Source organism: Rhizobium sp. LjRoot98 (genome assembly GCF_964252935.1).
Taxonomy (GTDB): Bacteria; Pseudomonadota; Alphaproteobacteria; order Rhizobiales; family Rhizobiaceae; genus Pararhizobium.
This window is the reverse complement of record NZ_CAXUPW020000003.1, coordinates 1-57530: the sequence shown is the minus strand read 5'-3', so window position 1 is coordinate 57530 and position 57530 is coordinate 1. Positions and strand designations below refer to the sequence as shown.

At 60.7% G+C, this 57530-nt stretch carries 51 protein-coding genes; 22 read left to right on the top strand and 29 right to left on the bottom strand.

The genetic code is table 11. The features are described 5' to 3' along the window. Positions 1-82 precede the first annotated feature (82 nt). From ACSQ3J_RS12195 to ACSQ3J_RS12180, 4 genes are all read left to right on the top strand, one after another. Positions 83-1102, top strand: coding sequence for a zinc-binding alcohol dehydrogenase family protein (locus tag ACSQ3J_RS12195; RefSeq protein WP_060502488.1), 1020 nt, complete (start codon positions 83-85; stop codon positions 1100-1102). A 239-nt stretch (positions 1103-1341) separates the two neighbouring features. Then, positions 1342-2616, top strand: a complete 1275-nt coding sequence (gene phaZ / locus ACSQ3J_RS12190; protein WP_060502487.1) for a polyhydroxyalkanoate depolymerase — start codon at positions 1342-1344, stop codon at positions 2614-2616. A gap of 143 nt (positions 2617-2759) precedes the next feature. After that, positions 2760-3188 carry a DUF2852 domain-containing protein gene (locus ACSQ3J_RS12185; RefSeq protein WP_060502486.1) on the top strand — a complete coding sequence of 143 codons (429 nt, stop codon included), beginning with the start codon at positions 2760-2762 and terminating at the stop codon, positions 3186-3188. Positions 3189-3308: 120 nt separating this feature from the next. Continuing rightward, positions 3309-4067, top strand: coding sequence for a M48 family metallopeptidase (locus ACSQ3J_RS12180; protein WP_060502831.1), 759 nt, complete (start codon positions 3309-3311; stop codon positions 4065-4067). 12 nt (positions 4068-4079) lie between these two features. Here the strand turns inward: ACSQ3J_RS12180 and ACSQ3J_RS12175 are convergent, their stop codons facing one another. Beyond that, complete coding sequence (locus ACSQ3J_RS12175) at positions 4080-4280, bottom strand: YqaE/Pmp3 family membrane protein (RefSeq protein ID WP_060502830.1); 201 nt, start codon at positions 4278-4280, stop codon at positions 4080-4082. Between the two features lie 132 nt (positions 4281-4412). On the opposite strand from ACSQ3J_RS12175, the gene ACSQ3J_RS12170 reads away from it, so the two are divergent. From ACSQ3J_RS12170 to ACSQ3J_RS12145, 6 genes are all read left to right on the top strand, one after another. Further along, entirely contained in the window at positions 4413-5093 is a 681-nt protein-coding gene (locus ACSQ3J_RS12170) for a phosphoribosylanthranilate isomerase (protein ID WP_060502829.1), read from the top strand. After that, positions 5090-6310, top strand: a complete 1221-nt coding sequence (gene trpB / locus ACSQ3J_RS12165) for a tryptophan synthase subunit beta (RefSeq protein WP_060502485.1) — start codon at positions 5090-5092, stop codon at positions 6308-6310. Before ACSQ3J_RS12170 ends, trpB begins: the two co-directional genes overlap by 4 nt. A gap of 4 nt (positions 6311-6314) precedes the next feature. Further along, a complete protein-coding gene (gene trpA / locus ACSQ3J_RS12160; protein WP_060502484.1) occupies positions 6315-7154 on the top strand; it encodes a tryptophan synthase subunit alpha in 840 nt (279 codons plus the stop codon). A gap of 50 nt (positions 7155-7204) precedes the next feature. Further along, positions 7205-8119, top strand: a complete 915-nt coding sequence (gene accD, locus ACSQ3J_RS12155; protein ID WP_060502483.1) for an acetyl-CoA carboxylase, carboxyltransferase subunit beta — start codon at positions 7205-7207, stop codon at positions 8117-8119. Between the two features lie 127 nt (positions 8120-8246). Next, positions 8247-9590 carry a bifunctional folylpolyglutamate synthase/dihydrofolate synthase gene (locus tag ACSQ3J_RS12150; protein WP_060502482.1) on the top strand — a complete coding sequence of 448 codons (1344 nt, stop codon included), beginning with the start codon at positions 8247-8249 and terminating at the stop codon, positions 9588-9590. Between the two features lie 43 nt (positions 9591-9633). Then, positions 9634-10263 carry a GNAT family N-acetyltransferase gene (locus ACSQ3J_RS12145; RefSeq protein WP_060502481.1) on the top strand — a complete coding sequence of 210 codons (630 nt, stop codon included), beginning with the start codon at positions 9634-9636 and terminating at the stop codon, positions 10261-10263. Between the two features lie 58 nt (positions 10264-10321). Here the strand turns inward: ACSQ3J_RS12145 and trxA are convergent, their stop codons facing one another. The 12 genes from trxA to ACSQ3J_RS12085 all read right to left on the bottom strand — a co-directional run bounded on the left by trxA (position 10322) and on the right by ACSQ3J_RS12085 (position 28218). Beyond that, on the bottom strand, positions 10322-10645 hold the full coding sequence (gene trxA, locus ACSQ3J_RS12140; protein ID WP_037097525.1) for a thioredoxin: 324 nt from the start codon (positions 10643-10645) through the stop codon (positions 10322-10324). A 90-nt stretch (positions 10646-10735) separates the two neighbouring features. Beyond that, positions 10736-14296, bottom strand: a complete 3561-nt coding sequence (gene addA / locus ACSQ3J_RS12135; RefSeq protein ID WP_060502828.1) for a double-strand break repair helicase AddA — start codon at positions 14294-14296, stop codon at positions 10736-10738. Further along, positions 14286-17477: a double-strand break repair protein AddB gene (gene addB / locus ACSQ3J_RS12130; protein WP_436039253.1), complete on the bottom strand. Its 3192-nt coding sequence runs from the start codon at positions 17475-17477 to the stop codon at positions 14286-14288. Before addB ends, addA begins: the two co-directional genes overlap by 11 nt. A 4-nt stretch (positions 17478-17481) precedes the next feature. Further along, positions 17482-18216, bottom strand: a complete 735-nt coding sequence (locus ACSQ3J_RS12125) for a nucleotidyltransferase family protein (RefSeq protein ID WP_060502827.1) — start codon at positions 18214-18216, stop codon at positions 17482-17484. Positions 18217-18257: 41 nt separating this feature from the next. Next, positions 18258-19745, bottom strand: a complete 1488-nt coding sequence (tsaE, locus tag ACSQ3J_RS12120) for a tRNA (adenosine(37)-N6)-threonylcarbamoyltransferase complex ATPase subunit type 1 TsaE (protein ID WP_060502479.1) — start codon at positions 19743-19745, stop codon at positions 18258-18260. After that, a complete protein-coding gene (locus tag ACSQ3J_RS12115; RefSeq protein WP_060502478.1) occupies positions 19745-22225 on the bottom strand; it encodes a sensor histidine kinase in 2481 nt (826 codons plus the stop codon). The genes tsaE and ACSQ3J_RS12115 overlap by 1 nt, the downstream gene beginning before the upstream one ends. Before the next feature lie 403 nt (positions 22226-22628). Beyond that, a complete protein-coding gene (gene ahcY / locus ACSQ3J_RS12110) occupies positions 22629-24029 on the bottom strand; it encodes an adenosylhomocysteinase (RefSeq protein WP_060502477.1) in 1401 nt (466 codons plus the stop codon). A gap of 182 nt (positions 24030-24211) precedes the next feature. Further along, a complete protein-coding gene (locus ACSQ3J_RS12105) occupies positions 24212-24484 on the bottom strand; it encodes an HPr family phosphocarrier protein (protein WP_037096716.1) in 273 nt (90 codons plus the stop codon). A 13-nt stretch (positions 24485-24497) separates the two neighbouring features. Beyond that, complete coding sequence (locus ACSQ3J_RS12100; protein ID WP_037096714.1) at positions 24498-24899, bottom strand: PTS sugar transporter subunit IIA; 402 nt, start codon at positions 24897-24899, stop codon at positions 24498-24500. A 146-nt stretch (positions 24900-25045) separates the two neighbouring features. Further along, positions 25046-25513 carry an HPr kinase/phosphorylase gene (locus ACSQ3J_RS12095; protein WP_060502476.1) on the bottom strand — a complete coding sequence of 156 codons (468 nt, stop codon included), beginning with the start codon at positions 25511-25513 and terminating at the stop codon, positions 25046-25048. Next, positions 25510-27264, bottom strand: a complete 1755-nt coding sequence (locus ACSQ3J_RS12090) for a sensor histidine kinase (protein ID WP_244481962.1) — start codon at positions 27262-27264, stop codon at positions 25510-25512. Before ACSQ3J_RS12090 ends, ACSQ3J_RS12095 begins: the two co-directional genes overlap by 4 nt. Before the next feature lie 219 nt (positions 27265-27483). After that, on the bottom strand, positions 27484-28218 hold the full coding sequence (locus ACSQ3J_RS12085) for a response regulator transcription factor (protein ID WP_037097523.1): 735 nt from the start codon (positions 28216-28218) through the stop codon (positions 27484-27486). Positions 28219-28558: 340 nt separating this feature from the next. Between ACSQ3J_RS12085 and ACSQ3J_RS12080 the strand changes: the two genes are divergently transcribed. From ACSQ3J_RS12080 to ACSQ3J_RS12060, 5 genes are all read left to right on the top strand, one after another. Beyond that, on the top strand, positions 28559-30169 hold the full coding sequence (locus ACSQ3J_RS12080) for a phosphoenolpyruvate carboxykinase (RefSeq protein WP_060502474.1): 1611 nt from the start codon (positions 28559-28561) through the stop codon (positions 30167-30169). Between the two features lie 140 nt (positions 30170-30309). After that, positions 30310-30744: an alternative ribosome rescue aminoacyl-tRNA hydrolase ArfB gene (gene arfB / locus ACSQ3J_RS12075; protein ID WP_060502473.1), complete on the top strand. Its 435-nt coding sequence runs from the start codon at positions 30310-30312 to the stop codon at positions 30742-30744. Positions 30745-30829: 85 nt separating this feature from the next. Further along, positions 30830-31297: a peptidoglycan-binding protein LysM gene (gene lysM / locus ACSQ3J_RS12070; protein WP_060502472.1), complete on the top strand. Its 468-nt coding sequence runs from the start codon at positions 30830-30832 to the stop codon at positions 31295-31297. Positions 31298-31302: 5 nt separating this feature from the next. Further along, entirely contained in the window at positions 31303-31743 is a 441-nt protein-coding gene (locus ACSQ3J_RS12065; RefSeq protein ID WP_060502471.1) for a hypothetical protein, read from the top strand. 7 nt (positions 31744-31750) lie between these two features. Continuing rightward, positions 31751-32362 carry an alpha-ketoglutarate-dependent dioxygenase AlkB family protein gene (locus tag ACSQ3J_RS12060; RefSeq protein ID WP_060502470.1) on the top strand — a complete coding sequence of 204 codons (612 nt, stop codon included), beginning with the start codon at positions 31751-31753 and terminating at the stop codon, positions 32360-32362. Between the two features lie 3 nt (positions 32363-32365). Here ACSQ3J_RS12060 and coaA read toward each other — a convergent pair whose 3' ends face one another. The 7 genes from coaA to hisB are packed head-to-tail and all read right to left on the bottom strand — an operon-like array spanning position 32366 to position 36977. Beyond that, positions 32366-33361, bottom strand: coding sequence for a type I pantothenate kinase (coaA, locus tag ACSQ3J_RS12055; protein ID WP_060502469.1), 996 nt, complete (start codon positions 33359-33361; stop codon positions 32366-32368). 5 nt (positions 33362-33366) lie between these two features. Further along, positions 33367-33681 (bottom strand): phosphoribosyl-ATP diphosphatase, encoded by a 315-nt coding sequence (locus tag ACSQ3J_RS12050; RefSeq protein WP_037096695.1) that lies wholly within the window; start codon positions 33679-33681, stop codon positions 33367-33369. Between the two features lie 18 nt (positions 33682-33699). Further along, complete coding sequence (gene hisF, locus ACSQ3J_RS12045; protein ID WP_060502468.1) at positions 33700-34476, bottom strand: imidazole glycerol phosphate synthase subunit HisF; 777 nt, start codon at positions 34474-34476, stop codon at positions 33700-33702. Continuing rightward, the gene (gene hisA, locus ACSQ3J_RS12040) at positions 34473-35216 is read right to left on the bottom strand and encodes a 1-(5-phosphoribosyl)-5-[(5-phosphoribosylamino)methylideneamino]imidazole-4-carboxamide isomerase (protein WP_060502467.1); all 744 of its coding nucleotides are present in this window, start codon (positions 35214-35216) and stop codon (positions 34473-34475) included. Before hisA ends, hisF begins: the two co-directional genes overlap by 4 nt. Position 35217: 1 nt before the next feature. Beyond that, positions 35218-35868 (bottom strand): imidazole glycerol phosphate synthase subunit HisH, encoded by a 651-nt coding sequence (gene hisH / locus ACSQ3J_RS12035; RefSeq protein ID WP_060502466.1) that lies wholly within the window; start codon positions 35866-35868, stop codon positions 35218-35220. Then, positions 35868-36341 (bottom strand): DUF2628 domain-containing protein, encoded by a 474-nt coding sequence (locus ACSQ3J_RS12030; RefSeq protein WP_060502465.1) that lies wholly within the window; start codon positions 36339-36341, stop codon positions 35868-35870. Before ACSQ3J_RS12030 ends, hisH begins: the two co-directional genes overlap by 1 nt. 27 nt (positions 36342-36368) lie before the next feature. Beyond that, the gene (gene hisB, locus ACSQ3J_RS12025; protein WP_060502464.1) at positions 36369-36977 is read right to left on the bottom strand and encodes an imidazoleglycerol-phosphate dehydratase HisB; all 609 of its coding nucleotides are present in this window, start codon (positions 36975-36977) and stop codon (positions 36369-36371) included. Between the two features lie 222 nt (positions 36978-37199). On the opposite strand from hisB, the gene hslV reads away from it, so the two are divergent. From hslV to ACSQ3J_RS12005, 4 genes are all read left to right on the top strand, one after another. After that, complete coding sequence (gene hslV / locus ACSQ3J_RS12020) at positions 37200-37724, top strand: ATP-dependent protease subunit HslV (protein WP_060502826.1); 525 nt, start codon at positions 37200-37202, stop codon at positions 37722-37724. Positions 37725-37769: 45 nt separating this feature from the next. Beyond that, positions 37770-39077: an ATP-dependent protease ATPase subunit HslU gene (gene hslU / locus ACSQ3J_RS12015; protein WP_037096682.1), complete on the top strand. Its 1308-nt coding sequence runs from the start codon at positions 37770-37772 to the stop codon at positions 39075-39077. Between the two features lie 178 nt (positions 39078-39255). After that, positions 39256-40206: a DUF1402 family protein gene (locus ACSQ3J_RS12010; protein WP_060502463.1), complete on the top strand. Its 951-nt coding sequence runs from the start codon at positions 39256-39258 to the stop codon at positions 40204-40206. An 83-nt stretch (positions 40207-40289) separates the two neighbouring features. Continuing rightward, positions 40290-41684, top strand: a complete 1395-nt coding sequence (locus ACSQ3J_RS12005) for a cytochrome P450 (RefSeq protein ID WP_060502462.1) — start codon at positions 40290-40292, stop codon at positions 41682-41684. On the opposite strand, the gene ACSQ3J_RS12000 is transcribed toward ACSQ3J_RS12005, so the two are convergent. Beyond that, complete coding sequence (locus ACSQ3J_RS12000) at positions 41647-42264, bottom strand: hypothetical protein (RefSeq protein ID WP_060502461.1); 618 nt, start codon at positions 42262-42264, stop codon at positions 41647-41649. The genes ACSQ3J_RS12005 and ACSQ3J_RS12000 overlap by 38 nt on opposite strands. 141 nt (positions 42265-42405) lie before the next feature. On the opposite strand from ACSQ3J_RS12000, the gene ACSQ3J_RS11995 reads away from it, so the two are divergent. Together ACSQ3J_RS11995 and ACSQ3J_RS11990 are read left to right on the top strand one after the other, a co-directional pair. Then, entirely contained in the window at positions 42406-44406 is a 2001-nt protein-coding gene (locus ACSQ3J_RS11995) for a hydantoinase/oxoprolinase N-terminal domain-containing protein (RefSeq protein ID WP_060502825.1), read from the top strand. Positions 44407-44515: 109 nt separating this feature from the next. Further along, positions 44516-46684 carry a malate synthase G gene (locus ACSQ3J_RS11990; RefSeq protein WP_060502824.1) on the top strand — a complete coding sequence of 723 codons (2169 nt, stop codon included), beginning with the start codon at positions 44516-44518 and terminating at the stop codon, positions 46682-46684. Positions 46685-46886: 202 nt separating this feature from the next. On the opposite strand, the gene ACSQ3J_RS11985 is transcribed toward ACSQ3J_RS11990, so the two are convergent. Beyond that, positions 46887-47549, bottom strand: a complete 663-nt coding sequence (locus ACSQ3J_RS11985) for a L,D-transpeptidase (RefSeq protein ID WP_060502460.1) — start codon at positions 47547-47549, stop codon at positions 46887-46889. Positions 47550-47730: 181 nt separating this feature from the next. On the opposite strand from ACSQ3J_RS11985, the gene ACSQ3J_RS11980 reads away from it, so the two are divergent. Further along, a complete protein-coding gene (locus tag ACSQ3J_RS11980; protein ID WP_060502459.1) occupies positions 47731-48264 on the top strand; it encodes an MmcB family DNA repair protein in 534 nt (177 codons plus the stop codon). 9 nt (positions 48265-48273) lie between these two features. On the opposite strand, the gene ACSQ3J_RS11975 is transcribed toward ACSQ3J_RS11980, so the two are convergent. The 7 genes from ACSQ3J_RS11975 to ACSQ3J_RS11945 all read right to left on the bottom strand — a co-directional run bounded on the left by ACSQ3J_RS11975 (position 48274) and on the right by ACSQ3J_RS11945 (position 57393). Next, positions 48274-48858, bottom strand: coding sequence for an ActR/PrrA/RegA family redox response regulator transcription factor (locus ACSQ3J_RS11975; protein WP_060502458.1), 585 nt, complete (start codon positions 48856-48858; stop codon positions 48274-48276). 77 nt (positions 48859-48935) lie between these two features. Then, positions 48936-50240, bottom strand: coding sequence for an ActS/PrrB/RegB family redox-sensitive histidine kinase (locus ACSQ3J_RS11970; protein WP_112834684.1), 1305 nt, complete (start codon positions 50238-50240; stop codon positions 48936-48938). A gap of 31 nt (positions 50241-50271) precedes the next feature. After that, positions 50272-52731: an ATP-dependent helicase HrpB gene (gene hrpB / locus ACSQ3J_RS11965; RefSeq protein ID WP_200954927.1), complete on the bottom strand. Its 2460-nt coding sequence runs from the start codon at positions 52729-52731 to the stop codon at positions 50272-50274. Further along, positions 52731-53393, bottom strand: a complete 663-nt coding sequence (locus ACSQ3J_RS11960) for an ATP-binding cassette domain-containing protein (RefSeq protein ID WP_436039249.1) — start codon at positions 53391-53393, stop codon at positions 52731-52733. Before ACSQ3J_RS11960 ends, hrpB begins: the two co-directional genes overlap by 1 nt. After that, positions 53394-55028 carry an ABC transporter permease gene (locus tag ACSQ3J_RS11955; protein ID WP_112834697.1) on the bottom strand — a complete coding sequence of 545 codons (1635 nt, stop codon included), beginning with the start codon at positions 55026-55028 and terminating at the stop codon, positions 53394-53396. 76 nt (positions 55029-55104) lie between these two features. Then, positions 55105-56343, bottom strand: a complete 1239-nt coding sequence (locus ACSQ3J_RS11950; protein ID WP_060502455.1) for an ABC transporter substrate-binding protein — start codon at positions 56341-56343, stop codon at positions 55105-55107. 105 nt (positions 56344-56448) lie between these two features. Next, positions 56449-57393, bottom strand: a complete 945-nt coding sequence (locus tag ACSQ3J_RS11945; protein ID WP_060502454.1) for an ornithine cyclodeaminase family protein — start codon at positions 57391-57393, stop codon at positions 56449-56451. Positions 57394-57530: the final 137 nt, after the last annotated feature.

Below are 57530 nucleotides of genomic sequence, written 5' to 3'. Positions count from 1 at the left end.
CGGCACCCGGCCGGTTCTATCCCGGTCGGGTGCTGCTGCCATCCACCCATCTGTGAATAGAGACTGCAAGGAACTGCCTGCCATGAAAGCGGCTATCTGCCCGGAACCCGGGCGCCTGGATATCATCGACAGACCAGCGCCGGGCGCGCCGCCAAAAGGCTGGGCGCGGCTGGCGGTCAGCCATGTCGGCATCTGCGGCACCGACTATCATATTTTCGAGGGCAAACATCCCTATCTCGAATATCCCCGGATCATGGGGCATGAAATCTCGGCAACGGTGATCGAATCCGGCGAAGGAGTTTCGCTGACACCGGGCACGGCCGTCATCGTCAATCCGTATCTTTCGTGCGGGACCTGCGTCGCCTGCCGCAAGGACAAGCCGAACTGCTGCACCGCAATCAAGGTTCTGGGCGTGCATACGGATGGCGCGCTCTGCGAGGAAATCCTCGTCCCCGAAACCAATCTTTATCCGGCTGGCGATCTTTCGCTGGAAGCGGCGGCAACTGTTGAGTTCCTGGCCATCGGTGCCCATGCGGTTCGACGCTCGCTGGTGCCTGCCGGGTCACGGGCTCTGGTCATCGGCGCTGGGCCGATTGGCCTCGGCACTGCGCTGTTCTCCCGCATCGCCGGCCATCAGGTCACGTTGCTCGATGCCAGCGCCGAGCGTTTGCAGATGGCCGAAGAACGGTTGGGTTTTGCGGAAGGAATATTGGCCGGGGATGGCGCTTTGGACGCCGTATTGTCGGTCACAGGTGGCGACGGTTTCGATGTTGTCTTCGACGCCACCGGCTTTGGCGGTTCGATGGAGAAATCCTTCTCGTTCGTTGCCCACGGTGGCTGTCTGGTTTTCGTCAGCGTCGTGAAGGACGACATCCGCTTCTCCGATCCCGAATTTCACAAGCGAGAAATGATGCTGGTCGGCAGCCGCAATGCCACCCGGCAGGATTTCGAGCATGTGGCGGCATCCATCCGTGCCGGGCATGTTCCGGTCTCCTCGCTGATCACACATCGGACAACTCTGGACGCCGTCGTCACCGACCTGCCACGCTGGGCGCATGAAAAGGCCGGACTGATCAAAGCTGTGGTCAAGGTTTCCTCTTAGCCAAATGGTTGAGCGATGCGGTCTCTCGCGTCGATAGTCTCGGGCAAGCACCTTTACTTACTATCAAGTCCTCTGTGGCAGGCTGAACCTTGTCACAGAAGCGTTGCGGCATATTTATTGCGTCGCACAAGAAAAGTGCTAGTGTCGGCCTCGCTTGCGGACACGAACAAGAAGAATTGCAAGGTTGCGTCCGGTTGGGAGCGGCGTTGTCGTTTACGGTAACAAGGAGAACGCTTCCAATGTTCTACCAGCTTTACGAATTGAACCATGCAATGATGGCCCCCTGGCGCGCTGCGGCCGACGCCATGCGGCTGGCCTATGCCAATCCGCTCAATCCTATTTCACATACCTATATGGGCAGGGCGGCCGCTGCCGGTCTCGAAGTCTTCGAACGCACAACGCGCCGCTACGGCAAGCCGGAGTTCGGCCTGCCCGAAACCGTTGTCGATGGAGTCCCGGTTGCGGTGCGGGAACGGATCATCTGGCGCGAGCCGTTCTGTAATCTTATCCATTTCCAGCGCGCGTTACCGAAGGGCCGGGCATCCGATCCCAAGGTTCTGATCGTCGCGCCGATGTCCGGCCACTACGCCACGCTGCTGCGCGGTACCGTCGAAGCGCTGTTGCCGCAGTCGGATATCTACATCACCGACTGGATCGATGCCCGCACGGTGCCGTTGACCGAAGGGACGTTCGATCTCGACGATTACATCGACTACGTCATCCAGATGCTGCATTTCCTTGGGCCTGACACCCATGTTATCGCCGTCTGTCAGCCGGCGGTGCCGGTGCTGGCGGCAGTTGCTTTGATGGAAGCCAATGACGATCCGCTGTCGCCGTCTTCGATGACGCTGATGGGTGGGCCGATCGATACGCGCATCAACCCGACAGCAGTCAATCAGCTCGCCAAGGACAAGCCACTCAAGTGGTTCCGCGATAATGTGGTGATGCCGGTGCCGTTTCCGCAGGCGGGTTTCATGCGTCCGGTCTATCCGGGCTTCCTGCAGTTGTCCGGCTTCATGTCGATGAACCTCGACCGCCACCTGACAGCCACCAAGGATTTCTTCGAACATCTCGTCAAGAACGACGGCGACGCTGCCGAAAAGCACCGCGATTTCTATGATGAATATATGGCGGTGATGGATCTGACGGCGGAATTCTACCTGCAGACCGTCGAAACCGTCTTCATGCGCCATGCGCTGCCGAAGGGCGAGATGATGCATCGGGGCCAGCGGGTGGATACGACGGCGATCCGGAAAGTGGCCCTTTTGACGGTCGAAGGCGAGAACGACGATATTTCCGGCGTTGGCCAGACGCAGGCGGCGCAGACGATCTGTACCAATATCCCCGACAGTATGCGCCTGCACTACATGCAGCCGGATGTTGGCCATTATGGTGTTTTCAACGGTTCGCGTTTCCGCCGCGAAATCGCACCGCGCATCGCCGCGTTCCAACGCGAACATGCCCGCAGCGCCAAGCCGGTACGCCGGGTCATCAAGGGCGGCAAAACCGCCTGAGCGCATAGCATATCGATTTCATGGATGGATATCAGAGGCTTGCCGGATTTTGCGGACAATTGTCTTGTACACCGCTGGGCCTCTTCCCATCTCGTAATAAGCGGGCCCAAGGAGAGGCCCACTTTTAGCGAGGACTTCTGAACATGAACCAATCTGCATTGATCCGTCCTGACTGGACGCCAGCGACCATTGCCATGATGGTGCTCGGTTTCGTGATTTTCTGGCCGCTTGGGCTTGCCATGCTTGCCTATATCCTGTTCGGCGAACGGCTGAAGGGCTTCAAGAGGGATGCCAACAACAGCGTCGATGGCTTCTGCTCGTCCTTCAAGCGCAAAAGCCAGCGTTATGGCCGTCCGAACTTCGGCACCGGCAATGTCGCCTTCGACGACTGGCGCGATGCCGAGCTCGCCCGCCTTGACGAGGAACGCCGCAAGCTCGACGAAATGCGCGAACAGTTCGACGACTACGCCCGCGAACTTCGCCGCGCCAAGGATCAGGAAGAGTTCGACCGCTTCATGCGCGATCGCAATTCCGGCGGTTCAGGCTCGGTCCCGGGCTTCCCGGCCAATTGATCGGGTCATCCGCAAAACAAACAAAACCGGCATCCGCAAAGGTGCCGGTTTTTCTTTTCTATGCGGTCTTGCTTGTTCAGGATCATGCGTCCTTCAAACGAATCGGTTATCAAGACACTCATGTTCTCCCTGCTTCGAAAGCCGCGTCAGCCCAAATCCCCGCCGCCACCGGTGACGCGGACGATTGACGTTGCCGGCAAGGTGATGCCGTTGACCATTCGCCAGAATGCGCGGGCAACACGGATGACCTTGCGTATCGAACCGGGTGGCCGCGCCTTGAAGATGACCATTCCGGCCGGATTGCCTGAGCGCGAGATCAACGCTTTTCTCGATCGCCATCAGGGATGGCTGATGACCAAGCTTGCCCGGTTTTCCGGCGAGAGTGTTCTGGAAGAGGGGGGCACTATTCTGTTGCGCGGCGTTGCCCACCGGATCGAGCGGACTGGCAAGCTGCGCGGATTGACGGAAGCCGTAACCATTGATGACGAACCGGTTTTGCTCGTCAGCGGTGCCGAGGAGCACCTACGCCGCCGGATTGCGGATTTCCTGAAGAAGGAAGCCCGCAAGGATCTGGAGCGTCTGGTGTCGGTTTATGCCCGGATGGTCGGCCGCAAGGTGAAATCGCTGAGCTTCAAGGATACCCGTAGCCGCTGGGGCTCCTGCGCCGCCGATGGTGCCCTGAGCTTTTCCTGGCGCATCGTCATGGCGCCGCCGAAAGTGATCGACTATCTCGCCGCCCATGAAGTCTCGCATCTGCGCGAGATGAACCATGGGCCGGACTTCTGGGATTTGTGTGAAGAGCTTTGCCCGGCGATGGACGATGCCAAGCGCTGGCTGAAGCGCAATGGCACGATGCTGCATGCAATCGACTTCGATTGAGCCCGTGTGGCCTTAGCGCCGGTACTGGCTGCCCAGCGCTTCCCTGATCTTCTCGTCGGTCTTGTACTGGCTGAGCGCATAGACCGACCAGATCGCGGCTGGAATCCAGCCGATCAGCGTAATCTGCAGAATCAGGCAGACAATGCCGGCAATCGGCCGGCCGATGGTGAAAAACTGAAGCCAGGGCAGGATGAGGGCAAGCAGAAGGCGCATGATGGTCTCCGTGATCGTCAAACGCGATATGGGTCCACCATCCTGCATATGCAATGGTGGAAGCCCGTTCACGCCGCCTTTTGCCGTGTTTTGCGCTCGACTCCGACGGAATTTCATGTCAGTTCGCTGTGCATGAAAACGGAAGTCAAAATTTGCGGACTGAAGACTGAAGAGGCCGTGGATCGGGCCGTGGCGCTCGGTGCGGGCTACACGGGTTTCATCTTCTTTCCGAAGAGCCCGCGTAATATCGAGCCTGATGATGCCGGCCGGCTAGCTGAGCGCATTCGAGGCAAGGCGAAGATCGTCGCGGTCACCGTCGATGCGGATAATGACGATCTAGACGAAATCGTCTCGGCGCTGTCGCCGGACATTCTCCAGCTTCACGGCAACGAAAGCCCCGAGCGTGTCCTGAACGTCAAGGCGGTCTACGGATTGCCGGTCATCAAGGCGCTGTCCATTCGCGACGCTGATGATCTGAAGCGGATCGAACCCTATATAGGGATTGCCGATCGCTTTCTGTTCGACGCCAAGCCGCCGAAAGGCTCCGATCTGCCGGGTGGCAACGGTGTGTCTTTCGACTGGAAGCTTCTCGATACGCTTGACGCAAGCGTCGATTACATGCTTTCCGGTGGCTTGAACGCGGAGAATATCGGTGAAGCCCTGGCTTTGACCGGCGCTAAGGCCATTGATACGTCCTCCGGTGTCGAAAGCGCGCCGGGTGTCAAGGATCTGGGCCGCATGGAAGAATTTTTCGATGCCATCGCCCGCGCGGAAGCGGATATGGCCGGAGCATCGGCAGGGAGAAGCAAGTGAACGAGACGCCAAACCTGAATTCGTTCAAGACCGGACCCGACGAGGATGGCCGCTTCGGCATTTTCGGCGGCCGTTTCGTTGCCGAAACCCTGATGCCCTTGATCCTCGACCTGCAGGACGAGTGGAACAAGGCGAAAACCGATCCGGAATTTCAGGCTGAGCTGAAACATCTCGGCGCCCATTATATCGGCCGCCCCAGTCCACTTTATTTCGCTGAGCGCCTGACGGCCGAGCTTGGCGGCGCCAAGATCTACTTCAAGCGCGAAGAGCTCAACCATACCGGTTCGCACAAGATCAACAATTGCATCGGCCAGATCCTGCTCGCCAAGCGCATGGGCAAGACCCGCATCATTGCCGAAACCGGTGCAGGCCAGCATGGCGTGGCCTCCGCCACTGTTGCTGCTCGCTTCGGTCTTCCTTGCGTCGTCTATATGGGCGCCACCGATGTCGAGCGTCAGGCGCCGAACGTCTTCCGCATGAAGCTGCTCGGCGCTGAGGTCAAGCCGGTGACGGCTGGTTCCGGCACGTTGAAGGACGCGATGAACGAGGCGCTGCGCGACTGGGTCACCAATGTCGACGACACCTATTATCTGATCGGCACGGCAGCTGGCCCGCATCCCTATCCGGAAATGGTGCGCGATTTCCAGGCCGTGATCGGCACGGAGGCCCGCGCGCAGATGCTGGAAGCCGAAGGCCGCCTGCCGGATCTGGTTGTCGCGGCTGTCGGTGGCGGATCGAATGCGATCGGCATCTTCCATCCGTTCCTGGACGATGAATCTGTCAAGATCGTTGGCGTCGAGGCTGGTGGCAAGGGGCTGGAAGGCGACGAGCATTGCGCATCGATCACGGCCGGATCGCCGGGCGTGCTGCATGGCAATCGCACCTATCTGCTGCAGGACAGCGACGGGCAGATCAAGGAAGGCCATTCGATTTCGGCCGGCCTCGATTATCCCGGCATCGGCCCGGAACATTCCTGGCTCGCCGATATCGGCCGCGTCGAATATGTGCCGATCATGGACCACGAGGCATTGGAAGCCTTCCAGACGCTGACGCGCCTCGAAGGCATCATTCCAGCGTTGGAGCCGAGCCACGCGATCGCCGAAGTGATCAAGCGCGCGCCCAAAATGCGCAAGGACGAGATCATCCTGATGAACCTCTCCGGCCGCGGCGACAAGGATATCTTCACCGTCGGAAAACTGCTTGGAATGGGGCTGTAACAGCATGACCGCACGCATGGACAAACGATTTGCCGATCTGGCAGCCGAAGGCCGGCCGGCGCTGGTCACCTATTTCATGGCAGGCGATCCGGATTTCGAGACGTCGCTGGCGATCATGAAGGCGCTGCCGTCGGCCGGTTCCGATATTATCGAGCTCGGCATGCCCTTTTCTGATCCGATGGCCGACGGCCCGGCAATCCAGCTGGCCGGTCAGCGCGCCCTGAAGGGCGGCCAGACGCTGGTCAAGACGCTGGAAATCGCCCGCCGTTTCCGCGCCGACGACCAGGACACGCCGATCGTTCTGATGGGGTACTACAACCCGATCTATATCCACGGCGTCGACCGTTTTCTCGACGATGCGCTGGAAGCGGGTATCGACGGCCTGATCGTCGTCGACCTGCCGCCGGAAATGGATGACGAGCTGTGCATCCCGGCGTTGAAGAAGGATATCAACTTCATTCGCCTGGCAACACCGACCACCGACGACAAGCGGTTGCCGAAGGTTCTCGAAAATACCTCCGGTTTCGTCTATTATGTCTCGATGAACGGTATCACCGGCTCGGCTCTGCCGGATCCCGCCCTCATCGGCGGTGCCGTGCAGCGGATCAAGGGGCACACGAAACTTCCGGTCTGTGTCGGCTTTGGCGTCAAGACGGCTGAACATGCCCGCGCCATTGGCGCGTCGGCGGATGGTGTTGTTGTTGGCACCGCCATCGTCAACCAGGTGGCGTCCAGCCTGACCGAGGACGGACACTCAACAGGGGCAACGGTGCCAGGCGTGGAAACGCTGGTTCGTGGCCTCGCAGCCGGCGTTCGTTCCGCGAAACTTGTCGCGGCCGAATAAATGCCCATATTCTGGGCCACGACCGGTTTTGACTATTCAGGAGTTTGGATTTGAACTGGATCACAAATTACGTTCGACCGAAGATCAACTCGATGCTCGGCCGCCGGGAAGTTCCGGAAAATCTCTGGATCAAATGCCCGGAAACCGGCGAGATGGTGTTTCACCGCGATCTCGAGGAAAACAAGTGGGTCATCCCCGCCTCTGGCTTCCATATGAAGATGCCGGCCAAGGCGCGGTTGAAGGACCTGTTCGATGATGGCGTCTACGAGGCCCTGCCGCAGCCGAAGGTGGCGCAGGACCCGCTGAAGTTCCGCGATTCGAAGAAATATGTCGATCGCCTGCGTGACAGCCGGATCAAGACTGATCTGGAAGACACGATCGTCGCCGGTGTTGGCCGCTGCCGCGGCGTCAAGCTGGTTGGCGTCGTGCACGAATTCAACTTCATGGGCGGCTCGCTCGGCATGGCTGCCGGGGAAGCGATCGTCAAGGCATTCGAAAAGGCCATCGCTGAAAAGTGCCCGCTGGTGATCTTCCCGGCTTCGGGCGGCGCCCGCATGCAGGAAGGCATCCTTTCGCTGATGCAGCTGCCGCGCACGACCGTTGCGGTGCAGATGCTCAAGGAAGCAGGCCTCCCCTATATCGTCGTGCTGACAAACCCGACCACGGGTGGCGTCACGGCATCCTATGCCATGCTGGGCGATCTGCATCTGGCCGAGCCGGGTGCTGAAATCTGCTTTGCCGGCAAGCGCGTCATCGAGCAGACCATTCGCGAAAAGCTGCCGGAAGGTTTCCAGACCTCGGAATACCTGATGGAACACGGCATGATCGACATGGTGGTCAAGCGTCACGATATTCCAGACACGCTGGCTCGCGTGCTGAAAATCCTGACGAAGAAGCCGGTGGATGCTGCAAAGCTCAACGGCAGTGCAGCGCTTGCCGCCATTCCAATGGCAGCCAGCGCCTGAGTTGCCACGCGTAGGGCGGTCGGGATTGACCGGTCGCCCGCAAGCTATTTAAATCATTTGAGATTGGCGCGTCTTGAGCGCGCTTGAATGCGCGCCCGGCGCTCCAGCGGCAGTTGGAGGAGCGGTGATGACGGCGGTACAGGTCTCTGAAGCGGGGCAGGAAATCGACAAGCTGCTGGCGCTTCATCCGAAGGGCTTCGATCTTTCGCTTGACCGGATCACCCGGCTTCTCGATGTGCTTGGCAATCCGCAGGACAGGCTACCGCCGGTCATTCATGTTGCCGGCACCAATGGCAAGGGGTCGGTCACGGCCTTTTCCCGCGCCATCCTTGAGGCCGCCGGCCTCAGCGTCCACGTCCATACATCGCCGCATCTGGTCAATTGGCACGAGCGTTATCGTCTCGGCAAAAAAGGCGAACGCGGCGCGCTGGTCAGCGATGCCGTCTTGGCCGATGCCGTTCGCCGTGTCGGCGAAGCCAATGCCGGGCAAAAAATCACCGTTTTCGAAATTCTCACAGCCGTCACCTTCGTATTGTTTGCGGAGCATCCGGCCGACGTCGTCATCATCGAAGTTGGCCTCGGCGGACGTTTCGATGCGACCAATGTCATCAAGGCGCCGGCCGTTTCCGTGATCATGCCGATCTCGCTCGATCATCAGGCCTACCTCGGCGATCGCGTCGAATTGATTGCTGCCGAAAAGGCCGGGATCATGAAGCGCGGCTGCCCGGTGGTGATCGGTCATCAGGAAGAAGACACCGCGCGGGATGTTCTGATCTCGATTGCCGAACGGCTGAAATGCCCCCTCTCGGTCTATGGGCAGGACTTTATGGCCCATGAGGAATTCGGACGTCTGGTCTATCAGGATGAATTCGGTCTGGCCGACCTGCCGGTACCGCGTCTGCCCGGGCGCCATCAATACGCCAATGCGGCTGCCGCCATCCGGGCAGTGAAAGCTGCCGGGTTCGATATCTCCGATACTGTCATCGATAAAGGTTTGACCACTGTTGAATGGCCTGGCCGCCTGCAGCGCTTGACAGAAGGCAATCTGGCGCGTCTGGCGCCGGAAGGGTCGGAAATCTGGGTTGATGGCGGGCACAATCCCGGCGCCGGTCAGGTTATCGCCGAAACCATGGCCAATCTGGAAGAGCGAGACCCGAGGCCGCTGTTCATGATTATCGGCATGATCAATACAAAGGATCCGGCCGGGTATTTCCAGGCCTTCAAGGGGCTCGCCGAACAGGTGTTTACCGTGCCGATTCGCGGTTCCGATGCGGGCATTGACCCGGTGGCGCTCGCCGATGATGCAGCATCGGCCGGATTTGAAGCCGGAGCTATGTCTTCGGTTGCCGAGGCGCTGGCCGCGATCACGGCAATGTTCGATGACGATCCGGTCGCGCCGCGTATCCTGATCGGTGGCTCGCTCTATCTGGTTGGCGATGTTCTGGCCGACAATGGTACACCGCCGAAATAAAGCGGCGGCGCCACCATTCTGAATTTTTGAACAGAGAAGATGAATGCGCGACAAGAATCCTGAACTGCCAGAGGGCTATTCGCCTGTGCCGGCCGGCAAGGTTGCCAATGTGGTGACATTTCTGGAGATGCGTCAGCGTCCGGCGGAAATGGCTGATTTGCCGGAACTGCCACTGACGCTGATGCGCCTCGGCCCTGAGAATCTGGATATCTACCGGCGGCTGTTTCGCGAGGTCGGCGAGGATTGGCTATGGGGCTCGATGCTTGATGTCAGCGATGAGGACGTGCGCGGCATTCTCGCCAATCCGTCAATGGAGACCTATTCGTTACGCGACGGTGGCCGTGATGTCGGCCTGCTCGAACTCGATTTCCGCGTGTCCGGCGAATGCGAAGTGGTCTATTTCGGCGTGATCAAAGATGCGATCGGCAAGGGTACGGGACGCCTTCTGATGAACCAGGCGATTACCAAGGCCTGGGCGCATCCAATAAATCGGTTCTGGCTGCACACCTGCACGTTCGATCATCCGGCCGCCGTCGGCTTCTATCAGCGCTCCGGCTTCAAGCCTTACAAGCTGATGGTCGAGGTCCACGATGATCCGCGTCTGACAGGCCTGCTGCCGAAAACCGCCGCACCACACGTTCCATTGCTGGAACCTGCAACCGGCGCTGAATGATCTGATAAACGAAAAAAGCCCGGTTTCCCGGGCTTTTTGATTCCACTTGGAATTTCACTTACGCAGCAGCGTTGGAAATCCACGAGGTCAGGGCTGTCTTCGGTGCGGCGCCAACCTTGATGTCGGCAACTTCGCCGGCCTTGAACATGGCAAGTGTCGGGATCGAGCGAACGCCATACTGGGCGGCGATTTCCGGGTTCTCGTCGATGTTGACCTTGGCAACCTTGACCTTACCGGCCAATTCAACAGAAATTTCTTCCAGGCTCGGAGCGATCATCTTGCACGGGCCGCACCATTCGGCCCAGAAATCAACGATGACAGGCTCGACGGAGTTCAGGACTTCGTCCTGAAAATTGGAAGTATCGACTTTTACGGTAGCCATAGGCTGCTCCTTGGTTTCGAAATCGGCGTTCTTCGAACGGTTACCCATCATGTGATGGTTGAGCGTCAGCTTTTCAATCCCATTCCTATCTCACTTTGTCGCGAGGTCCACAAGACTCCTGTCCAGCATCGCCTCCGGCAGCGCGAGAACGGTGGGACCTCCGGTATAAATCAGAGCACATTGAATGTTGTGATCAGGATAGAGCGGCTGCAGCAGCGCGCGATAAATGGCCAGCTGGGCGCGGTAAACGAAAGGGATGGCTTCAGCGGAGGCGGGAATCTCGCGATTGGTCTTGAAATCAGCAATGATGATGGTGTTTGCCGATACTGCCAGCCGGTCGATCCGGCCCGACACCGCAAAGTCCCTGGCGCCGAGTTTGAGTGTGCCCATGACAGACACCTCCGCCCGGCTGCCTTCGGAAAACAGTTCGGCGAGTTCCGGGTGATCGATCACCCTCAACACCGATTCGGTCAATGCTTGCCGTTGCGGGGCGGACCAGCGCGGCACCGAGCGAAGCAGGTAACGTTCCGCTGCTGCCCGCCGTTCTTCCGGTGCGATCGACGGCAGCACCTGCAGGAACCGGTGCAGGATCGCTCCGCGCAGTAGTGACGTATCGGCGCCGGGCTTTTGCGAGAACAGGGCTGAGCCGACGACAGCTCCGCTATCCTCCTCATCGATCACCGCACCTGCGCCGGAAGGACTGAGGGGCCGGGGCAGATGCTTTTGCGGCGGCAACGGCTGCAACAGCGCCGGCGGCAGGCCGACGCGTTGAACCTCAACGGTTTCCCCGTCCTGTTCCTGCATTTGCAGGTCCCGGCCGGACGCGGAAACCTGCCAGCGATAACCGGTCCACTCCTGATCGCTGGCGGCAAATGTCATTGGTGCACTGCGGCCGCGCTCATCGGCGGAAAGGCTGGCGGTAACCATGGCATGCCAGCTTTCGGGATTGGCGCGTTTGCCCTGATAGCCACAGACGATCAGCCGGTCGGCGGCGCGCGTCATGCCGACATAGAGCAGCCGGCGGTATTCTTCCTCGGCCGCTGTTTTCAGCCGGTCGGTGTCCGCATCCACCAGCGCATTCGATGTGGCGCCCGGCGGGCGCCAGACCGGCAGCGGCATGGCGTGATCGCCCTGCTTGATCATCCTGAGGCCAGAGACATGCTGTGAATTAAAGGCCTTGCCGCCGCCATCGACCAGAAAGACGACCGGCGCTTCCAGGCCTTTGGCGGCGTGGACCGTCATGATGCGGACTTCGTTGCGCTCCTTGTCCTGCTCGCGCTTGACCGTCGGCGCTTCCATTTCCAGGCCGGAAATGAACGCCTGCAGGCCGGGAAGGCCGTTCTTTTCGTGGTCGAGGGCAAAGGTCAGGAACTCGTCGAGGATATCGCTGACCTCACTGCCCAGCCGTCCAAGGTAGGCGGCGCGTCCACCGTCCTGACCCAGAATCTGGGCGTAAAAATCATGAACGGGCAGGGTGCGCGATAGAGCCCTGTAGCGCTGCAGCTTCTGCAGGGCGGGATGATAACCGCTCGCCTCGTCGGCGCCGGAATCCAGAAGGCTTTTCCAGACACTGACGGATGGCAACCTTCCCACGGCCAACGCGGCGATATCGTCTTCGCCAAGGTTGAACAGCGGGCTTTTCAACAGGGCAGCCAGCGACAGGTCATCCTGTGGCAGAAGAACGAAACGGCCGAGCGCCATCAGGTCCTGCACCGCGATGTGGTTGGTCAGCACCAACCGGTCGGCACCGGCAACGGGAATGTTCTGCCGGGTCTTCAGAGCACGGGTCAGCGCATTGACGAACGCGTCGCGCTTGCGCACGAGAACGATGACATCGCCCGGTTGCATCGGCCGTTTGACGCCTTTCTCGATCACCGTTTCCCGGCCGATCCAGTCGGCAAGCACAGCGGCAATGCGCTGCGCCAGAATATTGGCCGGTGCATCTTCGGGCGTTGCGTCGAAGGCTGCTGTCCAGTCGTCTTCCTGAATGCTGTCGGCCGGCGCGATTGCTTCCCAGACCTCAACGAGACCGGGATGGCCGATGCGGTTGGACGCGTGCACCACGGCATCATTGCGGGCGCTGAGGCCACGGGCATGGACCGGATTTTCAAACACGGTATCGACGGCTGAGAGCACATCTTCGGTCGAGCGGAAGGAGAGCTGCAGCCGGATCGGGCTGAAGATCTTGCCGCCATCGCGAACCCGCCGCTCGGTCTCGATGCTCTCATTGGAAAACCGTTCGGGCCGGGCGCCCTGGAACGAGTAGATCGACTGCTTCTCGTCGCCGACGGCAAACATCGTCCGGTTGCCGCCGCGCGCCGTTTCGCCGGAGAAGAAGTCCTCGGCGAGCGACTGGATGATCGTCCATTGTACAGGGCTGGTATCCTGCGCCTCATCGACGAGGATATGATCGATGCCTTGGTCGAGCTTGTAGTGGATCCAGCGGCTGACATCACCGCGTGACAGAAGCGTCGCCGTGCGGTTGATCAGGTCATCGAAATCCAGCTGGCTGCGGCTTTTCTTGATGTCCTCATAGTCGTTGTTCAGCCGGTCGGCGAGCACCAGCGCGGCCTTGGTTGCGTCGAACATCGCAATCAGGTTGAGCCTGTCTATGGCAGCGATGACATGATCGCGGGCAGCATTGACAATGCCCTCCAGATCCGGCGCCTTGTCGCGTATTCCCTTGGACAGGAACGTCGAATCGGCCCTCGGTTTTCCGGACTTGGTGAAGAACAGGTCCTTCAGCGCGTTATAGCGTTGCAGCGGCTCGACGAGCTTGGCGGCTGCGCGCAGGCCATCGGCAAAATCCGTAACCTTGGTGCCACCGCTTGAGAGTGCAATGCCGATGTAACGCTCTAGCGCCGCGCCGTTCAGTCCCTTCAACGGCCAGAAGCCGGCTATTGCTGTTTGCGTTGTTTCATCGGGTTCGAGCCCCAGAGCCAGGCGAAGCGCCGGATCGATGCCGCCCTTGCTGGCGGCATCATCGAGAAACAGTTGGATCGGCGTGCGTTGCGCAACGATCGCCGACAGCAGTTTTTCCAGCCCGGTGTCATCGGCAAGATCGAGCACCGTGGCAAAGGCCTCGGTCAACTCGTGGTCGTCCTCGCTTGCGGTAGCCGTCAGCAGCGCCCGCCGTGCATCGGCCAACAATGTCGCAGAAGCGCGGTCGTCCAGAACGGAAAAATGACCGGCGACATTCGCTTCCAGCGGAAATTGATGCAGCAGGGCTTCGCAGAAAGCGTGGATCGTCTGGATTTTCAGGCCGCCGGGTGTTTCGAGCGCCCGCGCAAACAGGCGGCGGGCTTCCTGGCGTTTCAGAAGATCGGGCCGCTCGCCCTCGATCGCTGCGATCCTGTCGTCCAGGGCGTCATCATCCAGTGTCACCCATTCGGCCAGCCGTTCGAATACCCGGTTCGACATTTCCGACGCCGCCGCCTTGGTATAGGTCAGGCAGAGGATCGCCGAAGGCCGGCAGCCGGAGAGCAGAAGCCGGATAACCCGCTGCGTCAGCACATGCGTCTTGCCCGAGCCGGCATTGGCCGACACCCAGGCGGAGCGGGCGGGGTCGGAAGCGAGCGCTTGTTTGGCTGAGGTCCAGTCGAGCCAGGCCTGCGGCGTCGGCTCGAGCGGGCCGAAATCGTCATCCGTCATTGCTGTCATCCTCGCCTTCCGCCGTTGCCCATTCGGCAACGCGGGCCAGATGGTCGTATTCGCCGCCGTAATCGCGCTCCTTCTGGACGATCAGGCGGGAGGCGAAGCCATATTTGCCGCTCATCAGGGCAGCCAGAAGCCCGGTCAGCTCCTTCAGCGAATCCTCGGCCAATTGCTCGGCCGACTTGTTCTCGACATTGGCGCGCTCCTTGGCATGCTCGTTGTTGACCTCCTGAACGGCAAATCGTTCGCCGGGTTTCAGGCGGACGTAAAGCAGTGATTGCGGATGCTTTGCCCCGGTCTTCTGGAAGGCACCGGCCTTGAGCGCTGCGGCTTCCAGCGCCAGCTGTGGATCCAGCAAGGCGCGAGCCTCGTTGGTCGAGGGATTTGATCCAGTCTTGTAATCGATGATGACAGCGCTGCCATCGCCGAGAATATCGATGCGGTCAGCAATGCCGGTCAGCTTGATGCCGGACACGCCAAGCTCCATCGATGCGTAGAGTTCGGTAAAACTGTTCCGGATATCGGCCTGGCGGCTGATTTCCCAGTCGATAAAGGCCTTGCCGACGGCGGCAAAGCGCGGCCGCCAGACGATGTCGATATGAGCGGGCAGGGCCTGCTCGTTAAAAGCCGCGTCAAGAATCCGGCTCATTTCCTCTTGCGCTTGTGGCGATGCGGCATCCAGCTTCGCACGCACGAACCGCTCGACGATCTTGTGATACAGCGTGCCGCGTTCGGCGGCACCCGGATCGCGGTTGAATGGATCAATCGGCTGCAGGTGCAGGATGCGCCGCGCATAGACGGCATAGGGGTCGCGCCGTAGCCGGCTCACTTCGCTGAAGGAATAGCTGCGCGGCTGGTGCTCTGGCGATGGTTTCGGTTCCGGCCGTTTGGCCAGCGGCTGGGTCACACCCTGATCGAGCATTCCGGCCCATTGCTGATAATCCCGCCCGTTGTCCCGAAGCGTTGCCGCAAACGGCTTGCCGCCGACCGCCAGAAGCCGCTGCAGCCAGCGGGAGGCGACGGTCGGGGTGGCACCCTTGCGCATGGCGCGGGTCAGAATGAGCTTGCGCGTGCCGCAAGCCATCTGGAAATCGTGGGCCAGCTGGCCAATCCGCCGTTCCGGCGGTTCAAGCCCCATTGATGTTTTCATGGTGCGTGACAGGAAGGGATCGTTTGCCGTCTGGCCGGGCCAGGTGCCTTCGTTCATGCCGCCGAGAACGACCAGATCGACGCTTTGAAGGCGGGATTCGAGTGCGCCGAAAATGAACACACGCGGATGACGCATCGAGCGCGGCTTGATCGATTCGCTTGCCGACAAGGCCTCGACAATATCGCCCCATTGCGGCCCGTCTGCCGTCAGCTGGCCTTCTGTCTCGATGACGGAGCGCAACTGTGTTGCCAGTGCTTCGCCGGCTTCACCTGACCACAGCCCGGCGAGACTGCCCTGTTCATCGACGGCAACGGCTTCGAGAGCAACCCCGGTTTTTTCGGCCCATTGCGACAGCGGCAAGGCTGCCGTCAGCCCCCTGCCGCTTCTGTGATGGCGCACTAGGGTCCCCGCCAACGGCTCGGCTGCCGCGGCAATGCGCCGGGCAAGATCGCGGGCCTGTTCGATGGCCGCGTCATCGATCTGGCCGCGCCATTCCGGCAGGTGTTTCTTGCCGATTTCGTGCTGCAGCGTCTGATCGAGAAGGGTTTCCAGCTCCGAAATATCGGCGCTGCCAGTGCCGCCGCGCAGCGCCATCAGCTCCAGCGTCGTGGCGGCAGCGTTCATCGCCTCGGCCGAGAGGCCGAAACGGGCGAGCGGATGTTTGAGGAGTGCCACAATCGATACCGGGTCGCCCGGCCGCAACGCTGCTTCAAGCAGCAGACGGGTCAGGCTGCCTGGTCCGGTGGACGAGAGCGGCGTGCCGGCGGAATCGTCGGCCTCGATCCCGAAGCGCATCAGCTCAGTGGCCACGCGACGGGCCAGATCGCGGTCTGGCGTGATCAGCGCCGCCTGGCTGTCATCGTTGCCATGCAGCGCAAGCCGCAAGGCTATTGCGATAGCCGTTGCCTCCTCACGCTCATTGGTCGTTTCGATCAGCGCCGCATCGGAGAACGCAGCGGTTAGCTGAATGGGATCGATATCACCGCGTAGAGCCGTCCAGCCGCTGGTCGCCTGCACCGGCAAAAGGGCATGGGAGATCAGCTCAGCCCGGTAATCGAGATCAGGCTCCGAGTTGCCAAGAACCGAAACGTCCTGACGCGAAACCTCCATGAGCTTCAGCAGGCGGAAGAATCCGTATTGCGGATGGCTGCGGCTGGCCGAATCCGGCCTGCCGGTCAGCGTCCCGGTTTCTGGCGCGATCATCATCCACTCGGCGTCGCTCATCGTCTGGTCGAGGCCGGGAAGGACGATGGTGCCATTGGGAAGTTTCTGGACCGCCGCGATCAGCTTGGCGGTTGCCGGGATCGAGCCGGTGGAGCCGGCAATAATAATCGGACCGGTGACCTTGCCGTTCGCGATCCGCAAGGCTTCGGCCTCAAGGATGGCGTTGCGGTGGCGGGCGGGAGAGGACTGTTTCAGTTCCTCCAGCCGTGCTGGCCAATAGGTGCTGGCAATTTTCAGGAATGCCAGCGTCAGCTGCCACCAGAGTGCATGGTCAGCGTCATCGAGCTTGTCGAGCGCGTTCCAATCCAGCTCTTCCGTCTCCATCGCGTCGATGATTTCGGAGAGATTGCGGGCCAGCCAGATGGCATCGGCAGGGCTTGCCGGAGCGATCAGCGGACTTTCCGCGTGCACGTCGAGCACGGCCTTCGGCAGCTGGTTTCGCCAGGCAAGAATGAGACAGCCGAGCTCGATAAGCCGCGCAATGTTGGGCAAGGGTGGTGCGAGATCGAGGATCGCCGGGATTTCGGCATCGAAGAAGCCACTGTCATCATCGGTTTCGCCGAGCGCCCGGATCATTGGCAGGATCGCCGAGCGCCCACCAAGGCAATCCACCAGTTCAGAGCGCAGCACGCGGGCCGAGCGCCGGGTCGGCACGAAAATGGTGACGCCAGCAAGCGACAGCGGGTCGGCCGTGTCGTAGCGGAAACCCGGAACCAGTTCGCCGGAACACAGCTTCTCGACAACGGTCTTCAGGAAGGGAAGGCCGGGCGGAATGGTGAAGACGTTGGAGACCGCGTCCGTCACGTCATCAGGCTCCTGTTACAAGCTGGCGGATCGCATCTTCGGCCTGGCCGATCGCCTCGGGCGTGCCGACGGTTAGCCAGTGACCATCGAGAACGATGCCGGAAAGCCGGTTCCGGGCGATTGCCCGGTCGAAATAGATATTGAGGTTGAAGGCGTCATCCGGAGCGTCAGCGAAAAGGCCACTGTGCAGCGCGATGGCGCCGGCATAGACGACGGGATTGTCCATACCGTCTTTGTAACGCGACAGTCGCCCTTCTTGATCGAGCGAGAAATCCAGCTTGCCATTGTGTCCGGTCGTATCTTCGTTGCGCACGCAAAGCAGCGCCATGTCCATCGTTTCGGGATCGAAGAAGGATGCGAGCCGTTCGAGATTGGAGGGCGCATCCGACTTTTCTCCGACCCAGAACAGGTCGGCATTCATCACCAGAACCGGCCCCTCCGGCAGAAGCTTCAATCCCTTGGCCAACCCACCACCGGAGTTCATCAGCGCCGCCCGCTCGTCGGAAATCACGATGTTTGGCCGGCTTCGCTCAGCCAGATGCGCTTCCATCCGGTCGGCAAAATGATGGACGTTGACCGCCGCCGTCGTCACGCCTGCAGCCTCCAGAAGATCGAGCACATAGTCGATCATCGGCATGCCTGCGATCGGAACCAACGGTTTCGGCATGGTGTCGGTAATGGGGCGCAGACGGGTTCCAAGCCCCGCGGCAAGCACCATGGCGTTTTCGATGATGGACATGGGCACACGCATTCCGCTGAAGCTTCAGCCGTTGATTCGGCTTAAAGGATTCCAGCCTTTATGCACCAATCGCGCAAGGGTGCGAGCGCTTCGTGTTGCAGCGCCACTTCGAGATAGGAAAATGTCCGCGGCATGTGCTTCATGTAGAGAGGCTTGCCGTCACGCTGCATCAGCCGCACCCAGATGCCCACGAGCTTGCAATTACGCTGCGCTGACATCAGATGCCAGTCGCGCCGGAATGTCGCTTCATCGAAGGAGCCAAGAGCGTGGCGTTCGGAGCAATAGAGCGACAGCATCGCATCGCGCAGCTCTGGCTCGATCGTGACGCGGGCATCCTGCGAGATCGAGGCGACGTCATAGGCGGTCGGGCCGATCATCGAATCCTGGAAATCGATGATGCCGATCCGCTCAAAACCTGCGTGATCACCGCGCCAGATGATGTTCGGCGAATGGAAGTCCCGCAGCAGCAGTTTCTGTTCTGACGAACCCAACAGATCGATCAGTTGGTCCCAGACCGCGAAATAACCATGACGCTCGGCATCGGAAGCTTTTTCGCCGCGCTTCCAGGGCAGGTACCAGTCGAGCAGCAGACTGGTTTCGATCTTCATCGCCGTGCGGTCGAAATCGGGGATGTGGTGGGTGACGGCGCCGAGGGAAATATCCCGTGTCACGGGCTGCGCATGCAGATGCGCCAGCACGCGGGCGCTTTCCAGATAACGCTCGGCAATCGGTTGTCCCTCTGCGTCGAGAATACCCTCACTGCCGAGGTCTTCGATCAGCAGGATGCCGGCATCGAGATCGGCCTCATAGATATCCGGTGCGCAAAAGCCCTTAGTCCGAATATCGTGGGCGACGGCGACGAAGGGGATGACATCTTCGGCGATATGGGCGAGCTGCTGATAATATTTGCCGTCCTGAAGGATGGGGCCGGGCTTGTGACGGGCCGAGTCCATCAGGATGCGGGCGGGTTCGCCGGGCATGAGAATGCGTTCATAGGCACGTGCGGAAGCGTCGCCGCTCAGATGCCGGCGCTTGGCATCGCCAAGACCCTGCTGTTTGAGAAAAGCGCGGATGGCAAGGCTGCGTTCAATCCGCGCAAGGGCGGAAGCTTCGCCGGTGATCGTGACGGTGCGTCCGTCACCAAGATGAGAAAACGTGGCGGTCAGCCGTGACTTCGGCAGCGCTGCCAGGGCATTTTCCGGCCATTCCACCAGGCAGATACCCTCGGACAGGGCCTCGTCGAAACCTAGCTCGTCGAGTTCCGAAACGTCGGCCAGCCGGTAGAGATCGAAATGCGAAACCGGAATACGAAGGTCGTAGCTTTGGACCAGCGTGAAGGTCGGACTTGGAACCTCCAGCATCTCGTCGTCGGCCATGGCGCGCAGGAAGGCGCGTGCCAGTGTCGATTTGCCCGCACCAAGATCGCCCGACAGGGCGAGACAGTCGCCGGCCTTCAAGGCCAGCGCAAGGTCTTCGCCGAGCTCGATGGTCGCCGCCTCGTCCTTGAGGGTGAGCTCGATCACCTGCATTATTCCGCCGCGGCGATCTGTGGCAGTTCGCCGGATGGGATGCGGCAGGTCACTTCCGTTCCTTCGCCTTCGCGGCTTCGGATTGATACAGTTCCGTGATGCAGGCTGACGAAACTTTCGACGATTGACAGTCCAAGGCCGGCGCCACCATGCTGGCCATGGCTTTCGAACCGCTTGAATACGGTGTCGAGCACATCCTGCGGAATGCCGGCGCCGCTGTCGGTGACGCTGAACACAAAATCGCTGCCCTCGCGGCGGCACTTCAGGCTGACGGTGCTGCCGTCAGGGGCAAAATTGGCGGCGTTGGTCAAAAGCTTGATGAGGATCTGCTTCAGACGTTGATGATCGGCGACGAACAGACCCAGCATATCCGGCGTATCGATCTGCAGGGTGACGGCGCTTTCCTGCAGCCTGTCGGCCATCTGCAGCGACACTTCATCGAGGAAGTCGGTCAGGTTGATTTCCGAGAGGTCAAGCTCGACGATGCCCGCATCGACGGTTGCCAGATCGAGAATATCATTGACGATCGTCAGAAGCAGTGAGGACGAGGTGGAAATGTGATCGACATATTCCGCCTGCCGTTCCGTCAGCGATCCGAAGGTGGGCGTTTTCAGGAGGTCGGCAAAGCCGATGATATTGGTCAGCGGTGAGCGCAGTTCATAGGATACGTGCTGGACAAAATCGTTTTTCAGATGGTCCGCCATCCGCAGCGCATCGTTCTTTTCGGTCAGTGCGCGCTCGACCCTTGCGCTGTCGGTGATGTTGACGAAGGTCAGCATCGTCTGGGCGTTGGGTAGCGGGATGACGGCGAAATCGAGGATCAGGCCGGTGCGCAATTCGAGAATACCCTGGCAGGACGGGCGTTCGTCGTCGAAGCTGGTGATAAGATGCGAAAACTGCTTCCAGCCATCCGGCTGGTCGTAGGACGGCGCACAGGCCTGCTCGATGGAGCGGATATGCGTCCCTGGCTTTGCCTCGAGCTCGGTGACGCCCCAAAGTGCGCGGAAGGCCGGATTGGATAGCTTGATGCGGCCGTCGGGGCCGAACACGGCGACGCCTTCGGACAGATGGTCGATGGTCTCGCCCTGGACCTGGACCAGCGTGTTGTAGCGGGTTTCCAGATCGACTTTCTCGGTCAGGTTCTCAAACACCCAGGTTGCGCCGCCTTGCGGGCGGGCGGTGGCGAACACACGCAGGGTCTGGCCGTTGGGCAGATGCCAGAGGTCGGATTGCGTCTCGATCGCCTGATAGACAGCGAGCGCCCCATCCTTCCATTGCTTCCAGTTCAACTGTTCGGGCAGTTTGCCGGCGGCGCGCAGCCGGTCGAGGATTTCGCCATTGCCGGGCTTGCGCTCAAGGAAGCCCATGTCGAGGTCCCACAGGCGCTGGAAAGCCTGGTTGTAGAACTGCAACTGCTGACTGCCATCGAAGATCGCGACGGGCGTTGCAAGATGATCGAGCGTTTCGGCGTGGCTCTTCAGGGTGCGGTTGAGCTCCTCGCGAACGGCCTCGACATCGGAGACGTTGATCGCCATGCCGGCAGAACCGCTGGTGCTCTTGGCGTCAACCACGTCGAAGAACGTCCGGTTTCCACGCACGACGGTGGAGACCTTGTCGCGATAGGGCGAATCATAAGTGCTGATGACGCGGATTTTCTCACGGGCTACAGTTGCCAGAAGCTCACGGCTCTCCTTGACTGCAGCGGACGGATCGGCGGCTTCAACGGCTTCGGCATAGGCGTCGTTCACCCACAGAAGGGCGCCGTCCGGCCCACGCTGCCAGACAGGCAGATCGATCGCATCGAGCAGCGTGTGCAGGTTAGAAAGCGAGCCGTGCAGGCGGTCGCGTTCCATTTTCACTTCCGCAAGCTCGGCTCGCAGATTGTTCAGCGCCACGAACCGGACGAAGGCACGGCCGCCGGAAACGCGGCCCTGGGTTTCTATGATTTCGCTCCGGCTGGTTTCGACGATGAGGTCGAAGCTCTCGGCATTGGAGCGCAGCAGTTCGATGGCTCTTTCCAGCTCGGATGCCGATTGCGATTTCATCCAGCGGCCGAAAGCGAGGAAGTCACGGTCATCCTGGGGTGCGCCGGTTTCGGCCGGTAGCTGGCCGAGAAATTCGGGTTTGTTCGACTGGCCTTCCCAGACGACAATGCGCCGGTTCTTGTCGGCGATCAGCGCCTGGAATCGCGAAATCCGATGGTTGGCATCGGCCAGCGCCGTGTTCAGTTCCCGGTTGTCGATTTCCATATTGCCGCGCTGGCGGATCAGCCAGATAGCGGAGAGCATTGCCGCAGAAACGATGCCGATCAGCACGGAAAAGGTGACGACTTCGGACGAACCGAAGAGGTTGGCTGTTGCGACGCCCTCAGCCGCCGCAAAAGCAGGGCAAGCAAAAGCGACGAGCGTCGAGCTTGCCATGAACCGGCGCAACAGGGACGGAATCCGGCTGCCGACGCGTTTCAAAGGACCTGTTTCCATGGCGTGCTTCCCCGTTTGCACCACATATGACCAATGTGCCGGAAAACCCGAATCACGTGATCATCTGTGTATTCAATACCTTGAAGCGTGCCCCGGCCTTTCGGCCAGGTAACGTTCAAAGCTCATTCGCCTGGGTGCAAATCGCCACGCAGTACCAAATCGAAATCCCGCCAGGGCAGGCCTCGTTCAAATCCGATTGCAGTCCGGCATGTCTTCGTCTGTTTGCCGCCTCAACGACAAGACATCCCATTCGCGACGCGTCTGTTCCGCATCTTCGTCACGAATCATTGTGCCAAAAACATACGCCTTCGGGGAATCCTCGGGAAGGGCAGGGCAAAAAAAGAGGCCACGATCTTTTGTCAAGATCGCGGCCTCTATATGTTGTGGATTATCCGGGTAAGGACTAGTAGCGGTAGTGTTCAGCCTTGAACGGGCCTTGCGGCTTAACACCGATATAGCCGGCCTGTTCTTCCGAAAGCTCGGTCAGCTTGGCGCCGAGCTTGGCGAGGTGAAGGCGTGCGACCTTCTCGTCGAGGTGCTTCGGCAGGATATGAACGCCCTTTTCGTACTGATCACCCTTGGTGAACAGTTCGATCTGGGCCAGCGTCTGGTTGGTGAACGAAGCCGACATGACGAAGGACGGGTGGCCGGTGGCATTACCGAGGTTGAGCAGGCGGCCTTCCGACAGAAGGATCATGCGGTTGCCCTTGGGGAACTCGATGAGGTCAACCTGCGGCTTGATGTTGGTCCATTTCAGGTTGCGCAGTGCGGAAACCTGGATTTCGTTGTCGAAATGGCCAATGTTTCCAACGATCGCCATGTCCTTCATCTCGCGCATGTGGTCCATGCGGATGACGTCCTTGTTGCCGGTCGTCGTGATGAAGATATCGGCCGAAGACACAACGTCTTCCAACTGAACGACTTCAAAACCGTCCATGGCGGCCTGCAGGGCGCAGATCGGGTCAACTTCCGTGACCTTGACGCGGGCGCCAGCGCCAAGCAGCGAAGCAGCAGAGCCCTTGCCGACGTCGCCGTAACCGCAAACGACTGCAACCTTGCCGGCCATCATGACGTCGGTGCCGCGGCGGATGCCGTCGACCAGCGATTCCTTGCAGCCATACTTGTTGTCGAACTTCGACTTGGTAACCGAATCGTTAACGTTGATCGCGGGGAAGGGCAGCAGGCCCTTGGCATGCAGCTGGTAGAGACGGTTGACGCCCGTTGTGGTTTCTTCGGTCACGCCCTGGATGGCATCGCGCTGTTTGGTAAACCAGCCCGGCGAAGCGGCCAGGCGCTTCTTGATCTGGGCAACGAGGATTTCTTCTTCTTCCGACTCCGGCTTCGAGAGAACGTCCTCACCGGCTTCGGCGCGGGCACCGAGCAGGATGTACATGGTGGCGTCGCCGCCGTCATCGAGGATCATGTTGGAAACGCCGCCGTCGGCCCACTGGAAGATCTGGTCCGTGTAGGTCCAGTAGTCTTCCAGGCTTTCACCCTTGATGGCGAAGACCGGGACGCCAGATGCCGCGATCGCGGCGGCAGCATGGTCCTGCGTCGAGAAGATGTTGCAGGAGGCCCAGCGAACTTCCGCACCGAGCGCGACCAGCGTCTCGATCAGGACAGCCGTCTGGATGGTCATGTGCAGCGAACCGGTGATGCGGGCGCCCTTCAGCGGCTTGGACGCGCCGAATTCCTCGCGGCAGGCCATCAGGCCCGGCATTTCCGTTTCGGCAATGATGATTTCCTTGCGGCCGAAATCGGCAAGGCCGATATCCGCAACAACATAGTCGTTTTTCGTGCTCATGAGAGTCTCCGGGCTGGTGCCATGCACGAAGTCCTGACGTTTTGGCAGGGCCGGGCAGGGCGCACTATAATTCGGCACTTCCCGCAGTCTGCAGGAGGTTTGTTCCTCAATTATCAGGAAAAGTGAACAGGAGCAACAGGACATAAAGAAGTCTTTATGTCTTTATGTGTTTCCGCCCGAGCCTAGATTTCTTCGCCGAACTTGTCGGCAACCAGTGCGTCGAGAGCATCGAGAGCCTCCTGTGCCTGACGGCCGCTGGAGGTGACGGAAACCGAACAGCCGGTGCTGGCAGCCAGCATCATCAGGCCCATGATCGAAGTGCCGCCGACAGTCATACCGTCCTTCGAGACGTGGATTTCGGCATCGTAGCCTTCGACCGTCTGTACGAACTTGGCAGACGCGCGGGCATGCAGTCCGCGCTTATTGACGATCAGGAGGTCGCGGGAGAGGGTCATGACCGGAGTCCCGTTATTTTCCACTGAGGACACGGCTTGCGACATTGATGTATTTCCTGCCTGCTTCGGACGCTTCGACGAGTGCCTTGTCCATATCGCTCTCGCCTCGGACTCCGGCCAGTTTGATCAGCATGGGAAGGTTGACACCGGCAATCACTTCAACGGTGCCACTCTGCATGACCGAGATTGCCAGGTTGGACGGCGTGCCGCCAAACATGTCTGTAAGGATAATAACGCCATTGCCTTCATCGGCAGCAAGAACAGCGTGCAGGATATCCTGCCGGCGCTGATCCATGTCATCCTCGGGGCCGATGCAGACAGTCTCGATTGACTTTTGCGGACCAACGACATGCTCCAGCGCATGACGAAACTCTTCAGCCAGCTTGCCGTGTGTGACAAGCACAAGTCCGATCATGGTGTCTTCGCTCCAACTGCATCTGCAAATCTATAAGGAGGGTCAGATATCGCAATGCAGCAATTTCGTCCACCTTAGGGCGGCCATCTTGGCAAGGAAAAGCCGAATGGCAAGTTAAAAATCCGCAAATGCTGCTTTAAAAGGCATCAAAGTCCTTGAAAATTGGCATTTTGAGGTAAAATAAGCCGCAGAATTTCAAAGGAATTCAAGCCTTCGGCCATGGGAAGGCGGTACAAGGGTAAAAAATCACCGGACGGCAAAGAAAACCTCTCGTTTTCCGGGGGTAAACGCGGCTCAAACGGCGATTTGACCGGCAGAATGGCAAAATCGATTGCGGCGGCCGGTATCGTCTCGACGGCAAAGATCCCTGCACCGCGGACTTCGGCAAGGCCTGCAATCGCGGCGGGCCGGCGGGCGATAATGTGCCCGTCATGCACTGAGATCAGCACCTGATCATCCGAGACGAGCGCCGCAAACAGCCCGCAATTCCTTGCCGCCGACAGGCAAGAGAGCGCCAGCATTGACTTGCCTGCGCCGGACGGGCCAACAAACAAAAAACCCTGGGTTCCAAGCACCACGGCGGTCGCGTGAACATTGACCGCCGGGTGGGTCATGCGTGACTTTCGATCGGAAGCGAAAGAATGAAACGGGCGCCGGTAATCTTGCCGCTCGCATCCATCATGTTCTCGGCCTTCAGCGAGCCGCCATGGGCTTCGGCGATCTGGCGGGAGATGGAAAGACCAAGGCCCGAATTCTGGCCAAAATCCTCGCCGTCGGGACGGTCCGTGTAGAAGCGTTCGAAAATCCGGTCGATGTCTTCGGCCTGGATGCCCGGGCCGTTATCCTCGACATAGATGATGCAACGGCTGCGGGTCCGGGTCAGGCGCAGGACGATGCGTCCACCCTGGTCCGGAACGAATGACCGGGCATTCTCGATCAGGTTGGTGATGATCTGCCCAATGCGCAACTCGTAGCCGCCCACATCGAAGCGCGCCTTCGGATTGTCCTTGCGCTCGACGACGAAGCTTAGTTCGACGGCCTTCTTGCCGCTGCGGATCTGCCGGGAGATATCGACAAGGCCACCGAGCAGCTTTTCCAGATCAACGGCTTTTGCGTCGCTGCGGGCAAGCTCGGCATCGAGCCTCGAGGCATCGGAAATATCGCTGATCAGCCGGTCGAGGCGGCGCACGTCGTGCTGGATGACGTCCATCAGCCGCTTCTTGGAATCGTCGGTGCGGGCGAGCGGCAGCGTCTCGACGGCGCTGCGTAGCGAAGTCAGCGGGTTCTTCAGTTCGTGGCTGACATCGGCGGCAAAGTTCTCGATCGCGGCGATACGATCGTAGAGCGCCGTCGTCATTTCGCGCAGCGCAACCGACAGGTTGCCGATTTCGTCCTGGCGGGAGGAGAAATCCGGGATTTCCTCACGCTCCTTGGCGCCGCCGCGCCGCACGCGGATGGCAGCTGCCGACAGCCGGCGCAAGGGGTTGGCAATGGTGCTCGACAAGAGCAGCGACAGGATGACGTTGACGAGGGCGGCGACGCCGAAGACGCGAATGATCGCCAGCCGCTCGGCGTGAACGATCTTGTCGATATCACCGGCCTGCGTTGACAAAAGCAATACACCGAGAACCGCACGGAAGCGCTGAACAGGCACGGCAACAGAGACGATCAACTCGCCCTTTTCGGTGACGCGCACAACAGCGCCACGAACACCGGTCAACGCATTCATGACTTCGGGATAGATCGCGCCGTTCCCGCCCGGAGGTTCCTTGTAAAGCGGCAGATTACCCGGTTGCAGCACGCGGTTGAACCAGGAGTTGAACCGTTCGGACCATGTCGCGGCTTCCGGCTCGATCGGTGGCAGGTCGAAACGCAGCACCTGGCCACCGGTATAGAGATGGCGGGAATCCAGCAGCAGGTCGGCGTCGGCATCGAACAGACGGGCGCGGGTGCGGGTCGGCGAGATCAGCCGCCGCAGCACCGGTGCCACACGTTCCTGATTGATCGGGAATTCGAGATCCTCGTCGCTGGGCAGCGGCGTGATGCTTTGGCCGGCCTGCAGTTCCAGGAGTTTTTCAGGATCGATGGTGATCGAGTTGGTATCGACGGAAGCAGACGCCGCAATGGCGCCGGCGATGATTTCTCCTTGTGTCAAAAGACTTTCGACGCGTGCATCGATCAGCCCCTCGCGGAACTGGTTCAGGTACATGATGCCGCCGACAAGCACGACCAGTGCGACGAGATTGAAGAACAGGATGCGGCGCGTCAGGCTGGAAAAGACGGCGTTGCCGAAGATGCGGCGAATCAGCGTGAAGGGATGCGCCCACTTGCGGCCCGCTGCCGCCCGTGTTTCGCTGTCATCCATATCGATGTTTCGCAAGACTTCGACCAAGCCTTCAACTCCCGCTTTCGCGGCCCCTGTATGTCAATGGCAGGTTACTGCCGTCCGCCCGGGGGCGGAATGGAGATTACGCTCTTGTATCTCACGTTGGCGCGGAGCCGTATCATACAGCTCCGTCCTTGGCCACGCCAGACATGCACATCAGGGTAGATGCCCGGCGTGGTCAGGAGACAAGGCTGGGCTTCAGGCGGATTCGCGGAAGCGGTAACCGACGCCGTAGAGCGTTTCGATCATGTCGAAGTCGTTGTCGACCATCTTGAACTTCTTGCGCAGCCGCTTGATGTGGCTGTCGATGGTGCGGTCATCGACATAGACCTGCTCATCATAGGCAGCGTCCATCAAGGAATCACGGCTTTTCACCACGCCGGGGCGCTGCGCCAGCGAATGCAGGATCAGGAACTCGGTGACCGTCAGGGTCACGGGTTCGTTCTTCCAGGTGCATGTGTGGCGCTCCTGGTCCATCGACAGCTGGCCGCGCTCCAGCGAGCGGGCCTGGATATCGGCTGCACTCTTGGCCGCGCCGCTGCCAGTGCTCGCGGCGGCCGCTGCTTCCCGGTTGGCCGAGCGGCGCAGGATCGCCTTGACGCGTTCAACCAGCAGTCGCTGCGAGAATGGCTTGGTGATGAAATCGTCGGCGCCCATCTTCAGGCCGAACAACTCATCGATCTCCTCATCCTTGGAGGTCAGGAAGATCACCGGAATATCGGATTTCTGGCGCAGGCGGCGCAGAAGCTCCATGCCGTCCATGCGCGGCATCTTGATATCGAAGATGGCGAGCTGCGGCGGCCGGGCAAGCAGACCGTCGAGCGCCGAGGCACCGTCGGTATAGGTTTCGACCTTGTAGCCTTCCGCCTCCAGTGCAATCGACACCGAGGTCAGGATATTCCGGTCGTCATCGACAAGTGCAATCGTCTGCATCGTATAGGGCTCCACCATTTCGCTGCGCCTCCGAGGCCAGCCCGGTTGTCCGGGCTCTGCTGCGGCAAGACGCGTTTCATGAGTATAAAGGTGGAACAAATTGTGGCGAAGTAAAATGCAAAAGCAACGAGCCGGATGCCGAGAGGGTGTTTCCGGCAAAAAAAGGATGTCTGAAAACGCGCGATTCAACCGATTAAAAAAGCGATATTTTCTTTTAAATCGATTAATATACTGAAATCATTATATTTTTTACGACAGCAATCTTGTCTTTTTGCCTCCGTCCTTTTATGGTCGCTAACATTCAACGTTCTGTCGGCAAACCACGGAGGAAAGCTGGACCATGCAGGAGCTCGGCATTCGCAACCCATCCCTTGGGCTGGAATCAATCGGTTTCAACAACCTGGACACGGTTCGGTACAACTTTGGCACCGCTGAACTCTACGAGGAAATCCTGCGCCGCAGCGAAGCGCAGCTGACCGCAGACGGGGCCGTGCGCGCCCTGACGGGCCAGCACACCGGCCGCTCGCCAAAGGACAAGTTCGTCGTTCGCGACGAAAATACCGCGGACGAAATCTGGTGGGACAACAACAATGCAATGTCGCCGGAGCATTTCGCCATCCTGCACCAGGACATGCTTGATCATGCCGAGGGCAAGTCGCTCTATGTGCAGGATCTGATCGGCGGTGCCGACGCGGAAAATGCCCTGCAGACCCGCGTCATCACCGAATTTGCATGGCACTCCCTGTTCATCCGCAACCTGCTGATCCGGCCGGAAACGGCGTCGCTCGCCAACTTCGCGCCGAAGCTGACGATCATCGACCTGCCGGATTTCAAGGGTAATCCTGCCCGTCATGGTTGCCGCACCGAAACCGTGATTGCCTGCAACTTCACCAAGGGCATCATTCTGATCGGCGGCACGTCCTATGCCGGTGAGATGAAGAAGTCTGTCTTCACTATGCTCAACTACCTGTTGCCGGCCAAGCGCGTCATGCCGATGCACTGCTCGGCCAATGTCGGTCCGGACGGCGACGCAGCCGTATTCTTTGGTCTTTCGGGTACGGGCAAGACGACGCTGTCGGCCGATCCGAAGCGCACGCTGATCGGTGATGACGAGCATGGCTGGGGCGAAGATGGCATCTTCAATTTCGAAGGTGGCTGCTACGCCAAGACCATTCGTCTGTCGGCAGAAGCCGAACCGGAAATCTTCGAGACCACCCGCCGTTTCGGCACAGTGCTTGAAAACGTCATTCTCGATGAAAACCGCAAGCCGGACTTCAACGATGGTTCGCTGACCGAAAACACCCGCTGCGCCTATCCGCTCGATTTCATCCCGAATGCCAGCAAGTCGGGAACAGCCGGGCATCCGGGCACGATCATCATGCTGACGGCCGATGCTTTCGGCGTCATGCCGCCGATCGCCCGTTTGACGCCAGACCAGGCCATGTATCACTTCCTGTCCGGCTACACCGCAAAGGTTGCTGGTACGGAAAAGGGCGTGACTGAGCCGGAAGCCACCTTCTCCACTTGCTTCGGTGCGCCGTTCATGCCGCGTCATCCGTCGGAATACGGCAATCTGCTCAAGGCTTTGATCGCCGAACATGGTGTCAATTGCTGGCTGGTCAACACCGGCTGGACTGGTGGCGCCCATGGCACGGGACATCGCATGCCGATCAAGGCAACGCGGGCGCTGCTCGCTGCAGCGCTTGATGGTTCGCTGGCCTCGGCCGAATTCCGCACCGACAGCAACTTCGGCTTTGCCGTGCCGGTTGCGGTACCGGGCGTCGATACCAGCATCCTTGATCCGCGTTCCACCTGGAGTGACGGCGTTGCCTATGACGCGCAGGCCCGCAAGCTGATTGATATGTTCGTTGCCAACTTCGCCAAGTTCGAAAACCATGTCGACGGCAGCGTCCGCGACGCGGCTCCCGGCGTGAAGCTCGCAGCGGAATAAAACAACCCTCACAGAGGGTTGCAGATGATGATTCACGTGAAACCCGGCACGAAAGTGCCGGGTTTTTGCGTTGCCGGTGGGTTCGCGCGTTTTCAACGCCTGTTTCCTGTGAGATAGAGCGATGGAAGGATGAAAACCACATGGCCAGCGATCCGCTTTACATCAACGACCGCATTGTGATCGCCGGCTGGGAGCTGACGGAGCAATTCGTGCTGGCCGGTGGGCCTGGTGGGCAGAACGTCAACAAGGTCTCGACCGCAGTTCAGCTGTTCTACGGCATCGCCGCTTCGCCGGCCTTGCCGGAGCGGGTGCGCGACAACGCCATCAAACTGGCGGGCCGCAAGGTTTCCAAGGATGGCGTGCTGATGATCGAGGCCAGCCGCTTCCGCAGCCAGGAGCGCAATCGCGAGGATGCGCGCGAACGGTTGAAGGAGCTGATTTTCAAGGCCGCCGAGCCGCCACCGCCGCCGCGCCGGAAAACCAAACCGACCAAGGGCTCGATCGAGCGGCGGCTGAAGGAAAAGACCGGGCGGAGCGAAGTCAAGAAGATGCGCGGCCGCCCGCAGAACGATTGATCGCGGCAATTTTCATCCGGGCCTTGTTTTTTTCCCATCACTGCACTCTGTTAGGGTTGAAGAAACCCGCAAAAGGAGATGCGCCATGGGTCTGTTCAGCTTTATCAAGAATGCCGGCAAGAAGCTCGGCATCGGCGGCGATGACGACGCACCGGATGTCGAAGCGGTGAAGAAGGAGCTGGCCTCCCACGATCTCGGCACCGATAAGGTCGATGTTGCGGTCGAAGGCGACAAGATCGTGCTGACCGGCGTGGTGAAGGACCAGTCCGCCTTTGAAAAGGCCGTTGTTGCCGTTGGCAATACGCTTGGCATCTCGAAGGTGGAAGCCGCCGAGCTCAAGGTCGCCGATGGTGCTGCGGCGCCCGTCGCGGCCAAGGAGCCGGTCTTCTACACTGTAAAGAAGGGCGACAACCTCTGGAAGATCGCCGAATCGCAGTACGGCAAGGGCAAGGGGGTGAAGAATACCGTCATCTTCGAAGCCAACAAGCCGATGCTGACCCATCCGGACAAGATCTATCCCGGCCAGGTCCTGCGTATTCCGGCGCTGGATTAAGCTTCATGAAAAGGCTCAGCGCGGTTCTGCTGGTTTTCCTGGCTGCTGCGGCAGCGATATTCAGCGGACCTGCGCTGGCTTTGACGTTCCGCGAGCCCGCCAAGGGATCGGCGGAGCGGGCTGCCATTATGGATACCCTGCGCCCGGCGGTGGAGGCCGAGATGCGCGGCCCGGTCGAATTCGTGGTCACCACCATCCGGGTGACGCCGAACTGGGCCTTTGTGCAGGTCGAGCCACAACGCCCCGGCGGCGGCGTGATCGATCCCGAGGAAACCGGTTTTGCCGGCGATACCGACATGATGGACGGGCTGACGGTCTATGGGTTGATGGGCTTTCAAGCCGGCCGCTGGAACCTGATCGACCATATGGTCGGCCCGACCGACGTCGGTTACGCCGACTGGCAGCAGCGTTACGGCGTTCCCGCTGCCTTGCTCGGGCTGGAATAGGTTTCCGATGAAGGCGCTGCCCCAAGGTGTCCGGCACATTCCGGATTTTCTCGACCGGGAAAAACAGGAAGCTCTGGTCGAGAGCATCCGGACCGTCGTGGCGGAAGCCCCGCTGTTCGTTCCGGCCATGCCCCGCACCGGCAAGCCGATGTCCGTGCGCATGACCAATTGCGGCTCGCTCGGCTGGGTGACGGACAAGGAACGCGGCTATCGCTATCAGCCGCACCATCCGGTCACCGGCAAACCATGGCCGGCAATGCCCGATGTGCTACTCGATATTTGGCGCGCGGTTTCCGGTACCTCAAAGGAGCCGGAGGCCTGCCTCGTCAATTTCTATGCCGATGATGCCCGCATGGGCCTGCATCAGGATCGTGACGAAAAGGATCTGGAAACGCCGGTCGTGTCGATTTCGCTGGGAGACAGCTGCCTGTTCCGCGTCGGCGGCACCGAGCGCAGCGGCGGAACGCTGTCGTTCAAGCTGTCGAGCGGCGATGTCGTCGTGTTGGGCGGCGAGGGGCGTCTCGCCTTTCACGGCGTCGACAAGATCTACCCCAACACGTCGACATTGCTGAAAAACGGCGGCCGCATCAACCTGACGCTCCGCCGCGTCACGCTGTAAGCGTCAGAGTTTGCGCAACGCCACTGTCTCGGTCAGGTGATTGGGGCCTTTTTGAAGAATAAGATCAGCACGCGGCCGGGTCGGCAGGATGTTCTGGCGCAGGTTCTTCAGGTTGATGTTCTGCCAAAGCCCCTCGGCGATCGTCAGGGCTTCCTCTTCGCTGACCTGCGCATAACGCTTGAAGAACGAATCCGGATTGCGGAAAGCGGTCTGGCGCAGCCGCATGAAGCGGTTGACGTACCAGGTGTGGATCAGACTCTCTTCCGCATCGATATAGATCGAGAAATCGAAGAAATCCGACACCATCGGCACGATCTTGCCGTCAGCGGGCAGATTGCGTGACTGCAGGACATTGATGCCCTCAAAAATCAGGATGTCGGGACGGTCCACCACCTGGAACTGGTCTGGCAGAACGTCATAGCTGAGATGGGAATAGCTTGGCGCCTGGACATTCGGCTGCCCGGCCTTGATCGCCGACAGGAAACGCAGCAGCGCGCCGATATCGTAGCTTTCCGGAAAGCCCTTGCGGTCCATCATGTTTTCCCGCAGCAGCGTCGCGTTGGGATAGAGAAAACCGTCCGTCGTCACCAGATCGACCTTCGGGCTCGATGGCCAGCGCGACAGAAGCTCGGCCAGAATACGCGCCGTCGTCGATTTGCCGACGGCAACGGAGCCGGCGATGCCGATCACAAACGGCGTCTTGGCATCGTTCGACATGCTGAGGAAAGCCTGGCGCTGGGCAAACAGCTTTTGCGAGGATTCCACGTGAGTCGACAGAAGACGGGATAGCGACAGGTAGATGCGCCGGACTTCGCTGAGATCGATCGGGTCGTTCAGCGAGCGCAGCCGCTGGACTTCATCGGCCGACAGGGTCAGCGGCGTGTCTGCCCGGAAATGCGACCATTCCTCAGCCGAAAAGAACCGGTAGGGCGAATAGTCCTTGTTGTCGAAATGATCCGGAATATCGGCCGGCGCGATGTCTTTTGCGGCGATGGTCATGACGTCTACCGGCTTGCCTTTTCCTGGAGGCCCGACTGGCTGGTGCGCCGTTCGAGTTCATCCATCACATCCTGCAACGGAATATCAGCAATTTTCAATACGACCATCAGATGATAGACCAGATCGGCACTTTCGGCGATCAGGTTGGTCCGGTCATTGGAAATCGCCGCGATCACGGTTTCGACGGCCTCCTCGCCAAGCTTCTTGGCGGCCTTCGCCTGCCCATGGGCAACGAGTTTGGCGGTCCAGGATTCGTCGGGTGACGCTTTTGCCCGCGTGGCGACGATCGCTTCAAGGTCGGAAAGGCTGAAATTGCTCATCTGTCTTTGTCCTGAAGCTCAATCGAGCCGCATGGCAATGCCATGCTCTGCCATATAGCGCTTGGTTTCGCCGATGCTATAGGTGCCGAAATGGAAGATCGACGCCGCCAGCACCGCGGTCGCATGGCCGTCGCGAATGCCTTCGACCATATGATCGAGCGTGCCGACGCCGCCGGACGCGATGACCGGCACGGACACACGGTCAGCAATGGTCCGGGTTAGCGCGATATCGTAACCGGCCTTGGAGCCGTCGCGGTCCATCGAGGTCAAAAGCAGTTCACCGGCGCCAAGCTTGACCATCTTTTCCGCAAACGTCACCGCGTCGATGCCGGTCGCATTGCGGCCACCATGGGTGAAGATCTCCCAGCGGTCTTCCTCGCCAGGCTTCGAGACTTTCTTGGAATCGATCGAGACGACGATGCATTGGTTGCCGAACTTGTCGGCTGCTTCAGCGACGAAATCCGGATTGCTGACAGCAGCGGAGTTGATCGACACTTTGTCGGCTCCGGCCAGCAGAAGCTTGCGGATATCGGCGACGCTGCGCACCCCTCCACCAACGGTCAGTGGCATGAAGCAATGATCGGCGGTGCGGGCCACAACATCGAAGATCGTGTCGCGATTATCGGAGGAGGCGGTAATGTCGAGGAAACAGAGTTCGTCAGCACCGGCAGCGTCATAGGCCTTGGCCGATTCGACGGGGTCACCGGCATCGATCAGGTCAAGGAAGCTGACACCCTTGACGACACGGCCGTCCTTGACGTCGAGGCAGGGGATGACACGGGCTTTAAGGGTCATGCCGCTTTTCCTTTCGCACTCTGGATGAGTGCCAGCGCTTCGGCCGGATCGATGCGTCCATCATAGAGCGCCCGGCCGGAGATCGCGCCTTCGAGCTTTGCCGCATCCGGCTGAACCATGCGGCGGATATCGTCCATTGAGGCAAGGCCGCCCGAGGCGATGACGGGGATGGAAACGGCATCGGCCAGTTCCAGCGTCGACTCCCAGTTGATGCCTGTCAGGATGCCGTCACGGTCGATATCGGTGTAGATAATGGCTGAAACACCGGCCCCTTCGAATTTCTGCGCCAGTTCGATGACACCGAGTTCGGAGGCTTCTGCCCAACCCTCGACCGCCACCTTGCCGCCCTTGGCATCGATACCGACGGCGACCTTGCCGGGGAATTTTTTACAGGCCTCGATCACCAGCGCCGGATCGCGCACGGCAACGGTGCCGAGAATGACACGCGCGAGGCCACGCGACAGCCAGTTCTCGATATGGTCGAGCGTGCGAATGCCGCCACCGAGTTGCACCGGGTTCTTCGTGGATTTCAGGATGGCATCGACGGCAGCACCGTTGACGGTCTCACCGGCAAAGGCGCCGTTCAGATCGACCACGTGGAGCCATTCGAACCCCTGGTCCTCGAAGGCCTTGGCCTGGGCGCCGGGGTCGGGATTGTAGACGGTCGCCTGTTCCATGTCGCCGAGCTTGAGGCGCACGCACTGGCCGTCTTTAAGGTCGATAGCGGGAAAAAGGATCATGTCAGGGCTTCCAGCGCAGAAAATTCGAAATGAGGGCGAGGCCGAGCGTCTGGCTCTTTTCCGGATGGAACTGGGCGCCTGCCGTGTTGTCCCGGGCAACAAACGCCGTCACCGTGCCGCCATAGGCCGTGGTGGCGATCAGGTCGTCCGGGTTTTCGACGGCCAGATGGTAGGAATGGACGAAATAGGCGTGCAATCCGTCCTCGCCGGTGGTGATGCCGTCAAACAGCGCATGCGGCTTCCTGAGTGTCAGCGTATTCCAGCCGATCTGCGGGATTTTCAGTGATGGGTCGGAGGGAACGATTTCGACGACGTCGCCCTTGATCCATCCAAGCCCCTGCGTAGTGGTCTTTTCCAGGCCGCGCGCCGACATCAGCTGCATGCCGACGCAGATGCCGAGAAACGGACGGGCGGATTGCTCGACGGCGTGCGCCAGTGCTTCGCGCATGCCGTCGACAGCATCAAGGCCGCGGCGGCAGTCGGCATAGGCGCCAACGCCGGGCAGAACGATCCGGTCGGCGCTGGCAACCCGGTCCGCCTTGTCGGTCAGCTCGATCGTGGCGTCGATGCCCGCTTCACGTGCAGCCCGTTCGAACGCTTTGGTGGCCGAGCGCAGATTGCCGGATCCATAATCGATGATCGCAACGCGCATCAGCGTTCTCCATAATTCTCAAAAAGGCCGACAGCAGCGCGATTGCCGCCGGTGGCTACCGTCGTAGCGGCCGGCAAGACCGGCGGCTGCCAGGTATCGGCGGCATCGGCGGTTTCCGCCGTTGTGTGGTCGTAGATCATTTCGGCGGTCGGCAGGTCATCGGCGGTGATGACCGATTGCAATGTCCAGCCCGCAGCCTCCAGGCGGCGGGCAATAAAGGCCGGACCTTCAAGCGCGACCAGCAGGCGCAAGGCCAACTCAATCAGGAAACCGGCCAGGCTCGGCTCCGGGGTCGCAAAGGCAACCAGCCCCTGCAGGATGGCGACAGCAATACCTGCCACCCATTGGCGCTGGAACAGAAGCCAGATTGCCGGGAAGATGAAGGCAATCCAGGAAAACTTGTCGGCGATGAACCGGGCGTCCACGTCGGTTCGCGGTGCGCCGGGAGATGTCAGAACCAGATAGGAGGCCATATCAGCCAACTTTCAAACTGGGCCGGATCAGACCAGCGTACCCTTGGTCGAGGGAACGCGGCCTGCCTGGCGCGGATCGATCTCTGTTGCCGTGCGAAGCACGCGGGCAACGGCCTTGAAGCAGGTTTCGGAGATATGATGGTTGTTGGCGCCATAGATGTTCTGCACATGCAGCGTGATGCCGCCGTGCTGGGCCAGCGCCTGGAAGAATTCGCGCACCAGTTCGGTATCGAACGTGCCGATCTTCGGCGCCGAGAAATCGACGTTCCAGACGAGGAACGGCCGGCCGGAGACGTCGACGGCCGCACGGGTCATCGTTTCGTCCATGGCAAGATCGAGCGAAGCGTAGCGGGTGATGCCGCGGCGGTCGCCAAGCGCCTTGGAAAGGGCCTGGCCGATGGCGATGCCGGTGTCTTCCACGGTGTGGTGGTCGTCGACATGGCGGTCGCCCTCGGCAACGATATCCATGTCGATCAGCGAATGACGGGAAAGCTGCTCCAGCATATGGTCGAAAAAGCCGACGCCGGTGGAAATCTGCGACGTTCCGGTGCCATCGATATTGACGGACACGGTCACCGAGGTTTCGTTGGTCTTGCGCGAAACGCTGCCGGTGCGGCTCACTTGCTTGTCGGCCATCAGGTTCTCCCGAATGTAATAGAGCCGCTCCTTATCAGGCGGTGGGCGAAATATCCAGAACTGCCGCCATGATTCTCGCAAGCGCGAAATGGTGCCGGATCGAGGCGGAGCATGGGAGCGCGGCGTGGGCTATTTGCAATCGGCAAAAGCGCTCTTACATAGGTTTCAACAGGGCCGATGTACGGCTCTTCGAAAAGCCCGCAAGCCGGGCAGGGTGGTTTCATGACAACGATTATTACCGTCCGCAAGGGCGGACAAGTGGTGATGGCCGGTGATGGCCAGGTGAGCCTCGGCCAGACCGTGATGAAGGGCAATGCCCGCAAGGTTCGCCGCCTCGGCAAGGGCGATGTTATCGCCGGGTTTGCCGGTGCAACGGCCGATGCCTTCACGCTGCTGGAGCGGCTCGAATCCAAGCTCGAGCAGTATCCGGACCAGTTGATGCGCGCCGCCGTCGAGCTTGCCAAGGACTGGCGCACCAACAAGTATCTGCGCAATCTCGAAGCGATGATGCTGGTGGCCGACAAGAACATTACCCTCGCCATCACCGGTAACGGCGATGTGCTTGAGCCGGAACACGGCACGATCGCCATCGGCTCGGGCGGCAACTACGCCTTCGCGGCGGCCCGCGCGCTGATGGATACCGATAAGAGCGCCGAGGAAATCGCCCGCAGGGCGATGGAGATCGCCAGCGATATCTGCGTCTACACCAACGGCAATATCATCGTCGAAAAGCTCGATGCCGCGTAATCGCGACGCAGTTCCGCGTAACCGGCGTATTTTTGAAAGAAGACCATGACCACATTTTCCCCCCGCGAAATCGTGTCGGAGCTCGACCGGTTTATTATCGGCCAGCACGATGCCAAGCGCGCCGTCGCCATCGCCTTGCGCAACCGCTGGCGCCGCCAGCAGCTTTCTGATGAGCTGCGCGACGAAGTCATGCCGAAGAATATCCTGATGATCGGCCCGACCGGCGTCGGCAAGACGGAGATTTCCCGCCGTCTGGCCAAGCTCGCCGGCGCGCCCTTCATCAAGGTCGAGGCAACGAAATTCACCGAAGTCGGCTATGTCGGCCGCGATGTCGAGCAGATCATTCGTGACCTCGTCGAAGTCGGCATCGGCCTGGTGCGCGAAAAGAAGCGCGCTGACGTCAAGGCCAAGGCGCATCTGAACGCGGAAGAACGCGTGCTTGATGCCTTGGTCGGCGCGACCTCCTCGCCCGCCACCCGCGACAGCTTCCGCAAGAAGCTCAGGGCTAATGAGCTGGACGACAAGGAAATCGACATCGAGATCGCTGATACGGCAACGCCGGGCGGCGGCTTCGAAATCCCCGGCATGCCCGGTGCCAATATCGGCGTTCTCAACCTGTCGGAAATGTTCGGCAAGGCGATGGGACAGCGCACCAAGAAGGTTCGTACAACCGTCAAGGAAAGCTATGGCATCCTGATCAACGACGAATCCGACAAGCTGCTCGACAATGAGGAGATCCAGCGCGAAGCGGTACGTTCGGCGGAGAATGACGGCATCGTCTTCCTCGACGAGATCGACAAGATCGCTGCCCGCGATGGCGGCATGGGCGCCGGTGTTTCACGTGAAGGCGTGCAGCGCGATTTGCTGCCGCTGGTCGAAGGCACGACGGTCGCGACCAAGTATGGCCCGGTGAAGACCGACCATATCCTGTTCATCGCGTCCGGTGCCTTCCATGTTGCCAAGCCGTCGGATCTTCTGCCGGAACTGCAGGGCCGCCTGCCGATCCGCGTCGAGCTGAAGGCGCTGACCAAGGAAGATTTCCGCCGCATCCTGACGGAAACCGAGGTCAGCCTGATCCGCCAGTACAAGGCGCTTCTGGAAACCGAAGGCGTCGATCTGGACTTCACCGAAGACGCGCTGGATGCGCTGGCCGATGTTGCGGTCAAGCTCAACACCAGCGTCGAAAATATCGGTGCGCGCCGCCTGCAGACGGTGATGGAGCGGGTTCTCGACGAAATCTCCTACGCAGCACCGGACAAGTCCGGCGAAGCGCTGAAGATCGATGCCGATTATGTGCAGAAGCATGTTGGCGATCTCGCCGCCAATACGGACCTGTCGCGTTACATTCTGTAAATTTGCAACGGACGTTTGTTAACGATTGGGGCACTTGCTATAATGGCTGGTGCCCTTGTTGTTTGTGATATCCATACGCGATAAGGCTTTCGCCGGTGCCGGGCACAATTCCGGCACGATTTTGCCGCAGCGTCCCGGTGCATCCGGAACGTCAAGATTGCTTCACAGGAAACAGAGCGTGCGCCCCATCCTTCACATGCTTCTCGTCGCGGCAATGATTGCCGTTACCGGCCCCGCCATGGCGGACGGCATTCGTGTGGTGCCTGAGGGCAACCGGTATCAGGAGCAGCCGAATGTCCCGGGCGCATCCGTGCGCCGGACCAAGGCCGGTAAGACCTCGTTTGATGCGAAATACGACAAGGTGCGCAATCTGCTGGCCAATGACGGCAAGCTGATGGGCAAGATCAAATCGACGGCGCGCGCCTATGGTATCGACCCGATCCACATGATCGGCGCCATCGTCGGCGAGCATACCTATAATGTCGACGCTTATGACCGGCTGCAGTCCTATTACGTCAAGGCCGCAGCCTATGCCGGCGACAGTTTCCGCTTTGGTTATGAAGGCGAAACGGTAGCGCAGTTCGTGGCGCGTCCGGAATTTTCAAAATGCGAAGCCAAGAAAAGCTCCTATGCGTTGTGGACCTGCCGCGAAAGCGTCTGGGACAGCCAGTTCCGCGGCAATACGGTCGGCGGCACGTCCTATCCGAACAATCGCTTCAGCGCAGTGTTCTTCCAGCCGTTCTTCGCTGGCCAGACCTTCGGCCTTGGCCAGATCAATCCGCTGACCGCCCTGATGCTGACCGACATGGTGTCGCGCGTGTCCGGCTATGACCGTCTCGACGAAAACGATGCGGCGGGCGTCTACAAGGCCATCATGGATCCGGACCAGTCGCTTGCCTATATGGCTGCCTCGATCCGTCATTCGATCGACGCCTATAAGTCGATTGCCGGTATGGATATTTCCGACAATCCCGGCATCACCTCGACTCTCTACAATGTCGGCAATCCCGACCAGCGCGCCGCTGCACTTGCGGCGAAGAACAAGGGCGGCGCGGTGCAGTGGCCGGAGGAAAATTATTACGGCTGGCTGGTCAACGACAAGCTTGCTGAGCTGAAGGGCCTGCTCTAGTTTTCCTGAAATAGCCACACCTTCGTGCGAGGGTTGCGGCTGGAGCTGCCAGCCGGTGGCGGCGTCCGGAAAGCTGTCGCCCCATGGACATGAGACCCGAACCGTTCGAACCACCTGCGCCAATCCCGCGCACGGTGCCGCCGTCGCGTTTGCAGATCATCCGCACGGTCATGCGCAATCCGCTGGAACTGTGGGGCGAGCCTTCCTACACGCTGCCATGGATCAATACGAAATTCGTTACCCAGCGCACCCTGATCGTCAACGATCCCAATCTGATTCGCTATATCCTCGTCGAGAATGCCTCGAATTATGAGATGTCCAAGGTTCGCCGCCTCATCCTGCGGCCGATCCTGCGCGACGGGCTGCTCACGGCCGAAGGGGAGGTCTGGAAGCGGTCGCGCAAGGCCATGGCGCCGGTGTTCACGCCACGCCACGCACGCGGCTTTGCCAAGCAGATGCTGTCGAAGACCGAGGAATATGCCGCCAAATATGACGAGGCGGCATCGGCCGGGGAAACCGTCAATATCGCCACCGATATGACAGAGCTGACCTATCAGATCCTGTCGGAAACCCTGTTTTCCGGGCAGATTGCCGCCGAGACCGAGGGTTTTGCCGATAGCGTCGAGCGGTTGCTGCACCGCATGGGCCGTGTCGATCCGATGGATATTCTGCTCGCGCCGTCCTGGGTGCCGCGGCTGACCCGCATCGGCGGCGCTAAGGTGATGGCGGAGTTCCAGGGCATCGTGGCGGAAACCATGGATCAGCGGCGGCACTTGATGCGCACGGACCCGCGAGCAGCGCCACAGGATTTCCTGACGCTGCTGCTGCAACTGGAGCGGCCACAGGGCCTTTCGACTGACGAGATCGCCGACAATATCCTGACCTTTATTGGTGCCGGCCATGAAACCACGGCGCGGGCACTCGCCTGGACACTTTACTGCGTCGCCAATTCCCCGCATGTGCGCGAAAACATGGAAGCCGAGATCGACACCGTGCTGTCGAGCGGCGCCGAGCCGGTCGACTGGCTCGACCTGATGCCGCATGTCCGTGCTTCCTTCGAAGAGGCGATGCGGCTCTATCCGCCGGCGCCCTCGATCAATCGCGCCGCCATCGAGGCCGATTCCTGGACGTCGCCCGATGGCGAGCGGGTGGATATTCCCAAGGGCATCGCGGTTCTGGTCATGCCGTGGACCCTGCATCGCCACGCACTCTATTGGGAAAAGCCACGTGCCTTCATGCCGGAGCGCTTCCTGCCGGAAAATCGCGACAAGCTGCACCGGTTCCAGTACCTGCCGTTCGGAGCCGGGCCGCGCATCTGTATCGGCGCGACGTTTGCCCTGCAGGAAGCGGTGATCGCGCTCGGCGTGTTGATGAAGCGCTTCCGGTTCGATGTGACGCCGCAGACAAAGCCCTGGCCGGTTCAGCGGCTGACCACCCAGCCTAGGGGCGGGCTGCCGATGAGGGTGTCGGCGCGCTGAAGGTTTTTCCAGGCGTCTCCGATTGCACGGCGCGGATCGGCGAATCGGAAGCCACCGGCTCCTGCATCTGCTTCTTTGGCCGCTTGATCGTCTTGATCGCCGCACAGGTTGCGTCACCAACGCCCTCGCAGGGCTTGTAGACGACGATTTCGCTGCCGGCGCCATCGTCCCAGACGGCCTGGATCGCGAGCGTCTTTGCCTCTCCGGCCGGCAGCGAGATGTAGATATACTCGTTGGTACTGCTGTCGGGCAGGTTGAACGGAATCTGCGGATTGCATTTGCCAAGCGGAAAGCGCTTGTCGAGCGCGTCGGAATTGACCGAGTAGCGGATTTCAGACAGCCGGCAATGCATGGTCTGCAGCGCGGTGAAATAGATCAGCTGCTTGTCGTCGTAATTGCGGAACTGGATCCAGCCGGTGGTCTTATTGGCATCCAGCATCGCCTTGTAGATGGCGACATCCGGAAGCACCGGCTTGTATTCTTCGTCGTCGTTGGCCTCCTGCGCAAAGGTGGGCAGCGAGAGCGCAGGCGCGCCTGCAATCGCAAGAGCCAGAAAGAGCATGCGTGAGAAACCAGTCATGCCATTATCCTTGCTTTTGACAGTGTCGCGCAGCCTCGTTGCTATGTCGGCGAAGCGATGGCCTTTCGCTGATAGATGTCATATCACCTCGTGCATATCCTTTGAAGCCGGGTTTCCGGTCTTGCCCGAATGGACGCTCTCGTGACTGATCATCTTCTCCTCGGTATCGATACCGGCGGAACCTATACCGACGCGGTTCTTTTCAGTGAAACCGAAGGCGTCGTCGCCAAGGCAAAGGCACTGACAACGCGCCACGATCTTTCTGTTGGTATTGCCGGTGCAGTGGAGGCCGTGCTGGAACAGGCAAAGGCGCCTGCATCGGCGATCAGCCTTGTGTCTCTGTCCACGACGCTTGCGACCAACGCGCTGGTTGAGGGACAGGGCGGCCGCGCCGGTCTTGTCATGATAGGATTTGGTCCGGAAGACCTGAAGAGGGATGGCCTGCAGGAAGCGCTGGGCTCCGATCCTGTGATCTTTCTGCCCGGTGGCCATAATGTCCATGGCGGCGAAACATTGCTCGACATGACGCTGCTTGACGAAGCCCTGCCTGAGCTTGCAACACAGGTCGCGTCCTTCGCCGTGGCCGGTTATTTCGCCGTGCGGAATCCGGCTCATGAGCAGCGCGTGCGTGAGCGTATCCGCGAAATGTCGCATCTGCCGGTCACCTGCAGTCATGAGCTGTCCTCCAAACTTGGCGGCCCCCGCCGGGCGCTGACGACCCTTCTCAATGCCCGCCTGGTCTCGATGATCGACCGGCTGATTGGCGCCTGCGAAGGTTTCCTGAAAAGTCGCGGCATCGATGTACCGATGATGGTCGTGCGTGGCGACGGCGCGCTGATATCGGCGTCGGAGGCGCGGCTGCGGCCGATCGAAACCATTCTCTCAGGCCCCGCTGCAAGCCTTGTCGGTGCCCGGCATCTGACTGGCCTCGACAATGCCGTTGTTTCCGACATCGGCGGTACCACCACCGATGTCGCGGTGCTGGATCAGGGCCGTCCCCGTCTGGATGGCGAAGGCGCTGTCGTCGGCGGGTTTCGCACCATGGTTGAGGCGGTGGCGATGCGCACCTTTGGCCTCGGCGGCGATTCGGAAATCCGTATCAACGATCGCGGCCTGCAGGCGAAGATCGATCTCGGCCCGCGCCGCTTCCTGCCGCTCAGCCTTGCGGCTGTGGAGCATGAGGATGCGGTTATTTCCGTGCTCGAGCGCCAGTTGCGTACGGCCCACGTCGGGCGTCACGATGGCCGCCTGGCCGTGCGGACCGGGCTTCCCGATCATCTGGCTAGCGGCCTGCAGCCGCAAGAAACGGCTCTGTACGAACGGATCGGCGCGGTGCCCGTGGCGCTGGAGAGCCTTTTGACCAGCACCTTGCAGAAAGCAACGCTGGACAAGCTGGTGGCGCGTGGCCTCGTCCATATCTGCGGCTTCACCCCATCCGATGCCATGCATGTGCTGGGGCGGCAGAACCAGTGGAACGCCACGGCGGCCCGGCTGGGCGCGGAACTTGCAGCCCGCATCAAGGATGGATCCGGCAAGCCGATCGCTTCTTCTGCGGAAGTGCTGTCGGAAATGATCGTCGCCCGCCTGACCCGCCAGTCCGCCGAAGTCATTCTCTCCTCCTGCCTGGCGGAAGACGGAGCGGCCATCGATCCCACTGTGTCGCTAGCCGTCGACCGGGCGTTGAAGCGTGAGCCGGGCATTGTCGCATTTTCGCTGTCGCTCGATCGTCCGCTGGTCGGGCTTGGGGCGTCCGCCCCGGTCTATTATCCGGCAATCGCCGATATGCTCGGCGCTGAATCGTCGATCCCCCCGGAGGCCGGGGTCGCCAATGCCGTCGGCGCCGTCGTCGGCCAGGTGCGGGCTTCGGTTACGGTGTTTGTCACGGCGCCGGAAGAGGGTATCTTCATCGTCAATGGTGCCGGTCCGAGCAGCCGGTTCCTGGATCAGGAACAGTCTTTCGCGTTCGCCCGCGATCGGGCGCAAGCCGCAGCCTTGGCATCGGCCCGGTCAAACGGCGCAGACGAGCCGGCCTTGGTCATGCGGGAGGAAATCGACGCTCCGGAAACTGAGGGGAGCCGAAAGCTGATCGAGGCGCGGTTCACCGCGACTGCCAGCGGCCGCCCGCGTGTGGCCAATGATTGATTTGTTCTGATTTGGAAATAATTCTTCGCATTTTTGCTGGATTGACAGAGAATGAAACCGTGAGAGACTGCGGCCTCTCAAATTCAAGCGTTAATTCATGGAGTTGCCGATGGGCCGGATAGAAAAGAATGGGTTGGGAATCGATGCGGATTTGCACGAATTCCTCGTCAAGGAAGCGTTGCCCGGCACCGGAATCAATGTGGATCAGTTCTTCGCGGCCTTCTCGCAGATCGTCCATGATCTCGCGCCGAAAAACCGCGAGCTGCTGGCCAAGCGTGATGCGTTGCAGGAAAAGCTCGACAACTGGTACCGCCAGAACGGCGCGCCGGTCGATATGGCTGTTTACGAAGGTTTCCTGAAGGAGATCGGTTATCTCCTGCCGGAAGGTCCGGATTTCACGGTTTCCACCAGCAATGTCGATCCGGAGATCGCTACCATTGCCGGGCCGCAGCTCGTCGTTCCTGTCATGAATGCGCGCTATGCGCTGAACGCCGCCAACGCGCGCTGGGGTTCACTCTATGATGCGCTCTACGGCACCGACGCAATTGCCGAGGATGGCGGCGCGGAAAAGGGCAGGGGTTACAACCCGGTCCGCGGCCAGAAGGTCATCGCCTGGGCGCGCAGCTTTCTTGATGCCAGCGCACCGCTGTCGGCCGGCAGCTGGAGTGACGTCACGGCATTGACCGTCGATGGCGCAGTCCTGTCGATCTCGACCGCCTCAGGCGCGGTCAAACTCGCGGACGCCGCTCAATTTGCCGGCTATCGGGGTGAAAAGGCCTCGCCGTCACACGTTCTTCTGAAGAAGAACAACCTGCATATCGAGATTGTCATCGACGCCTCGACGCCAACCGGGAAGGACGATCTCGCCCACATTTCCGATGTCATCCTCGAATCGGCCATCACGGCGATCATGGATTGCGAGGATTCGATTGCTGCCGTCGATGCCGAAGACAAGATCGTCGTCTATCGCAACTGGCTGGGCCTGATGAAGGGTGATCTGCAGGAAGAGGTCACAAAGGGCGGCAAGACGTTTACGCGCAAGCTCAATGCGGATCTCGGCTTTACGGCGCCGCAGGGTGGCGAGATTTCGCTGAAGGGCCGCGCGCTGATGCTGGTGCGCAATGTCGGTCACCTGATGACCAATCCGGCCATCCTCGATCGCGATGGCAACGAGGTTCCGGAAGGCATCATGGATGCCATGATCACCGGCCTGATCGCGCTCTATGATATAGGACCAAACGGACGCCGGATGAACTCGCGCGAAGGCTCGATGTATGTCGTCAAGCCGAAGATGCACGGCCCGGAAGAGGTTGCCTTCGCCTCGGAAATCTTCGGCCGCGTCGAGCAGGCGCTCGGCATGGCTGCGAACACCATGAAAATGGGTATCATGGACGAGGAGCGCCGCACGACGGTCAACCTCAAGGAATGCATTCGCGCTGCCAGGGAGCGCGTCGTCTTTATCAATACCGGCTTCCTCGATCGCACCGGCGATGAGATGCACACCTCGATGGAAGCGGGTCCTATGATCCGCAAGGGTGACATGAAGCAGGCGGCCTGGATCGCGGCTTATGAAAACTGGAACGTTGATATCGGCCTGGAATGCGGCCTGTCCGGGCATGCGCAGATCGGTAAGGGCATGTGGGCGATGCCCGACCTGATGGCGGCGATGCTGGAGCAGAAGATCGCTCATCCGAAGGCTGGCGCCAATACCGCCTGGGTTCCGTCGCCAACGGCTGCGACGCTGCATGCGACGCACTATCACAAGGTCGATGTTTCAGCCGTTCAGGCAGACCTGAAGAGCAGGGCTCGGGCGAAACTGAGCGACATCCTTTCGGTTCCGGTCGCCTCGCGGCCGAACTGGACGGCAGACGAAATCCAGCGCGAACTCGACAACAACGCGCAAGGTATTCTCGGTTACGTCGTGCGCTGGGTTGATCAGGGCGTCGGTTGCTCCAAGGTGCCTGACATCAACAATGTCGGCCTGATGGAAGACCGCGCTACCCTGCGCATCTCCGCCCAGCACATGGCCAACTGGCTGCATCATGGCGTCGTTACCGAAGCGCAGATCGTCGAGACGATGAAGCGCATGGCTGCGGTCGTTGACTGCCAGAATGCCGGGGATGCAGCCTATACGCCGATGGCCGGCAACTTTGATGGTTCGATCGCATTCCAGGCGGCGCTCGAACTGGTCCTGAAGGGACGCGAGCAACCAAACGGCTACACCGAACCTGTCCTGCACCGCCGCCGTCTGGAGCTGAAGGCAAGCCAGGCTGCTTAGCAAGGCTTTCTGTTCCACGTGAAACCCGCCCAATTCCGACACTTAGCTCAAGGCCCTTCTTATCTCCCTCGAGGAATGAGGAGGGCCTCGAAGTATTGGTGTCTTTTCGCAGCGCCAGGATGTGCAGCTAAATCGCTGTGTCAAAAACAAAAATCCCCGGACAAGCCGGGGATTTGAAAACGCTACATGGTTTGAACGGCAATTACTGCTGGACGATGACGTGGGTGTTCTTGCCCGGACGTACGCGCGCGTAAAGGTCGATGATGTCCTGGTTGATCATGCGGATGCAGCCGGACGAAGCGGCGGTGCCGATCGAGGCCCATTCCGGCGAACCGTGGATGCGGAACAGCGTGTCCTTGCCTTCATCGTTGAACAGGTACATGGCGCGCGCGCCGAGCGGGTTGCGCAGGCCCGGGCCCATGCCGTTTTCGACATACTGGGCAACGTCCGGCTTGCGCACGGCCATTTCCTTCGGCGGATGCCATGTCGGCCATTCCTGCTTCCAGGCAACATAGGCGCGGCCTTCCCATGCAAAGCCGGCCTTGCCGACGCCGATGCCATAGCGAACGGCCTTGCCGCCGGGCAGCACGAAATAGAGGAAGCGGTTCGGCGTGTTGACGATGATCGTGCCGGGCTTTTCAGCCGTGGCATAGTCGACGATCTGGCGGTGAAAACGCTCGTTGACCTTGTTAATCGGGATAGCCGGGAGGGCGTAGCCATGATCTTCGACCGGGCCGTAGCCGTCCGAGAAAATCTGGTTTGTCGCTACTTTTTCGCCGATGGGAGCGATCGGCGCCGTGGAGCAACTGGCCAAGGCGAGTGTAGCCGCGAGGCTGCACAGCAGAACTGCATTGCGGAAGCGCATGGGTGTCTCTTGTAATGAAGTTAAGAATATCTGGGCTGATTCGACCATCAGCGATTATGGTTTATTTTCGATTGGTCTCATGATTGCAAGTGAATGCGGTGCAGCATGCCTGCAGGATGATTCAAAAACTCCACGGAGTGTTTTTTTGCAACAAAAGCGGCCTTGTGCCAGAGTCTAAAGCATGGCGATTCTCTCTATCCACAACGATAGTCCTTTGATTGACGGCCGTCAGTCGCAGCGCGCCATGATGGTGCGTCGCGGTGTCCAGCGTTACTTGCATGAAATGCGCCATGCGGTGCTGCCGGAACTGACGCTTGCCAGCGGCAGGCGTGCCGATCTGATCTCGATTTCCCCCAAGGGCGATATCTGGATCGTCGAGATCAAGACGTCGATCGAGGATTTCAAGGTCGACCGCAAATGGCCGGACTACCGGATGCATTCCGATCGGCTCTACTTCGCCACCCATAGCGGCGTGCCGCTCGATATCTTTCCGGAAGAATGCGGGCTGTTGCTGTCGGATGGCTATGATGCCGAGATGATCCGCGATGCGCCGGAACACAAGCTGCCTGCGCCAACCCGCAAGTCGGTGACCACGAATTTCGCCCGCGTCGCCGCCCAGCGGCTGATGCTGGCGGAATGGTCGGCAGACAGGGCAGGCGACACCAGTCCGAATATGCGCGACATCGTTTCGGGCTCGCTGGACGGCGAAAGCTGAGGCGCGCCGTTACTTCGGCGCGCGCTTGGCCAGGATTCGCTGCAGCGTACGGCGATGCATGTTGAGCCGGCGCGCGGTCTCCGACACATTGCGTTCGCACATTTCGTAGACGCGCTGAATATGCTCCCAGCGCACACGGTCGGCCGACATCGGGTTTTCCGGCGGTTCGGCGCGCTCGCCGGTCCTTTGCACCAGTGCTGCGAAGATATCGTCGGCATCGGCAGGCTTGGCGAGATAGTCGACGGCCCCAAGCTTCACCGCGTTGACGGCGGTCGCGATATTGCCATAGCCGGTCAGCATGATGATGCGTGTGTCGTCGCGCCGGGCGCGGATCGCTTCGATGACGTCGAGGCCGCTACCGTCGCCGAGCCGCAGATCGACGACCGCATATTTCGGCGGACGAGTCTTGGCCTTGGCGATGCCTTCGGCAACCGATTCGGCGATATCGACGGCAAAGCCACGGGTTTCCATGGCGCGGGCCAGACGGCGCAGGAAAGGTGCGTCGTCATCGACGATCAAAAGGGACGTGTCAGTGCCGATCAGCGCAGCATCACTCGGGGCGGCGTCTGCCTGTTCGGGAAGTTTTTCCGTCATGTCGCAATCCTTGATGCAGTCTCTTATTCCTGCACTCTATGTAAGTTCGCTTATTCGCGCTACCGGACGGCGTAAAGTCATTTTGACAGTTTCGTATCCATCAAACTGCGCGGCCATTCGACGCTGACACGGGCGCCGGGCTTCTCGGGGCCGCGGTTCTCGAAGGTCAGTTTGGCGCCCGATCGCTCCAGCAGCGTCTTGGCGATAAACAGGCCAAGGCCCAGGCCTCCGGCGCTGTCGTCCTTCTGGCGCTTGGTGACATAGGGTTCGCCGATCCGGCTAAGGATATCCGGCGCATATCCGTCGCCATCGTCCTCGATCACTACCGAAACGATAGAAGGCGTATGGGTGACTGTCACCGTCACTTCCTTCTTGGCATAGTCGACGGCGTTCTCCAGCAGATTGCCGAGCCCATAGAGAATACCGGCATTGCGGTTGCCGACGGGTTCGGCTGCACGGTCTCCGCGTTCAACGAGGTTGATCTGGATGCCAAACTCCCGATGCGGCGCCATCACCTCCTCCACCAGCGAGGAAAGCGGCAGGTTGCGCATGTGATCTTCGTTCTCCGAAGACAAGGTCGTCAGACGCCGCAGAATATCACGGCAACGTTCGCTCTGGCTGCGCAGCAGGTGAACATCCTCGCCGAAGCGCGGGTCGTCGCCGAGTTCCCGCTCCATCTCCTTGGCAACGACGCTGATCGTGGCGAGCGGCGTGCCGAGTTCGTGAGCGGCGGCGGCGGCAAGGCCGTCGAGCTGCGACAGGTGCTTTTCGCGCTGCAAGACCAGTTCCGTCGCGGTTAGTGCTTCCGACAACTCGCTGGCTTCCAGAGAGACGCGATAAGTGTAGAAGGCCGCGAATGCCGTGGTCGCAACGATGGCGAACCAGATGCCGGCAGTGAGGACCGTTGGCATCTGGAGGACGAGACCGGGATACCAGGGTAGCGGGAAGGGTGAGAAGGCAAGTGCGGTAATCCCGAGGATGGCAAGGCTTGCCAAAGCAATGCTGTGCCACTTCGGCTGCGAGGCAGACGAGATGATGACGGGAACACAGACCAGCGGCGCAAAAGGATTGGCAAGACCGCCAGTAATGAACAGAAGTGCCGTCAGCTGGGCAAGATCGATACCGAGCAGCGCAAAGGCGGCCGGTGGCTGCAACCGGTGCGTCGGAGGATAGCGGATGGTGAGGTAAGCGTTCACCCAGGCAAGAAGGGCTATCAGCGAGCAGCAGGCAATCAACGGCAGCGGAAATTGCAGCCAGAAGGCGGTGATCGTCACCGCGATCGATTGCCCGCCAACCGCCAGCCAGCGCAACCGCACGATTGTCTGCAGACGCAGAACGCGGCTTGTGGTGGCTTCTTCCCCGTCGAGTGCGGCCGTCGTCATCCGGTTTCCTGTCGTCATTGCCATTGAAGCCTCATGTACCACGCGGTTTTGCCCGTGTCGTTGGCGGCGCGTTTGCCGGATCTTCCGGCCAGGGGTGTTTCGGATACCGGCCACGCATATCGGCGCGAACATCCTTCCAGGACCCGGCCCAGAAACCGGGCAGATCACGCGTCATCTGCATCGGCTTGTGGCCCGGCGAGATCAGCTCCAGAAGCAGCGGTAATCGCCCGCCGCCAATCGACGGATGCGTCTTCAGCCCGAACAGTTCCTGAACGCGGATCGACAGAACCGGCTCGTCGCCATCATAGCGGATCGGATGGCGCTGTCCGGTCGGTGCTTCGAAATGGGTCGGGGCCAAACGTGCAAGATCGCGGGCGATATCATGCGGCACCAGCGACTGCAGCCCTTCGGAAAGGCTGCCCGCGCTGATATCGTCGATACCGCGTGTATCTCGCTGGAAGGGAACGAACCACTCATACAGCCGCGACAGCAAGCTCTCATCCGACATATCCGGCCAAGGCTCGCCGAGGGTGCGATAGAGAAAGCCGATGCGGTCGCGCAATTGCGCGGCTTCCTTGGAGAATGGCAAAACCGCAAGCCCAAGCTGGCGAACGCCATCCGCAAGCGCGCGGGCGGCCGGTTCGCCCTTTGGCTTGCTGAGTGGCGTTTCGTCAAAAATGATCGCGCCAAGCCGCGTCACCCGCCGCGCCCGGACCTGTAGGCTCGGCCGGTCGAAGAAGGTCTGGTCTTCCTGGACGATTGCTTGCGGCATATGCGCTTCGACATCGGCGCGGGTGATTTCCGCTGCGGCGAGAATGCGCTGCCCGCCCGCCCGGCCGGTCAGGTCGGCGATAACAAGCATGGAGGCGCCGGCCAGCCGCTCGGTCTCCGGCAGTTCGGCTCCACGGCCATTGGCCATGACGAAGCGTCCGCGGCCGCCGCGCTGCAATGCGATCCGGTCGGGAAAGGCCTGCATCAAGAGAATGCCAGGTTGAACCGCCTCGCTGGAATCCTTTCTCGCACTCAAGCCCTTGGCCATCCGGCGGGCCAGCCCCCGCGAGGCATCGGCACGGTCGCCGCGCTCGGACTTGAACCGCCGCAACCGGTCCTCGAGATCGATGCTGTTGCCGCCGAGACCCTGCTCGGTCAAAACCACGGCCAGAAGGCATGCTTCGTATGCCTGACCATCATCCGCTGCGGCAACAGCCATGGCGGCAAGACGGGGCGGCAGTGCCAGTTGGCGGATCTGTTTTCCCCGCGCCGTCAATGCGCCGGTGCTATCGAGCGCCCCGAGCTGAACAAGCAGCGCCTTTGCCTCCTGCCATGTCGTCACCGGCGGCGGATCGAGAAAGCCAAGACCGGATGGATCTGTCACACCCCAATGGGCGAGATCCAGCACGAGACCCGATAGATCGCTTGAGAGAATCTGAGGCGGGGTAAACGCTGGCAGAGCCGCCGTCTGTCCCTGATGCCAGAGACGGATGGCGATGCCAGGCTCGGTGCGCCCGGCGCGACCCGCCCGCTGATCGGCAGAGGCGCGTGACACGCGCACGGTTTCCAGCCGGGTGATCCCGGTCGAAGCCTCAAAGGCGGGAAGCCGCTGCAGGCCACTATCGATGACGATGCGTACACCATCAATGGTGATCGATGTCTCGGCGATCGACGTGGCCAGCACGATCTTGCGCGTTCCCGCTGCAGCTGGGCGGATTGCCGCGTCCTGCTCTTTCTGGCTGAGGTTACCGAACAGCGGCGCGATGATGGTTTCCGCGCCAAACCGGCCGGTCAACCGTTCAGCCGTGCGGGTGATTTCCGCCTGTCCCGGCAGGAAAGCCAGGATCGAGCCGGTTTCCTCGCGGTGTGCCTCGATGATGGCGCGGGTCACGGCATCTTCCACGCGTTCCGTCGATGGCCGTTCGCGATAACGAACCTCCACCGGAAAACTGCGCCCCTGGCTCTCGATCACAGGAGCTCCGTCCAGCAGCTGCGCCACCCGGCCGACATCCAGCGTCGCCGACATGACGATCAGTTTCAGGTCGTCGCGCAGCACCTGCTGCACATCGAGTGCCAGCGCCAGCCCGAAATCCGCATCCAGCGAGCGCTCGTGAAACTCGTCGAACAGCACCGCCGACACTCCTGGCAATTCCGGATCGTCGAGCAGCATCCGGGCAAACACGCCTTCGGTCACCACCTCGATACGGGTCCTTGCCGAAATCCGGCTGTCGAGCCGCATGCGGTAGCCGACCGTATCGCCAACACTTTCGCCAAGCAGGCTTGCCATGCGCCCGGCAGCGGCGCGGGCCGCCAGCCGGCGTGGTTCAAGCAGGATGATCCGGCCATCGCCGCGCCAGGGCTGGTCCAGTAGAAACAACGGCACAAGCGTCGTCTTGCCTGCACCAGGCGGCGCCGACAGCACGACCGCCGGAGCCTGCACCAATGCTTCGCCGAGTGCTGGCAAAATGGCTTTAACGGGCAGATCGGGGAGTGCGTCCATCATGTTCGGTTATCCTCGCCGATCACGATGACAGGTCCGCCAGCGGCGTCCGCGTCCGCCTGATCATGCGTGACCAGAACAACCGGCAGGCCAGCGGATTTTGCGCGCGCGAAGATCAGTCCGCGGGTTTGCTGTCGCAGGTCGCTGTCAAGTTTGGAAAAGGGTTCATCAAGCAGCAGCAAGCGCGGCGCCGACAGCATCACCCGCTGCAGCGCCACCCGGGCTTTCTGCCCACCGGAGAGCGTGGCGGGATCCCGGTCGTAAAACCCTTCGAGCTCCACATCGATGAGTGCCTGCTCGACCATTCGCCGCCGCTGGTCACGCTGTGCGATCGAAGGGGTCAGCCCGAACAGGAGATTGCCGCCAACCGAAAGATGCGGAAACAAAAGCGGGTCCTGGAACAGCATGCCGCACCGGCGTTTTTCAGCGGCAATGCCGGTCAGGTCGCCTCCATCGATCAGGATACGGCCGCTGCCGGTGAAAACTGGATCAAGAAAGCCACATATGTAAGCAAGCAGCGCCGATTTCCCGGCGCCGGATGGTCCCATCACCGTCAGGATTTCGCCCGGCCGGACATGGGCCGACAAAGACAGCAGCGTCCGGCCGTCAAGGGCGATTGAAATCGTCTCCAGATGCAGGCCGTCTGTCGTCTTGGGTGTCATTCAAATCCTCATCGCGCGCCGGCCGCGGAATAGCAAGTGCGGCACCAGCGATGCAATCAGAAATCCGCCGAAGGGAACCAGCGTCTGCAAAAGCGCATAGACCCCGATCGCCCGGCGGTCGCCACCGGACGATAGGGCCACCGCCTCCGTGGTGATGGTGACGATCCGCCCGGCGCCGATCAGAAGCGTCGGGAGATAGAGCCCGGCAGAAACCGCGAAACCGACGGCGAAGGCCGTCAGGCATGCCCGCGTCAGCATCGGCAGGCGGATTTGCAGCAGGATCTGTAATGGCGATTTGCCGATCCCTGCCGCCAGCGTTTCGTAACGCCGGTCGAGCGCCCGCCAGGGCTGCGACAGGGAGAGAACGACATAAGGCAGCACGAAAATCAGGTGCACGAACAAAAGCAGAGGAAAGGACGCGGCAAACCCGAGCGTCACGCTGAGGATCTGCAGGCCGAAGACGAAGCAGAGCTGCGGCATGATCAACGGCAGATAGAGCACGCTGCCCATCGGGTGGCCGTCGCGATGGCCGCCTTGCCACAACAGGCCAATCGCCAGCAGAAGGGCGATGGCCGCAGAACTGCCGGCAAGCGAGATCGTCGTTGTGATCGCCACCCCGGCCTGCGGGAGGGCGCGCAACCAGGGCTGAAGCGTAAAACTGTCCGGCAGCAGCGCGGGAAACGGCCAGAGACCGGCAATCGACCAGACGAGGAGCGTGGCAAGACCGAGGAAGACGAGGCCCGCCGACAGGGCCATGACGGCGCAGGCTGAGCGGCGTAACAGCCGGTCGTCAGCCTTGCGAACACCGGAACCGGACATCCGTCGCAGCAGCACGGATCCGATCTGCTCAAGGGCCAGCCACGTCACCATCGCCGCCATCGTCAGCCCAAACTGTAACAGCGCCCCCGCCGATGCCAGGAACCGCATCCGCAGATCGCTATCGGCCATCCATTCGGTGATGCGTACGGCCAGTGGCGCCGGCAACGCCGGGCCGAGGATCATCGCCACATCGACGACCGAGCTGGCATAGGCGACAACGGCAAAGACCGGTAGCCGGATCTGGCGGTAGAGAAGCGGCCAGACGCTGATCAGGAAACCCCGGATGCGGCCATAGCCAAGGCTGGCTGACAATTGCCGCGCCTGGAGGAGGGGCACCTGCGGCAGGGCCGCCAGCGTCACCAGAAACAGAAACGGCATTTCCTTGACGATCAGCCCCGCCATCATCGTCAATCCCAGCGGGTCTTGTGGCACCAGCCAGTCGGGCGGGCTGACATAACCGGTGAGATCGGGTGAGACGAGACGCATCGCCAGGCCAGAGGGTGCGACAAGGAAAACAAGGCCAAAGGCTGCGGCGGCATGCGGGATGGCGAGCAATGGTGAAACGAGGTGCTGGATGCGGGAAAACATCCGGGTTCCGGCATATCCGGCGGTAAACAGCATGACGATGGCGAGCGACAGGCCGGTGGTGACGATTGCCGTCGAAAAACTGATCTGCATCGAGCGCAGCAGGTGCGGCTGCGCTGCAAGTTCCGCAAAATGGGAAAGGGTCAGATGATCGCCGCCAAGTGCCGGCAACAGACCGAAGGCAGGTCCGACCGTACCCGCTAGCCCGGCCAGGATCGGCAGGCCGATCATGACCAGTACGACACCCGATAGGCTGAACCGGCGGCTCACGGTTTTGCCGTTGGCCAGCGGCCGGCCAGGATGGTCCTCAGTTCGCCGCTCCATAACGCTTGATCCATTCGGCCTCGATGCGCGTCATCCAGTCGGGATGCGGTTCGGCCAGCGCCGGCCCGAGCTTGTCCGGCGGCAGTGTCGCGACACCCAGATCAAGTGCTGCAAACGCCACCCTGTCGGCCTCCGGCAGCTTGCCCAAAGCCAGCACCGTCGGGTCCCCCCAGACTTTCGGGTCCTGTTTCCGCACCTGCGCTTCCGGCGACAAAAGGAAGTTGGCCAGCACCAGAGCACCTGCCTTGGCGTTGGCATTATAGGGGATGCCAACGAAATGTGTGTTGCCGAGCGTTCCCTTCGAAAACACGAAGGAGCGGACGCTGCCGGGCAGTTCACCGGCGGCAATTCCGGCCGAAGCCTCCGCCGGATTGAAGGCGAAGATGATGTCGAGTTCACCATCGGCCAGCTTCTGCTTCATATCGGGATAGTTCTTTGGGAAAGCCTTGCCCTTGCGCCACAAGAATGGATGCAATTGGTCGAGATAGGCAAACAGCGGCGCCACATCCGCATTGAACGTCACATCATCGACCGGTTTCTGCAGTTTTTCCTTGTCGGCGATCAATTCGCTCAGCACCTGCTTCAGAAACGACGAGCCGATGAAATCCGGCGGCTGCGGATAGGAAAACCGGCCGGGATGCGCTTGGGCAAAGGACAGCAGGTCCCTCGCCGAATCCGGCAGGTCTTTCCGTGCCGTGCGGGCTTCATCATAGAAGAACACCAGTTTTGCTGCCCCCCAGGGGCTTTCCAGCCCATCGGTCGGAATAGTAAAATCCGTCAGGGTGGTCGGCTGGTTGTCGATATCGACCAGACCCCAGTGGGGTAGCTTCGTTGCCCAGTCCGGAGAAAACAGCAGGCCCTGGCGCTTCATCGCGGCAAAATTTTCGCCATTGATCCAGATGAGATCGACGGACCCGTGCTGGTCGCGCCCGGCCGCCTTCTCTGCAAGCACCGTCGTCACCGCCTTGGCGGTATCGTCCAGCTTGACCTGCACGACCGTGACGCCGTAGCGCGCCTTCACCAAGTCGCCGGCCCATTGGATATAGGCGTTGATATTGGCCGAGCCGCCCCAGGCATTGAAATAGACAGTCTCGCCGCGCGCCTCGGCCAGCACCTGATCCCACCTGGCCGCATCTATGGCCATCGCCGGTCCAGTCGCCGTGAGCGCAAGCGGAACCAAAAGCGCCACCTGTATGAACATCCGCCGTGTCGACCTGATCATTCTTCCCCCAACCTGCGCTTGAAATGTGCGCTCCAACCTAAGCCAAGGCCGCGATCCGTCAACGCCGGCAGGTGTCAACCGCCATCACGATCCGGTGACGGGTATTCAGCTGCGCCGTGACCGCTCAAAGGCAAGAACAGCACCAGCGAGATCCTCGAGCGCTGCACCGACGGATTTGAACAGGGTGATTTCGTCCGGGCTGGTTCGGCCCGCATGACGGCCGCCGGTCAGCTCGGCCAGGTCCGCCCGAACGGAGCCTGCGGCAATGATCTCGGCCCGCAACGGCTGGACCAGGTCGCCGCCTTCGGTGAGTGCCCCGTCGCGCGTATCGACGAACAGTGTGGCGCGCTCGACGGCGCGGTCGTCGCTCTCGCGCATGCTGGGCTTGAAGGCGCCGACAAGGTCGAGATGCGCCCCGTCCTTCAGCCAGCCGCCGCGGATCAGTGGTTCGGATGAGAGAGTTGCGCAGGAGATGATGTCGGCCTGGCGGGCGGCGGCCTCTATATCCGTGGTAACGGAGACGGTGATACCGGGGAGATCGAGTTGTGCCGCCGTTGCCTCCGCCTTGCTTCTGTCGCGGGCCCAGATCGTCACCTCGGAAATCGGCCGCACTGAAGCATGCGCCTCGATCAGGTTCTGCGACAGCCGGCCGGCGCCCACCATCAACATGCGGCGCGCATCCTTGGCTGCGAGGTAGTCTGCGGCAAGCGCCGAAGCGGCGGCGGTCCGGCGGGCGGTGAGCTCCGCGCCATCGATGATCGCCAGAAGCTGACCGGTCTTGCCGGACGAAAGCAGATAACTGCCATGGATGGCCGGCAGGTTCCGCGCGCTATTGCCTGGAAACACCGACACCATCTTGACCCCGATATAGCTGCCCGGCTGCCAGGCCGGCATCAGAAGCAGGGTCGCGGCATCTTCTCCTGGCACCTTCACATCATGATGATGGCGCACCGGCATTTCGCAACCGTCGCGAAACATTATGCGCAGTGCCGCGATCAGATCGGGCCAGGGCAGGGCGGCGCGTGTTTCGGCTTCATTCAGGACCAACATCTGTCTCTCCCATGATAAATGTCGATGGACATTAACAGGAGTTTTTAAGGGGACCAAAGGACGGGATGTTTTGATGTTGTGCGGGCTGGGCATAACTGGAGAAAGGGGCCAACCGGCCCGTTTCCTAATTTTGACCA

Excerpts from the sequence above, each read along its gene's own strand:
- ACSQ3J_RS12195 (WP_060502488.1), top strand. The coding sequence starts at position 83 with ATGAAAGCGGCTATCTGCCCGGAACCCGGGCGCCTGGATATCATCGAC.
- phaZ (WP_060502487.1), top strand. The coding sequence starts at position 1,342 with ATGTTCTACCAGCTTTACGAATTGAACCATGCAATGATGGCCCCCTGG.
- ACSQ3J_RS12185 (WP_060502486.1), top strand. The coding sequence starts at position 2,760 with ATGAACCAATCTGCATTGATCCGTCCTGACTGGACGCCAGCGACCATT.
- ACSQ3J_RS12180 (WP_060502831.1), top strand. The coding sequence starts at position 3,309 with ATGTTCTCCCTGCTTCGAAAGCCGCGTCAGCCCAAATCCCCGCCGCCA.
- ACSQ3J_RS12175 (WP_060502830.1), bottom strand. The coding sequence starts at position 4,280 with ATGCGCCTTCTGCTTGCCCTCATCCTGCCCTGGCTTCAGTTTTTCACC.
- ACSQ3J_RS12170 (WP_060502829.1), top strand. The coding sequence starts at position 4,413 with ATGAAAACGGAAGTCAAAATTTGCGGACTGAAGACTGAAGAGGCCGTG.
- trpA (WP_060502484.1), top strand. The coding sequence starts at position 6,315 with ATGACCGCACGCATGGACAAACGATTTGCCGATCTGGCAGCCGAAGGC.
- ACSQ3J_RS12150 (WP_060502482.1), top strand. The coding sequence starts at position 8,247 with ATGACGGCGGTACAGGTCTCTGAAGCGGGGCAGGAAATCGACAAGCTG.
- ACSQ3J_RS12145 (WP_060502481.1), top strand. The coding sequence starts at position 9,634 with ATGCGCGACAAGAATCCTGAACTGCCAGAGGGCTATTCGCCTGTGCCG.
- trxA (WP_037097525.1), bottom strand. The coding sequence starts at position 10,645 with ATGGCTACCGTAAAAGTCGATACTTCCAATTTTCAGGACGAAGTCCTG.
- addA (WP_060502828.1), bottom strand. The coding sequence starts at position 14,296 with ATGACGGATGACGATTTCGGCCCGCTCGAGCCGACGCCGCAGGCCTGG.
- ACSQ3J_RS12125 (WP_060502827.1), bottom strand. The coding sequence starts at position 18,216 with ATGTCCATCATCGAAAACGCCATGGTGCTTGCCGCGGGGCTTGGAACC.
- tsaE (WP_060502479.1), bottom strand. The coding sequence starts at position 19,745 with ATGCAGGTGATCGAGCTCACCCTCAAGGACGAGGCGGCGACCATCGAG.
- ACSQ3J_RS12115 (WP_060502478.1), bottom strand. The coding sequence starts at position 22,225 with ATGGAAACAGGTCCTTTGAAACGCGTCGGCAGCCGGATTCCGTCCCTG.
- ahcY (WP_060502477.1), bottom strand. The coding sequence starts at position 24,029 with ATGAGCACGAAAAACGACTATGTTGTTGCGGATATCGGCCTTGCCGAT.
- ACSQ3J_RS12105 (WP_037096716.1), bottom strand. The coding sequence starts at position 24,484 with ATGACCCTCTCCCGCGACCTCCTGATCGTCAATAAGCGCGGACTGCAT.
- ACSQ3J_RS12100 (WP_037096714.1), bottom strand. The coding sequence starts at position 24,899 with ATGATCGGACTTGTGCTTGTCACACACGGCAAGCTGGCTGAAGAGTTT.
- ACSQ3J_RS12095 (WP_060502476.1), bottom strand. The coding sequence starts at position 25,513 with ATGACCCACCCGGCGGTCAATGTTCACGCGACCGCCGTGGTGCTTGGA.
- ACSQ3J_RS12090 (WP_244481962.1), bottom strand. The coding sequence starts at position 27,264 with ATGGATGACAGCGAAACACGGGCGGCAGCGGGCCGCAAGTGGGCGCAT.
- ACSQ3J_RS12085 (WP_037097523.1), bottom strand. The coding sequence starts at position 28,218 with ATGCAGACGATTGCACTTGTCGATGACGACCGGAATATCCTGACCTCG.
- ACSQ3J_RS12080 (WP_060502474.1), top strand. The coding sequence starts at position 28,559 with ATGCAGGAGCTCGGCATTCGCAACCCATCCCTTGGGCTGGAATCAATC.
- arfB (WP_060502473.1), top strand. The coding sequence starts at position 30,310 with ATGGCCAGCGATCCGCTTTACATCAACGACCGCATTGTGATCGCCGGC.
- lysM (WP_060502472.1), top strand. The coding sequence starts at position 30,830 with ATGGGTCTGTTCAGCTTTATCAAGAATGCCGGCAAGAAGCTCGGCATC.
- ACSQ3J_RS12065 (WP_060502471.1), top strand. The coding sequence starts at position 31,303 with ATGAAAAGGCTCAGCGCGGTTCTGCTGGTTTTCCTGGCTGCTGCGGCA.
- ACSQ3J_RS12060 (WP_060502470.1), top strand. The coding sequence starts at position 31,751 with ATGAAGGCGCTGCCCCAAGGTGTCCGGCACATTCCGGATTTTCTCGAC.
- coaA (WP_060502469.1), bottom strand. The coding sequence starts at position 33,361 with ATGACCATCGCCGCAAAAGACATCGCGCCGGCCGATATTCCGGATCAT.
- ACSQ3J_RS12050 (WP_037096695.1), bottom strand. The coding sequence starts at position 33,681 with ATGAGCAATTTCAGCCTTTCCGACCTTGAAGCGATCGTCGCCACGCGG.
- hisF (WP_060502468.1), bottom strand. The coding sequence starts at position 34,476 with ATGACCCTTAAAGCCCGTGTCATCCCCTGCCTCGACGTCAAGGACGGC.
- hisA (WP_060502467.1), bottom strand. The coding sequence starts at position 35,216 with ATGATCCTTTTTCCCGCTATCGACCTTAAAGACGGCCAGTGCGTGCGC.
- hisH (WP_060502466.1), bottom strand. The coding sequence starts at position 35,868 with ATGCGCGTTGCGATCATCGATTATGGATCCGGCAATCTGCGCTCGGCC.
- ACSQ3J_RS12030 (WP_060502465.1), bottom strand. The coding sequence starts at position 36,341 with ATGGCCTCCTATCTGGTTCTGACATCTCCCGGCGCACCGCGAACCGAC.
- hisB (WP_060502464.1), bottom strand. The coding sequence starts at position 36,977 with ATGGCCGACAAGCAAGTGAGCCGCACCGGCAGCGTTTCGCGCAAGACC.
- hslV (WP_060502826.1), top strand. The coding sequence starts at position 37,200 with ATGACAACGATTATTACCGTCCGCAAGGGCGGACAAGTGGTGATGGCC.
- hslU (WP_037096682.1), top strand. The coding sequence starts at position 37,770 with ATGACCACATTTTCCCCCCGCGAAATCGTGTCGGAGCTCGACCGGTTT.
- ACSQ3J_RS12005 (WP_060502462.1), top strand. The coding sequence starts at position 40,290 with ATGGACATGAGACCCGAACCGTTCGAACCACCTGCGCCAATCCCGCGC.
- ACSQ3J_RS12000 (WP_060502461.1), bottom strand. The coding sequence starts at position 42,264 with ATGACTGGTTTCTCACGCATGCTCTTTCTGGCTCTTGCGATTGCAGGC.
- ACSQ3J_RS11990 (WP_060502824.1), top strand. The coding sequence starts at position 44,516 with ATGGGCCGGATAGAAAAGAATGGGTTGGGAATCGATGCGGATTTGCAC.
- ACSQ3J_RS11985 (WP_060502460.1), bottom strand. The coding sequence starts at position 47,549 with ATGCGCTTCCGCAATGCAGTTCTGCTGTGCAGCCTCGCGGCTACACTC.
- ACSQ3J_RS11980 (WP_060502459.1), top strand. The coding sequence starts at position 47,731 with ATGGCGATTCTCTCTATCCACAACGATAGTCCTTTGATTGACGGCCGT.
- ACSQ3J_RS11975 (WP_060502458.1), bottom strand. The coding sequence starts at position 48,858 with ATGACGGAAAAACTTCCCGAACAGGCAGACGCCGCCCCGAGTGATGCT.
- ACSQ3J_RS11970 (WP_112834684.1), bottom strand. The coding sequence starts at position 50,240 with ATGACGACGGCCGCACTCGACGGGGAAGAAGCCACCACAAGCCGCGTT.
- hrpB (WP_200954927.1), bottom strand. The coding sequence starts at position 52,731 with ATGGACGCACTCCCCGATCTGCCCGTTAAAGCCATTTTGCCAGCACTC.
- ACSQ3J_RS11960 (WP_436039249.1), bottom strand. The coding sequence starts at position 53,393 with ATGACACCCAAGACGACAGACGGCCTGCATCTGGAGACGATTTCAATC.
- ACSQ3J_RS11955 (WP_112834697.1), bottom strand. The coding sequence starts at position 55,028 with ATGATCGGCCTGCCGATCCTGGCCGGGCTAGCGGGTACGGTCGGACCT.
- ACSQ3J_RS11950 (WP_060502455.1), bottom strand. The coding sequence starts at position 56,343 with ATGATCAGGTCGACACGGCGGATGTTCATACAGGTGGCGCTTTTGGTT.
- ACSQ3J_RS11945 (WP_060502454.1), bottom strand. The coding sequence starts at position 57,393 with ATGTTGGTCCTGAATGAAGCCGAAACACGCGCCGCCCTGCCCTGGCCC.